The following is a 55,843-nucleotide window of genomic DNA, read 5'->3' on the forward strand; positions in this document are numbered from 1 at the left end:
GAACGTATTCACCGTGGCGTGCTGATCCACGATTACTAGCGATTCCAACTTCATGGGCTCGAGTTGCAGAGCCCAATCCGAACTGAGACGGCTTTTTGAGATTTGCGAAGGGTCGCCCCTTAGCATCCCATTGTCACCGCCATTGTAGCACGTGTGTAGCCCAGCCCGTAAGGGCCATGAGGACTTGACGTCATCCCCACCTTCCTCGCGGCTTATCACCGGCAGTCTCCTTAGAGTGCTCAACTAAATGGTAGCAACTAAGGACGGGGGTTGCGCTCGTTGCGGGACTTAACCCAACATCTCACGACACGAGCTGACGACAGCCATGCAGCACCTGTGTTCCAGGCTCCGAAGAGAAGGTCACATCTCTGCGACCGGTCCTGGACATGTCAAGGGCTGGTAAGGTTCTGCGCGTTGCGTCGAATTAAACCACATGCTCCACCGCTTGTGCGGGCCCCCGTCAATTCCTTTGAGTTTTAATCTTGCGACCGTACTCCCCAGGCGGAATGCTTAAAGCGTTAGCTGCGCCACTAGTGAGTAAACCCACTAACGGCTGGCATTCATCGTTTACGGCGTGGACTACCAGGGTATCTAATCCTGTTTGCTCCCCACGCTTTCGTGCCTCAGCGTCAGTATCGGGCCAGTGAGCCGCCTTCGCCACTGGTGTTCTTGCGAATATCTACGAATTTCACCTCTACACTCGCAGTTCCACTCACCTCTCCCGAACTCAAGATCTTCAGTATCAAAGGCAGTTCTGGAGTTGAGCTCCAGGATTTCACCCCTGACTTAAAGACCCGCCTACGCACCCTTTACGCCCAGTGATTCCGAGCAACGCTAGCCCCCTTCGTATTACCGCGGCTGCTGGCACGAAGTTAGCCGGGGCTTATTCTTGCGGTACCGTCATTATCTTCCCGCACAAAAGAGCTTTACAACCCTAGGGCCTTCATCACTCACGCGGCATGGCTGGATCAGGGTTGCCCCCATTGTCCAATATTCCCCACTGCTGCCTCCCGTAGGAGTTTGGGCCGTGTCTCAGTCCCAATGTGGCTGATCATCCTCTCAGACCAGCTACTGATCGTCGCCTTGGTAGGCCGTTACCCTACCAACTAGCTAATCAGACGCGGGCCGATCTTTCGGCGATAAATCTTTCCCCGTAAGGGCTTATCCGGTATTAGCACAAGTTTCCCTGTGTTGTTCCGAACCAAAAGGTACGTTCCCACGCGTTACTCACCCGTCTGCCGCTGACGTATTGCTACGCCCGCTCGACTTGCATGTGTTAAGCCTGCCGCCAGCGTTCGCTCTGAGCCAGGATCAAACTCTCAAGTTGGACTTGAACTTTGAACCGGCTGATCACAACGTTTGACGAGGTCCCACCATTTTTCATCGACCGAAATCGACGAGCTGCCTGCGATTCACATCGCTGGCAACGATGGTGTTTCCTTTAAAACGTGTACCGCCGAAGTCTTTCGTCCCCTCTCAGAACTCAAAAGCCGAAGCTCTTAAGTATTCCGAGAGGCGCAAGGACTCCGCCGTCCACGTTTCTCTTTCTTCATCTTCACTTGTCAAACAGCCCGGGACCGGAGAGGCCCCAACCTTCCTGAGAGGAAGGGTTCCGACACCCTTACCGACGATGGATGAACTCCAACCGACTGGAGTCGGCTGTTGTGTCACTCAACAAGGTGAGGAGCATCAGTGGCGCGTTCGCTCGCCTTGGTCAGTGACCCGGCGGCGCCGCGCTCAGTGGTTGGGGTTATAGGCCCCACCTTCCGGGCTGTCAACGCCAATCGTCAACAAATCGTCGCACAGTGGATTGTCGAAAAAATTACAACGATTCCAGTCGATTAGCGGAGGCTCTAGCGCGCCAACCGAAGCCGGGTGGCAAAAAATCTCAAAAAAAGTTTGCGCCCCTGGGGGCTCGGGAGGGGCTCCGGAAGCGGCTTCGGGCGCCCTCCCCGGACGGCCCCCAGCGCCCGTCCCTTCAGGAAACTTTTTCCCTATTAGGCGCCGTACTAGAGCCACAATCCCGCGGCGTTCTGATATGAGACTAGCTTGAATCGCGGGGATGCCAGTGGGGGCTGCCGGCGGTTTGCGTGGGGTCAGAGGAGGGCGATCATACGATGAAGCGGCCTTCTTCAGACATTCGAGAGACATCGAGAGATCTTTTTCCGCTTAGCTGTTCGTAATTTCGGCCGGCCCGTGTCATCAGGGCCTTCTGACCGCGGACGCCTGTGCGGCTTGCCGTTTCCTGCGATGCCCCTCCAAGAGGGCGGCCAGGAAAGGGCTCGAAACCAGGCTGGTATGGGCCTCTTGGGTCGTTGATTGGGGGACTTGGGTTGAACCACAGGACGTCACGCGGCGCTTACGGGCGTGAGACCGGGATCATCGATCTCGGCCACGAGCCGCCGCTTTCCGTCGATGGTTCCGAAGCTGCCGTCATCGATCGCCGTCGTGTTTCGGTACAATGGTTCAGCGGGACAATTCTGACCGGACTTTGCGGCGCAGCCCTGATCGGCGGCGCCGTTTTCGCTTCGCTCGACGGCGAGATGACCTTCGCCAAGGTGCCGGAGCGGGTCGAAGGCGCGCTGCGCGGTGCATTTGGCGCAGCTGATCGCGCCGCTACCCTGCACAAGAGCGACCGCCTGCCGCCGCCGAACGAATCCACGGCCTCGCGCAACATCGTGCGCGTCTCCACGGTGGCCCGCGTCGGCAATCGCGACGTGATGCGAGTGCGTCCCTTCGTCCGGATCGCCGGCAATCTGTCGATGACCACGAGCGACCTGTCGGCGAAAATTCCGCCGTTCAACGCCCAGCGCCTTCTCACCGACGTCGGCTCCGATCCGAAGACCGCCGCCGACGATCCCAATAACCCTGAAGCGGTCGAACCCGACGCCGAGGTCTCCTTCGTCACCAAGGACCTGTCGCCGGTGCTGCCGAAGGCCAAGATTTCCGCGGTGGTGGCGCTCGACGACATCCTGATGCGGGTCCGCGATGCCGCCAACTGGCGCGGCAATGGCGGGGTGCGCTACGCCTCGCTCGCCAATGCCACCGCCGACGTTTCCGGCGCGACCGACATGAAGATGGCCTACGCCACCGAAGTGTCGCCGTCCGATCCCTATGCCGGCTTCGAGACCCGCGTGGTGCCGGAAAACGTCACGCTGCTGCCGAAGACCAAGGAGCAGATCACCGGCGGCAATCCGAACGGCGAGCGCGTCCATCTGGTCAAGAAGGGCGACAGCGTCGGCTCCGTCCTGCGCGATCTCGGCGCGACCGCCGACGAGATCAAGGCGATCACCGCAACGCTCGGTCCCCGCGGCCGCGACGGCGGCCTGAAGGAAGGCGAGAAGCTCCGCATCCTGATGGCGCCGGCAAGCCCTGGCGCCCGCCTCCAGCCTTATCGCGTCGTGGTTGCAAACGACACGGTGGTCGAGGCGATCGCAGCTTTGTCCGACCTCGGCAAATACGTCGCGGTCGACGTCTCCAGCATGAACACTGTCGCCGACGCCACGGCCAACGCCAACAGCGACGACGATGACGATGACGACGGCACCGGCGTGCGGCTCTACCAGAGCATCTACGAGACCGCGATGCGCAACAAAGTGCCGATGCCGGTCATCGACGACATGATCAAGATCTACTCCTACGACGTCGATTTCCAGCGCAAGGTGCAGCCGGGCGATTCCTTCGACGTGTTCTATGCCGGCGAAGACGAGGGCGTGACGTCGAGCGAAAAGAACGACGTGCTGTTCGCTTCGCTCACGGTCGGCGGCGAGACCAAGAAATACTACCGCTACCAGAGCCCTGACGACGGCGTGGTCGATTACTACGACGAGAGCGGCAAGAGCGCGAAGAAGTTCCTGGTCAGGAAACCCGTCAACAACGCCATCATGCGCTCCGGCTTCGGCGGCCGCCGCCATCCGATCCTCGGCTACGTGAAGATGCACACCGGCGTCGACTGGGCCACCGCCTACGGCACGCCGATCTTCGCCTCCGGCAACGGCGTGATCGAGAAGGCCGGCCCCGAAGGCGGCTATGGCAAGTACATCCGCATCAAGCACAACAACGGCTACGAGACCGCCTACGGCCACATGTCGGCCTTCGCCAAGGGCATGGAGATCGGCAAGAAGGTGCGGCAGGGCCAGGTGATCGGCTTCGTCGGTTCGACCGGCGCGTCGACCGGACCGCACGTCCATTACGAAATCCTGGTCAACGGCCGCTTCGTCGATCCGCTGCGCGTGAAACTGCCGCGCGGCCGCTCGCTGGAAGGCCCGATGCTCGCCGGCTTCGAGAAGGAGCGCGACCGGCTCGACGGCATGATGAGCGGCCGGGGCGGCGCCATCGCCCGCATCTCGGATGCGACCGGCGGACCGTTGCAGGTCACCAACCGGTAAGCCGGCAACCGGCCGACATCGACCGGACATCTTCATCGACACGGCTGAATGGGACGCTTTCGGAGCGAGCCCGCTTTACGGCGTAACAACGTCAAGTTTCGTTTGCCAAAGCCGCATGAGGGGCGAATACTTTCCAAAAATGGGAGGTCACGCATGAAGAACAGGCTTGCCTGCGCAGCGGTCGTTGCTGCGATCGTCTGCGCCACGAGCGCATCGGCCCAGACAGTACCGGCGACTTGGGAGGTCAAGAAACTCGTCCCCGGTTCGGCGTTCCACGGCGTGCATGGGCTCGGGGTCGACAAGGTCGGCCATCTGTTTGCCGGCAGCGTCGCCGGCGCCATGCTCTACGAGGTGGACATCGCCGGCGGTACCGCCAAGGTTGCAATCCCTGCTCCGATCGGGATGGCCGACGACATCGCATTCGCGCCCGATGGCACCATGGCCTGGACCGGTTTCCTCACCGGCGACCTCTATTCGCGCAAGGGCGATGGCCCGATCAAGAAGCTCGCCTCCGGTCTTCCCGGCATCAATTCGCTCGCCTTCCGCAAGGACGGCAGGCTCTACGCCACGACCGTTTTCCTCGGCGACACGCTCTACGAGATCGACGTCGAGGGCGTCAAACCGCCGCGCCAGATCATGGAGAAGATGGGCGGCCTCAACGGCTTTGAGTTCGGCCCCGACGACAAGCTCTACGGTCCGCTGTGGTTCAAGGGACAGGTCGCCAAGGTCGACGTCGACAAGGCCGAGCTGACCGTGGTCGCCGACGGCTTCAAGGTCCCGGCCGCGGTGAATTTCGATTCCAAGGGCAATCTCTGGGTGGTCGACACCGCGCTCGGCCAGCTGGTGCGGGTCGATCCCAAGTCGGGCGCCAAGGCCATGGTCGCACAGCTGAAGCCGTCGCTGGACAACCTCGCGATCGACGACAAGGACCGCATCTACGTCTCCAACATGGCCGACAACGGCATTCAGGAGGTCGATCCCGCGACCGGCCAGGCCAAACAGATCATCATGGGCAAGCTGGCGCTGCCCGGCGGCATCGGCGTCACCACCGACAACGGCAAGGACACGCTCCACCTCGCCGACGTGTTCGCCTATCGCACCATCGACGGCGCGACCGGCGAGGTCACCGAGAAGGCACGCATGCACGCCGACGGCGTCACCCTCGAATATCCGATGAGCGCGACCGCGAAGGGCAGCGACGTGGTGCTGTCGAGTTGGTTCACCGGCACCGTGCAGGTGATCGACGCCAAGACCAGCGCGACGCGCGACATGCTGCATGGCTTCAAGGCGCCGCATGATGCCATCGTGCTCGAGGACGGCAGCATCCTGGTGGCCGAGCTCGGCACCAAGTCGCTGGTCCGCGTCAGCGGCGAACACGGCAAGGATCGCACCACGCTGATCGGCGGCCTCGAGGGACCGGTCGGGCTGGTCGGTGGATCGGCTGGCGAGGTCTATGTCACCGAAGCCTTCGCCGGGCTCGTGTCCCGGGTCGACAAGAACGGCGAAAAGACTGTGATCGCCAAGGATCTGAAAACACCCGAGGGCATCGCGCGGACGAGCGACGGCAAGCTGGTCGTGGCCGAGGTCGGCGCCCAGCGGCTGATCGAGATCGCGCCCGACGGCAAGCTGACCGAGATCGCGGCCAATCTCCCGATCGGCCTGCCAGGCGCGCCTGGCGGCCTGCCGACCAACATTCCGACAGGGGTGGCCATCGGCGGCTTCGGCGTCATCTACTTCACATCCGACATCGAGAACGCGATCTACAAGGTGGCGAAGAAGTAGCCTCCCGCCGAGGCGGCACCCGGTCGATGGAACCGGCACGCGGCTTCCCCGGTTAAATGGAGGGGAAGCCGACAGCAGGAGGATCACCCATGAGGCGCCTCTCCCGCGACGACATCGTCAAGACCGTGGATCGGGCCGACGACGTCACCATCGCCCGGATCATTGGAACCGGCGCGACCGTCGACGAACTGGCGGAAGCGCAGGCCTGGCTCGCCAATGACGAGCCGATGATCAACGATCTCCGGCCACTCGCCCACGGCCGCGTCCGCGAGCTCGTGGACATCCTCAGCGAAATCGACGAGGACATCGAGGAGGACGGCCCGGGACCTAGCCCTGCGCCAACGGAAAACTAGCTCGCGCGAATCCGCGCGAACAATTCCGACGGCATCATGCCGAACATGTCGCGGAAAGCCGTGCTGAAATGCGCGGAGCTGGAAAAGCCGGCGCCATGTGCCGCCTCGGTCAGCGATTGCCCCTGTGCGACCGCCCGCGCGGCCGCGCCGATCCGGCTCCAGATGCGGTAGCGGCGGAGCGGCACACCCGTGGCTTCCTTGAACAGATGCAAAAAGCGCGAGGACGAAAGCCCGGCCTGGCGGCCGAGTTCGGCAAGCGTGTGCGAACCGCCGGGCTCCTCGCGCATCCGCCTTATGGCATCAGCAATTCTTGCATCCGGCTGCGCGCTTGATCCGATTCCAAGCCTATCGCGGACTGCCTGCCGCGCTTCGTCAGATTCGAGGCGTCGCTCGGCGATGTCGCCAAACAGCGTGACAACCGCTCGCTCGTCGATCATGTCGAACGCGGCCCTCGATCCGACCTCCTTCATGCGCGAACGAAGCGCCTCGATATCGCGTCCGAAGGGATCGACATAGAGGAAGGCCATCCGTCCGGCATCCACGCGCAAATGGTGCAGGCTGTTGGGCATGATCAGCACGCTGCGCGTCTTGCGATAGGACGGTGAGCGTGCCCTCGGATGGTCGGCCACGCCAATCGCCCCGTCGAGCGCAACGGCCAGCACGCCGGTGGCATTGCGGTGGGGCGTCAACCCGAAGGCCGGACCGACATAGAGCACCCGCGCGCCCCAATCGAGCATCCGCGCCTGCATTGGCCCGACCCTGGGCGGCGTGCCGATAGCCAGTTCCTGAAAGCCCGGTGGCGAGGTCATGCCTTACCATAGCGCACCGGCACAACGCTGCCGATGACCCGGGAGATCATGTCGATGGGAAACGTTCTGGCGGATGACGCCCCACAAACCGCCGCGATCCGCGCCGCCGTCGCGCGCTATGCGGCCGCCTGGCAGGCCGGTGACCGCGCCGCGATCGCCGCCTGCTACCACGACCAATTCACGCTGCATTATGCCGGGCATAACCCGCTCGCCGGCACCCACCGCGGCAAGCCGGCCGCGCTTGCCGCTCTGGCCGAGGTCGCACGCCGCGCCAACCGGAAACTTCTTGGCATCGACGAATTGATGGCCGGGCCGCGGCGCGGCGCCATTCTCGCGCGGGAATCGTTCAGCCGGGACGGTCGCACGGCCGAACTGGAACGGCTGCTGGTCTATGCCGTGCGCGACGGCCTGTTGAGCGAATGCTGGGTCTGCGACCGCGATCAGGCGGCGGTGGACGCGTTCTTCGCGGATTGAAAAACGCCCTCCGCGATTCTGGCGCGGAGGGCGTGCATTTTTATCAGTTCAACTTCCGCTTCGACACCGGCGCCTCGAACTGGGCGATCTCCGCGGTTTGCGGTGCCTTGCCGTTGAAGGTCAGCACGTTGCCTTCGGACGAGATCGCGACGTTGTCGCCGTCCCTGACGTCGCCGGCCAGGATCATCTCGGCGAGCGGGTCCTGGAGGTAGCGCTGGATCACACGCTTCAGCGGCCGTGCGCCATAGGCGGGATCCCAGCCCTTGGCGGCGAGCCAGTCGCGGGCTGCAGCATCGAGCGTCAGCACGATCTTGCGATCGGTCAGGAGCTTCTGGAGCCGCGCGAACTGGATCTCGACGATCCGGCCCATCTCGCTCCTCTGCAGGCGATGGAACAGGATGATCTCGTCGACGCGGTTGAGGAATTCGGGGCGGAAATGTCCCCGCACCATTCCCATCACCTGCTCGCGGACGGCCGAGGTGTCTTCGCCCTCGGGTTGATTCACCAGGAACTCGGAACCGAGATTCGAGGTCATGATGATCAGCGTGTTGCGGAAATCGACGGTACGGCCCTGGCCATCGGTCAGGCGGCCGTCGTCGAGCACCTGCAACAGGACGTTGAAGACGTCAGGATGCGCCTTCTCGATCTCGTCGAACAGCACGACCTGGTAGGGCCGGCGCCGCACCGCTTCGGTGAGCGCGCCACCCTCGTCGTAGCCGACATAGCCCGGAGGCGCGCCGATCAGCCGCGAGACCGAATGCTTCTCCATGTACTCGGACATGTCGAGGCGGACCATCGCGGTCTCGTCGTTGAACAGGTACTCCGCCAAGGCTTTGGTCAGCTCGGTCTTGCCGACGCCGGTCGGCCCCAGGAACATGAACGAGCCGGTCGGCCGGTTCGGGTCCTGCAAGCCGGCGCGGGATCGGCGCACGGCGGTTGCGACCGCACGCACGGCCTCGGCCTGGCCGACGACGCGGGTGCCGAGCTGCTCCTCCATCTTCAGGAGCTTTTCCTTCTCGCCTTCCAGCATCTTGTCGACGGGCACGCCGGTCCAGCGCGAGACCACCTGCGCGATGTGATTGGCGGTGACCGCCTCCTCCATCATCTCGCCGGAATTCTCCTTGGCTTCGATGTCGGCAAGCCTCTTCTCGAGCTCCGGGATCCGGCCATAGGCCAGCTCGCCGGCCTTCTGGAATTCGCCGCGACGCTGGGCGTTGGCAAGCTCGACGCGCAAGCTGTCGAGCTCGGCCTTCAGCTTCTGGGCATCGGAGAGCTTGTTCTTCTCCGCGCTCCAGCGCGCCGTCAGCGCCGCAGACTTCTCCTCGAGCTCGGCAAGGTCCTTCTCCAGCGTCTGGAGCCGGGCCTTGGAGCCGACATCGCTTTCCTTCTTCAGCGCCTCCTGCTCGATCTTGAGCCGGATGATCTCGCGATCGAGCGAATCCAGCTCTTCCGGCTTGGAGTCGACCTGCATCTTCAGCCGTGCCGCGGCCTCGTCCATGAGGTCGATCGCCTTGTCCGGCAGGAAGCGGTCGGTGATGTAGCGGTTGGACAGCGTCGTGGCGGCCACGAGCGCGGAATCGGTGATCCGCACGCCATGGTGCTGCTCGTACTTGTCCTTCAGCCCGCGCAGGATCGAGATGGTGTCCTCGACCGAGGGCTCGCTGACGAAGATCGGCTGGAAGCGCCGCGCCAGCGCCGCATCCTTCTCGACGTGCTTCTGGTACTCGTCGAGCGTGGTCGCGCCGATGCAGTGCAGCTCGCCGCGCGCGAGCGCCGGCTTCAGCAGGTTCGATGCGTCCATCGCGCCGTCGCCCTTGCCGGCGCCGATCAGCGTGTGCATCTCGTCGATGAACAGGATGAAGGTGCCCTCGCTCCCGGTCACCTCCTGGAGCACGGCCTTCAGCCGCTCCTCGAACTCGCCACGGTATTTCGCGCCGGCAATCAGCGCACCGAGATCGAGCGAGAGCAGCTTCTTGTCCTTAAGGCTCTCCGGCACGTCGCCATTGACGATGCGCAGCGCAAGGCCTTCGGCGATGGCGGTCTTGCCGACGCCGGGCTCGCCGATCAGGACGGGGTTGTTCTTGGTCCGGCGCGAGAGCACTTGAATCGTGCGGCGGATCTCCTCGTCGCGGCCGATGACCGGGTCGAGCTTGCCGTCGCGCGCCGCCTGGGTCAGGTCGCGGGCATATTTCTTCAGCGCGTCATAGGCGTTCTCGGCGGTCGCCGAATCGGCCGTGCGGCCCTTGCGCAGCGCCTCGATGGCCGCGTTGAGGTTTTGCGGGGTGACACCGCCCTTGCTGAGGATCGCGCCGGCCTCGCTGGTCTTCTCCAGCGTGAGGCCGAGCAGCAGCCGCTCGACGGTGACAAAACTGTCGCCGGCCTTCTCGCCGGCCTTTTCAGCGGCATCGAAGGTGCGGGCCAGTTCGGGCGCCAGATAGATCTGCCCGCCGCCACCGGAGACCTTCGGCACCTTGTTCAGGGCGTCCTCGGTCGCCTTCAGAATTGCGCGGGAATTGCCGCCGGCACGGTCGATCAGACCGGCAGCGAGCCCCTCATTGTCGTCCAGGAGGACTTTCAGGACGTGCAGGGTCGAAAACTGCTGGTGCCCCTCGCGCATCGCAAGCGATTGCGCCGACTGGATGAAGCCCCTGGATCGTTCGGTATATTTCTCGATGTTCATCTTTTCTGTCCCTCGGCCTGCCCATGGAGCCCTCTAAGGCACTCCACACGGCATCTTCATTGGGTTTTCCATTACCGCATTGACGTTTCTCAACCGGTAACGGCCGTTTTTTACCGACGTTGCCGCCGGCCTGAGGCAAATGTGGGAAGCGGCTTGCGGGAGTGAAAGAGGCGAGTTCACAATTTCGTGCGCGGTTTGGCCGGCTTGGCGCCGGGAGGTCGAATCCCCTAAGTAGCGGCATGACAGCCAGCCAGACCGCCGAAATCACCGATCTCTATCGCTATCCAATCAAGGGCCTGACGCCGGAGCGCCTGCCCCGCGTCGCCTTGCGGCGAGGGGAAACCCTGCCCGCCGACCGTCGCTACGCCATCGAGAACGGCCCGAGCGGGTTCGATCCCGAGGCGCCGGCCTGGAAGCCGAAGATCCAGTTTCTGATGCTGGCGCGCAATGAGCGGCTGGCTTCCCTCGACAGCCGGTTCGAGGACGCGACCAACCGCCTGACCATCCGCAAGGACGGCCAAATCGTCGCCAGCGGCGATCTGGAGACCGCCGCCGGGCGCGCCGCCATCGAGCGCTACTTCAGCGAGAACTTTCAGCCCGAGCTGAAGGGCCCGCCCAAGGTTCTGTCAGGCCGCAACCACAGCTTTTCCGACGTCGCCCGCAAGGTCGTGTCCATCATCAATCTCGACAGCGTCCGCGCGATCGAGGCCATGCTCGATGGCACCGCCGTCCACCCCCTGCGCTTCCGCGCCAATCTCTACGTCAAGGGCTGGCCGGCCTGGTCCGAGCTCGACCTCGTCGGCCAGACGCTCGCGATCGGCCAGGCCCGGCTGCAGGTGGTCAAGCGCATCGTCCGTTGCCCGGCCACCAATGTCGATCCGGAGACCGCAAAGCGCGACCTCGAAATCCCGCCGACGCTCTCGCGCCATCTCGGCCACATGGATTGCGGCATCTATGCCGAGGTGATCGCCGGCGGCGAGATCGGCGTGGGGGATGCAGTCGCGGTGGAAGAGCCGAAGCTGGTGTGAGCTTCGTAGGGTGGGCAAAGCGAAGCGTGCCCACCAACTCCGTTAGCGTTGCGAGATGGTGGGCACGGCGCTGTCGCGCCTTTTGCCCACCCTACGCATCCGTCACCTTCAGTTCGGCATCACATACGCATAGATGCGGCCGCGCGAGACCGGGGCCTCGCGGACGCGGTTGCCGTTGTTGCCGGAGATCATGATCGGATTGCCCTGCGCGTCGACGCCGGTGATGATTCCGACGTGGCCGCCCCGGCCCCCGCGCGACATCACCGCGATGGCACCGACCTGCGGGCCGGAGACACGCGTGCCGTAACGCGCGAACGAATTCGTCATGTCCGAGCCGGTGCCATGGTGGCCGGTTTTCTCAAGCACCATGTTCATGAAGCGCGCGCACCACAGGCTGCCGCGCCCGGTCGGGTTGCCGCCGAGATAACGGCGCGCCTCGGACACGAGGCCCGATCCGCCGCCGAAACCGCTGCTCATACCCATGTTGCCGGCGTTGCCAATGTCGCCAGCGCTGCTCTTGTTGACAGCATGGCTCATGTTGGCAGCGCGGCTCACTTTGCCGGCGCGGCGCATGTTTCCGCCGATGCTCATGTCACCGCCGCCCGCGTAGCGCATGTCACCCATGCCGCCGCTGTTGGCGTTCGGATCGTAGCTGGCCTGGGTGTTCATGAATCCGCCGGCCTGCAGCTGCGCCGCGCTGCGCTCGAAGCGCGAGCTGCGGGCCTGGTGCCGATAGTGATGATGTCTGCTGGCGTGATGCACGTAAGCGTGCCGCTCTGCGCTATGACGATGAGGCCGCGCCGAGGCCGGAGAAACAAACGCGGCGACCGCCGCGAAGAAAAGCGCCAGCGCGACAACACAACGCGACAGGCGAGACGCAAACAACTCGAACATTAGTCATCCTTCGTTGACACCCCCACTCCCAGCCGGCCCGTGCGCGGCCGACATCCGCCGGGCCGTAAAGCTTCCGGATGTGGCGAGAACAAGACGCCGCGCGGCGACGGGAATTAACGCTTCGGGTAATTGTTGCGATGATTTTGTGTCGATGCAGGTCTGTTGCCGCCGCATTGCGGACAACAGCATTAACTGCAATTCTCGAAACAACGGCTTGAAGAGAGGGAAACGGTTAATGCCCCACGCCACGACCAGGGACGACGTCCGCATCTATTTCGAAGAGGCGGGCCAGGGATCGCCGATCATTTTTCTGCATGAGTTCGCGGCCGACTACACCAATTGGGAGCCGCAGATGCGCTACTTCTCGCGCGGCCACCGCTGCATCACCTATTCCGCGCGCGGCTACACGCCATCGGACGTGCCTGAGGGCGAGGTCTACACCTACACGCATTTCTACACCGACGCGCTCGCGGTGCTCGATCATCTCAGGATCGATCGCGCGCATCTCGTCGGGCTCTCGATGGGCGCCTATTCATCGCTTCAGGTCGGACTGAACGCGCCGCAGCGTGCACTGTCGATGACGCTCGCCGGCGTCGGCTCCGGCTCAGAGATCGATAATCTCGACGCCTGGCGCGAGCAATGCCGCGCCAACGCCGAGCAGTTCGAGACGCTCGGCTCCGCGGAAGTCGCGAAAGTCACGCGCGAGGCGCCGAGCCGGATTCCGTTCCTGGTCAAGGACCCGCGCGGCCACGCCGATTTCTACGCCGCGCTGGCGCGGCACGATGCCAAGGGATCGGCGCGCACGATGCGCGGCTTCCAGGGCGGCCGCCCCTCGATCTACACCATGACGGACATGATCAGGGGCGTCGCAACGCCGGCGCTGATCATCTGCGGCGACGAGGACGATCCCTGCGTCGGGCCGAGCCTGTTCTTGAAAAAGCATCTGCCGGCCGCGGGCCTTGCGATGTTTCCGAAGTCGGGGCACGTGCTCAACCTCGAGGAGCCCGCGCTGTTCAACGAGACCGTGGAGCGGTTCGTCACGCTGGTGGAAGCGGGAAGATGGCCGGCGCGCGATCCGAGGTCGGTGGCGGCGCATTAAGACGAAGGCGCCGCCAAGTACGCCGCCACGTAGCCGGATGGTTGTCGTTCCGGGGCGCTCGAAGAGCGAACCCGGAACCTCGAGATTCCGGGCTCGCGCTTCGCGCGCCCCGGAATGACGCCTACAGCGTCACTTCCCTCCGCCGCGCGTCAGCAGAAACACGCCCTGCTCGCCGAACATGTTCCACACCCACCAGGGCAGGTTCAGCGGCACTGGGCGGCCATAGAGATCGAGTGCCACCGAGCGTTCCATCTTGACGTTGATCTCGTCGCAAAGCTCGACGAAATCCTTGATGGTGCAGAAGTGGATGTTGGCGGTGTCGTACCAGGTCGCCGGCAGGTTCTCGGTGCGCGGCATGTGACCGCCGATCAGAAGCTGAAGCCGCATCTTCCAGAAGCCGAAGTTCGGGAACGACACGATGGCGCGGCGACCGATGCGCAGCAGATTCTCCAGCACCACACGCGGCTGCCGCGTCGCCTGGAGCGTCTGCGACAGGATCACGTAGTCGAAGGCATCATCGGGATAGTTCACGAGGTCGGTGTCGGCGTCGCCCTGCACCACTGCGAGGCCCTTGGCGACGCAGCGGTTGACGCCCTCGCGCGACAATTCGATGCCGCGGCCATCGATGCCGCGGGTCTCCAGAAGCTGGAGCAGATCGCCGTCGCCGCAGCCGACATCGAGCACCTTCGAGCCCGGCTTGACCATTTCGGCGACGAGCAGATGGTCGGCGCGAAAATGACCTGATCGTTCCGAGTCAAGGCCGCCCAGCGGCAGCACTTCCTGCGCTGACATCCTAACTACCCTTGTGAGCTATTCTTGCCGTTGAGTCCGCGCGCCTTGCCTGCCGATTCCAGGAAGGCGCGGGCGATGTCGAAGAATTCGGGCACGTCGAGCAGGAAGGCGTCATGGCCGCGATCGGTCTCGATCTCGGCAAACGACACCCGCGCGCTCGACGCATTCAGCGCATGCACCAGCGCGCGCGATTCCGAGGTCGGAAACAGCCAGTCGCTGGTGAAGGAGACCACGCAGAAGCGCGTCTTGATGCCGGTGAACGCCTTCGCCAGCACGCCGCCATGGTCGCCGGCGATGTCGAAATAGTCCATCGCGCGCGTCAGATAGAGATAGGAGTTGGCATCGAAGCGCTCGACAAAGGACGAGCCCTGGTAGCGCAGATAGGACTCGACCTGGAAGTCGGCGTCGAACGAGAAGGTCGGCAGTTCGCGATCCTGCATGCGCCGGCCGAACTTGCGATGCAGTGCGGCGTCGGAGAGATAGGTGATGTGCGCAGCCATCCGTGCAACCGCAAGGCCACGATGCGGATGGATGCCATGATCGGCATAGCCGCCATTGTGCCAGTCGGGATCGGCCATCACAGCCTGGCGGCCGAGCTCGTGGAAAGCGATGTTCTGCGCCGAGTGCCGCGTCGAGCAGGCAATCGCCAGCGCGGAATACACGCGCTTGGGGTAGGCCGCCGTCCATTGCAGCACTTGCATGCCGCCCATCGAGCCGCCGACCACCGCGAACAGCGTGTCGATGCCCAGCCGGTCGATCAGCATAGCCTGCGCGCGAACCATGTCGGGGATGGTGATGACCGGGAAATCCAGGCCCCACACCTTTCCGGTCGCGGGATTGATCGAGGCCGGCCCGGTCGAGCCCATGCAGCCACCGATGACATTGGCGCAGATGATGAAGTATTGGCTCGGATCGAGCGGACGGCCCGCACCGACCAATGTTTCCCACCAACCGGGCTTGCCGGTGACGGGGTGCACATTGGCGACATGCTGGTCGCCGGTCAGCGCATGGCAGATCAGGATCGCGTTGGAGCGGTCCGCGTTGAGCTCGCCATAGGTCTGGTAGGCGATCCGGAACGGCGAAAGATCGACCCCGCAGTCGAGCGACAACGGCTGATCGGCGCCGAAATGCGCGACGAGCGAACTCGGATGATCCACCTCATGCGACCGTTCATCGGCACTGATCGCGGGACTGGGAATCGACGTGACGCCAACCATCTCTGACCATCGACCTCGTTTGCGATCGGACTTCCGATCGCGACTGACATCAGGCCATAAAAAACCCGGCCTGAACGATAGGTTCGGCCGGGATCGAAAGCGTCCCCGGCCTGTTTAGCGAGTTTTTTAACGTGGCTGCAAGCCGGCCGGCTCAAATGACCACGGAACAGGCAAAACCTAGCGGCTTGGACGGTTTTCGTCAAGATACGGTCCGGATTGACCAAATTCGTCCCCGTCGCGTCAGCCGAAAAGGCCCAATTTCCCTTTGCATTTCTCTTTGCTTTCGCCGCTCCGACTGCCTAATCAAGACACCGACCGCAGCGGGTCCGACCTGATGGACCCGCATTGGAACGCCTCTCAACAGCACTTGCCAGATATGTCTCAACGTCCGCCCGCGCCACCATCGTTGCAGGAATTGCGCAAGGAGATCGACGCGATCGACGAGGGCATGCATCGCCTCCTGATGCAGCGCGGCGACATCATCGACCGCCTGATCCAGGTGAAGCAGACCCAGGAGGTCGGCTCGGCGTTCCGGCCGGCGCGCGAGGCCGACATGATGCGGCGGATCGTGGAGCGCCATCGCGGCATCCTGCCGCTCGACACGGTCGAGAGCATCTGGCGCGTCATCATCGCGACGTTCACGTACGTGCAGGCACCGTTCGCGGTGCATGCCGACATCTCGGTGAGCGAGCCCGCGATGCGCGATTCCGTGCGATTCCATTTCGGCTTCACCGTGCCTTACGTCGCGCATTTCAGCGCGCAGGCGGCGGTCGAGGCGGTGGCGAAATCCAAGGGCGATCTGGCGCTGGTCTCGGCGACGTCCAGCCGCACCCCGTGGTGGCTGGAGCTGGAAGCCGAAGGCGCACCGAAGATCATCGCGCGGCTGCCTTTCGTCGAACGCGCCGACCATCCGGCCGCGCTGCCCGTGTTCGCGATCTCGCGCGTCGCCGACAGCGCCCTGGTGACGGAGGTGGAGACCTTCAGCGTGCGCGTCTCCGGGTGGAATGCCGAGATCGCGCGGGCGCTGTCGCCGCTCGCCGACATCGTGGCGGTGCCCGATACCGCCTTCGACGGCGCGGCGCTGCTGGTCTCGGTCACGAGCGCGAGCAGCATCGACAAGATCAAGGCTGCCCTGATCGAGGCGGGGGCCTCGGTGCGCTCCACGGCCCTCGTCGGCAGCCACGCAACGCGCTATACGGTGCCCCCGACCGGGTCGAAATCGTAAGTCACGAGCCGCCTGCCATTCCGGAGTTGAAGATGTCCCGCCCCGTGCCGAACCCCGGCATTCTCGATATTGCGCCTTACACGCCCGGCAAGAGCCCGGTGCCGGAGCCGGGCCGCAAGGTGTTCAAGCTCTCGGCCAACGAGACGCCGTTCGGTCCCTCGCCCAAGGCGATCGCGGCCTTTAAGAACGTGGCGGATCATCTGGAAGACTATCCGGAAGGCACCTCGCGGGTGCTGCGCGAAGCCATCGGCCGCAGCTTCGGCCTCGACCCCAACCGCATCATCTGCGGCGCCGGCTCGGACGAGATCCTCAACCTGCTCGCCCACACCTATCTCGGCCAGGGCGACGAGGCGATCTCGACCACGCACGGCTTCCTGGTCTACCCGATCGCGACCATGGCGGTCGGCGCCAGGAACGTCATTGCACAGGAGAAGAACCTCACCTGCGACGTCGATGCCATCCTCAAGGCTGTGACGCCGAAGACGAAGCTGGTGTGGCTCGCCAATCCGAACAACCCGACCGGCACCTATATTCCGTTCGACGAGGTCAAGCGCCTGCGCGCCGGCCTGCCCTCGCACGTGCTGCTGGTGCTGGACGCCGCCTATTGCGACTACGTCTCGCGCAACGATTACGAGATGGGCATCGAGCTGGTCGCCACCACCGAGAATACCGTGGTGACGCACACCTTCTCCAAGATCCATGGCCTCGCCGGGCTGCGCATCGGCTGGATGTTCGGCCCCGAGCACATCATCGACGCGGTCAACCGCATCCGCGGTCCGTTCAACGTGTCGACGCCGGCGATGTATGCCGCAGTCGCCGCGATCGAGGACACCGCGCATCAGACGATGTCGAAGCAGTTCACCGAGACCTGGCGCAACTGGCTGACCGAGGAGATCGGTAAGCTCGGGCTGAAGGTGACGCCGAGCGTCGCCAATTTCGTGCTGATCCACTTTCCGACCGAGAAGGGCAGGACCTCGGACGAGGCCGATGCCTTCCTCACCAAGCGGGGCCTCGTGCTGCGGGCGCTGAAGAACTACGGCCTGCCGCATTCACTGCGCATGACCATCGGCACCGAGGAGGCCAACCGCCTCGTCGTCGACGGTTTGCGCGACTTCATGGCCGGCAAATGAGCGTACAGCCGCACTTCCAGCGCGTCGCCCTGATCGGCTTCGGCCTGATCGGCGGCTCGATCGCGCGCGCTGCGAAGCTCCAGGGCCTGGCCGGCGAGATCGTCACCACCGCCCGCTCGGAGAAGACGCGCGCCCGCGTGCTCGAGCTCGGCATCGTCGACCAGGTCGTGGCGACCAATGCGGAAGCCGTGAAGGATGCCGATCTCGTCATCCTCTGCATTCCCGTCGGCGCCTGCGGGCCTGTGGCGCAGGAGATCGCCGCGCAGCTGAAGCCCGGCGCGATCGTCTCCGACGTCGGCTCGGTGAAGGGCGCGATCGTCAGGGACATGGCGCCGCATCTGCCGAAGACCGTTCATTTCGTGCCGGCGCACCCCGTGGCGGGCACCGAGCATTCAGGGCCGGATTCCGGCTTTGCCGAGCTCTTCATCAACCGCTGGTGCATCCTGACGCCGCCGGAAGGCGTCGATGCGGCGGCCACCGATCGCCTGCGCGCGTTCTGGGCGGCGATGGGCGCCAAGGTCGAGATCATGACGCCGGATCATCATGATCTCGTGCTCGCGATCACCAGCCATCTGCCGCATCTGATCGCCTACACCATCGTCGGCACCGCCGACGAGCTGGCGCAGGTGACGGAGTCAGAGGTCATCAAGTTCTCCGCCGGCGGCTTCCGGGACTTCACCCGCATCGCGGCGTCCGATCCGACGATGTGGCGCGACGTCTTCCTCGCCAACAAGGAAGCCGTGCTGGAGATGCTCGGAACCTTCACCGAGGATCTGGCAAAACTCACCCGCGCGATCCGGCGCGGCGACGGCGAAGCGCTGTTCGACCACTTCACCCGCACCCGCGCCATCCGTCGCGGCATCGTCGAGATCGGCCAGGATTCGGCGGCGCCCGATTTCGGCCGGCCGCATGCGGCGCTGAAGAAGCCGTAGCTCCTGTCATTCCGGGGCGCCCGAAGGGCGAGCCCGGAATCCATTGGGCCACGGCGCACGCGGTGAAATGGATTCCGGGTTCGATGCTACGCATCGCCCCGGAATGACGAGAGAGGTTTTAATACAGCGGCGGGATCTGGCCGACCTTGACCGGGCCGAGCAGCACGGCGCCGTCCACGAACTTCAGCGGGAAGCTGCGGGCCTTCTTGCCTTCCAGCGTGCTCTCGGTGCCGATCGAATTGATGCCGGCGGCAACGCCGGCATTGGCGTTCTGCTTGATGACCTTGCCGAGGCCGGGAACGGCGCGATCGAGCGCGCCGAACAGATTGTTGAGATCCTGCGACTTCACGCCGGGCGCGACGCGGTCGAGGGTTGCCTGCGGCACGCCCTCTTCCAGCATCTTCTCGATGCCGAGCGCCGGGATCACCCGCTCGAGGCCCGTCACCGTCATCTGCAATTCGCCGTCGAGTCGGCCATTGGCCGAGAGTCCGAGCGTGCCGGCTGCGACCGCGATCATCTCGCCCTGCTGGATCCGCGACTGCACGATCTCGATATGACCGCCGGCGGCCTGGATCTCGCGGAAGCGCTGCGGCCAGGGTTTTGGCGTGAGGTCGGAGAGGCCGGTGACCTTGGCGCGCGTGTCCGCTTCGAACGGCTCGGCGAGCAAGGGATGCACGCCCTGGATGCTGCCCTGCGCGAAATGGAGCACGGTCTCGATCACGGGATGATCGGACGGCGATCCGTCCGCGAGGCGCCCGTGCAGCTCGACCTGCTTGGCGCGCGCGAGCGGCACCTGCACGCTGCCGTCGAGCCGGTTGATGACGGGATCGTCGAACACGATGGAGGCGCGGTCCGGCACCGCCGGCAGGCCGACCACGCTGCTGCGGCCCTTGCTCCAGTTCACCACGAAGGTGTTTTGCGTGACGCCGTCGGTGAGGGTCGCCGGCGCGGAGAATTCGGCGATGACGCGCTTTGGATCGTAGACCTGGGCGACGACCAGGATGTTGTCGAGCCTGGCCGTGAACGGCGTCTTGCTCGCGTTCTGCGAGACCAGGGCGACGCTGGCGCCGGAGCACTGGACCTCGAAGCGGAACGGGAAGCCCGCGATCGAGCGCTTGGTGCAATCATAGATGCGGCCGGACTTGGCCTCCTGCGCGCGCCAGGCGTCCGCGGCGATCTCGGCCTGCGAAGCGGCATAGAACCAGAAGCAGCTCCACGCGACGGCGAGGATCAGGAGGAGAACGGGTGCGATGAAAAGGCCCCAACGGGGGCGGCGGCCTGCGGCAACGGTCAGATTGGACATGCGGCGACCCTTTGACCCCAGATTTTGTCAAATGTAAGCGAGGTTGGCTTGCTCCGAAAGGCGGAGAATTCGCTTCGCTTGGGGACGCGGGTCTGGTAGCCGTGCCGGCCATGTCGGAAATCACCCTCCCCTCCGTCACGACAGCCAAGGGCGACCTCTGGGTGTTCGGCTATGGCTCGCTGATGTGGCGGCCGGGCTTCGAATTTATCGAACGTGTCCCGGCGCGGCTGGTCGGCGAGCATCGTGCGCTCTGCGTCTATTCCTTCGTGCATCGCGGCACGCCGGAGAAGCCGGGCCTGGTGCTCGGGCTCGATCGCGGCGGCGCTTGTCGCGGCATCGCCTTCCGTGTCGCCGAAGAGAACCGCGCCGACGTCGTCGCCTATTTGCGGGAACGCGAGCAGGTGACGTCGGTCTATCGCGAGGTGATGCGTTCGGTGTGGCTGGAGAACGATGCGCGGCTGCGCGTCTCCGCACTCGCTTATGTCGTCGACCGCGGCCATGTGCAATATGCCGGCCGGCTGTCGCTCGCCGACCAACATCGCCACGTGCTCCAGGGGCATGGCCAGTCCGGAGCCAATCGCGACTACGTGACCGCGACGGTGAAGGCGATCGAGGCCGAGGGCTTTCGCGACACGCAGCTGCATCAGCTCGCGACGATGCTGCATGGGGAGGCGCATTCCCTGCACGCGCCGGCTCCGAGCGAAGACCGCGAAAGTCGCTAGCTGCCGGTCGGCGCGTAGCTCGGGGCCGAACCGATCAACTGCTCCTGCTCCTTGCGGCCCGCTTCGACGAGGCGGCCGGTTGCCTCTTCGATCGCAGTTTGCACGCGGGAGAGATACTCGTCCTTCGGCAGGCCGGCCGGCAGCGGATCGAGAAACTCCACCACCAGCGTGCCGGGATAGCGCATGAAGGTGCGGCGCGGCCAGAACAGGCCGGAATTGAGCGCGATCGGCAGACACGGCACGCCGCAGGACGAATAGATCTGCGCAAAGCCCGTCTTGTAGTCGGGAGGCGCGCCCGGCGCGCGGCGCGTGCCCTCCGGAAAGATCACGAGCTGGCGGCCGCTGCGCACCGCCACGCGTGCCCGCCGCGTCATGTCCAGCAGCGCCTTCACGCCGGCCTTGCGGTCGATCGCGATCATCCCGGTCTTGACCAGGAACTGACCGAACACCGGAATCTGCATGAGCTGACGCTTGAGGATGAAGATCGGGCGGTGGAAGAACCCAGGCAACACGAAGGTTTCCCAGAACGACTGATGCTTTGCCACGATCACCAGCGGCCCCTGCGGAATCTTCTCCTGCCCGCGGAATTCCACCTTGATGTTGCAGATCACCCGCATCAGGACCAGCGTCGCCTTCGCCCACCATTCCGCGACCGTCAACATGGCACGCGGCGGCATCGCAAAGGTCGGCAGCGCCACGATCGCGAGACACACCAGCACGGCATAGAACAGCACGTTGAACAGGAGCGAGCGCAGGAAAATCAAGAACATCGACGATCCGATCAATTGCCGATCAATTGGCCTGTGCGGTGGCGGGCCGCTTCGGCTGCATCCCAGGAGGCTGCTCCGATACTTCGGGCGAAAGGTCAATCCCGAAATCCTCCAGCCGCACCCTGAGTTCGGCCGCGATGTACTTGACATATTCCGACAGCAGCAGCCGCAAGGTGGACGCCGAGGCCCACCACGGCTCCTCGCGCCATTTGTCGCCGACCACGGCGAACGGGATCAGAATCGTCTCCGGCATCGCGTGCGAGAATTCCACCAGCGCGCGCGGCATGTGATAGTTCGAGGTCACCACGATCAGCGATTTGAACCGGCGCGCCTGCGCCCAGCGGCGCGCCTCCGCCGCATTGCCGCGGGTCGAGAGCGCGGTGCGGTCGAGGTCGACGCAGCAGGTCATGAAGGACTGGTTCTCCGGCAGCGTGCGGGAGATGTCGCTTGCGGTCGAGGTCGGATGCACGCCGGAAATCAGGAGCCGCCTGCCGTAACCGGCAGCCAGCAGCTCCATCGCATCCGACACCCGCGAGGAGCCGCCGGTCAAGACCACGATGCCGTCCGCCTTGCGGTCCGGCACGATCTCGGCCCCGCGCAACTGCGACAGGAACGCGATGAAGCCCGCCGCCGCGCCGACGAAGGCGAACGCGATCGTCGACACCACGGCTGCGCGCAGCCAGCCGCGCGGCAATTTCGGCGATCGATCGTCGGTCGGCGAGGTCATGCGATGTCGGTAATCCCTTCCCCGGATGATTTTAAAACGTTTTGAGGCGAAGTGGAGTCCGGTTTATCGGGCTCCATCAACGTAGCGAAAACACTCGGGCCGCGAACTCGATCACCCTCTCCCCTTGTGGGAGAGGGTGGCTCGCCGCGGAGCGGCGAGACGGGTGAGGGGTTCTCTCCGCGAACTCGACGTTCGTGTGCGCGGAGAGAACCCCTCATCCGGCGCCGTAGCCGAAGGTTCGCTTCGGCGTCGTCTTTAAAAACGGCCGCCGGAGGCGGCCTATGCCACCTTCTCCCACAAGGGGAGAAGGAAGAAAGCAACTCAATCCACATCATTCAGCGTCGCGAACAGCGTCTGGCGCGAGGCGACGGCGGTGATGGCGCCGATCAGCACCGCCTGCACCGCGAGCACGACATAGCCGGAGGGCCGCAGCGAGAAGGTGCCGAGCAGGGCGGCGAACTGGTCGCCGACCGGCGTCCCTGAAAACCAGCCGGCGATCGACTCGGAGAAGCCGAACACCAGCATGGCGGCGCCGCCGCCAATCACGCCGCCCTCCAGGCCCAGCCTGAGGAAATGGCGCAGGAAGCGGTTGGCGATGTAGCGGTCGCCGGCGCCGACGAAATGCAGGACCTCGACGATCGGACGGTTCGCCGCCATGGCGCCACGGGTGGCGAACGACACCGAGATGATGGTCGCGATGATGACGAGCGCGAGGATGCCAAGACCGGCGATCACGGTGGCGTTGGTCATCGAGCGCATGCGCTCGATCCAGGCGCGGTGATCGTCGACGCTGGCGCTGGGCGCCACTTGCGTCACGCGGGCGCGCAAGGCGGTCAGATCGAGCGCCGTGCCGGGCTGCACGCGCGCGATGATCATCCGCGGCACCGGCAGATCGTCCATCGACAGTCCGGTGCCGAGCCAGGGCTCGAGCAGCTTGCCGCTCTCGTCCTTGGTGAACGGCTTGACCTCGACGATGCCGGCTTGGGCGCGCATCGCCTCGGTCACCGCGGCGGTGTCGCGCTCGAGGTCGCGCCCGGACTGCGGGCGAATCTGGATGGTGATTTCGCTTGCTACATCCGACTGCCATTCGGCGGCGGAGGCGCTGACCAGCAACACCGTGCCGGTGGTCATCGAGGCGAGGAAGGTCATGATGGCGACGACGGCGACCAGCGCGCGGCCGTGGATCGAGGCGCGCGGCACGATCGGCGACATGTTGCGCGCCTTGGCCGGAAGCTGCGGACGCTCCTGTCCGAGATCGACCAGTACGCCGCGCTCGTCGGGCCTACTCATAGACGTGCAGCCGTCCCTGATGCAGCACCAGCCGCCGCGCCTCGTACTGGTCCATCAGGCCGATATCGTGGGTCGCGATGATGACGGCGGTGCCGGATTTGTTGAGCTCGATGAAAAGGCGCAGCAGGCGGCGGCCGAGCGTCGGGTCGACGCTGCCGGTCGGCTCGTCCGCGAGCAGAAGTTGCGGCCGCGAGATCACCGCGCGCGCGATCGCCGCACGCTGCTTCTCGCCGCCGGACAGGATCGGCGGCAGCGCGTCCATGCGCTCGCCGAGTCCGACCCAGCGCAGGAGGTCGATGACCTCCTTGCGATAGCTCGACTCGCTGCGGCCCATGACGCGGAACGGCAGCGCGACGTTCTCGTAGGTCGTCATGTGATCGAGCAGGCGGAAGTCCTGGAGCACGATGCCGATGCGCTTGCGCAGGTCGGCGATCTCGTCCTTGCCGAGCTGCGAAATGTCGTGGCCGAACAGGTTGACGAGACCGCGCGTCGGCCGGTGCGACAGGAACAGCAGGCGCAAGAGCGAGGTCTTGCCGGCGCCGGACGGGCCGGTGAGGAACTGGAAGGAGTGCGCCGGGATCTGGAAATTGAGGTCGCGCAGGATCTCCGGCCCCAGACCGTAACGCAATCCGACATTTTCGAACCGAACCAAGCTCAGCTCCGTTCGAGAGGGGGCGATGGCCGCGACGCGATGCTCCGCCACACGCGATCAACGGTTTTTGCGACCGTTATGGTTTCCGGTTCGTTAACGGTCGCCCTGTAGCATCCAGGACGCCCGGGTCTCCGCGACCCTGGCATCGTCAAGACTCGTTCATGCATCAAGGCTCGTCCATGCATATCGTCTGCCCCCATTGTACGACATCCTACGCCATCAAGCTTGCGAGCCTTGGGGCGAACGGGCGGACAGTCCGCTGCTCCCGGTGCAAGCAGACCTGGGTCGCCTATGCCGAGGATGCCATCGAGGAGGCGTCCGTCCCGGCCATGGCTGCGGCCAGCCAGGCCGACGACCAATCCGACCTCGCCGAGCAGTGGAACTCCTACGCCAAGGACGACGGTGCCACCGACACGCCTGTCGTCGACAGCCCCTCCATCGCCAGCGACTGGCCGGAGGAGGACGCCAAGGAGACCGAGGACGAATGGTCGGCGGCGGCCCGGGACGCCGAGGATGAGGTCGCCGGCGCGCAGCACCAGTCCTGGTTCCGCGGCCTGTTCAGCCGGCGCGGGGCACGGGTGAGGCGTCAGGCCCCCACCGTGGCGCCGCGAAAGTCCCATTTCGGCCTGCCGACCGCCTGCGCCGCCATGGGCGCGCTGGTGCTGGCCCTGATCGTCTGGCGCGGCGACATGGTGCGGCTGCTGCCGCAGACCGCGGCCTTCTACAAGATGGTCGGCCTCGACGTTAACCTGCGCGGGCTGGCCTTCAAGGACGTCAAGCTCTCCAGCGAGACCGTTGACGGTAAACAGGTGTTGGTGATCGAGGGCGTCATCGTCGGCGAGGGCAAGAAGCCGCTCGACATCCCGCGGCTGCGCTTTGCGGTGCGCGACGCGCAGGGCGCGGAGATCTATGCCTGGAATGCGGTGCTGGAGCAGACCGTGCTGCGGCCCGGCGAGCGCGCCTTCTTCCGCTCGCGCCTGGCCTCTCCGCCGCCGGAGGGCCGCAATATCGACGTTCGCTTCTTCAACCGGCGCGACATTGCCGGCGGCAGCGTGTAATCAGGCTCGCAAGGTCCGCACGGGAGGTTGGTCCCAAGGTTGGTCCCATGCCAAAAATCTTGATCGCCGACGACGAGGATTCGATGCGCCAGCTGGTGGCGCGCGCCATCGCCATGGACGGGCACCAGACCGTGACCGCGCAGGACGGCGCCGAGGCGCTGGAGATCCTGACCCGCGAGGACGGCGCATTCGATTTGCTGCTCACCGACATCCAGATGCCGGTCATGGACGGCATCGCCCTGGCGCTCGCCGCCGCGCGCGATTTCCCCGACCTGACGATTTTGCTGATGACCGGATTTGCCGACCAGCGCGAGCGCGCCTCGAACCTCAACGCGCTGGTGCATGACGTCGTGACCAAACCGTTCTCGGTCGCCGACATCCGCACCGCAGTGGCGGACGCGCTGGCGGCGAAGAAGCGGTAGCGGCGGTCACTTCAGCGCTTGTAGCCCGCATGAGCGCAGCGACATGCGGGAAGAGTCGTCCTGTGACGCGCTCGTCACGTCACAAAGGCGGTGTCGTCCCGGCGAAGGCCGGGACCCATACCGCGTTATTTATTTGTAGGGATTGCTAGCCGTACCGGGCGACGAGTCTTCGCCAAACCACTCCCTGGGGTTATGGGTCCCGGCCTTCGCCGGGACGACGTTGGAGTGTCGTATCAAAAATCCTTCAGCAACCGCTCGATGTAATCGAGCTCGATCTGCGGACGCGAGGTATCGCCGAGGCGGCGGCGGAGTTCTTCGAGGATGCGGCGGACGCGCTGGGCGTCGATCTCGCCGGGGATCTTGACCGTGTAGTCGTCGCTGAACTCGCGGCCGTGAAGCGGGCGACCGAGCGGATCGGTCTGATTGCCGCCGCTCTGCTGGCGACCGGCCCGGTTGCCCGGACCATCGCCCTGCCCGTCACCGTCGCCCTGCTGCATCGCCTCGGCCATCTTCTGCGCACCCTTGCGCAGCGCTTCGAGAGCCTTGCCCTGCGAGTCCACGGCACCATCCGCATTGCCCTCGCCGAGCTTTGAGCCGGCATCGCCCATGGCACCGTCGGCGGTGTCCAGGCTGCCGTCATCATCGCCCTGGTCACCGTCCTGATCGCCATCCTGGCCGGGCTGGCCCTGATCGCCCTGCTGACCTTTCTGCCCCTGTTGCCCTTTCTGGCCCTTTTGTCCCTTCTGCGTGAGGCCGCGCTTGGCGAGCTCGTCCTGCAACTTCTTCAGCCGGTCGCGCAGCGCCTGCTGGTCCTGCTGGAGGTCCGACATCGACTGGTCGCCCTGCGGCTTGCCGCGCGAGCGGTCACGCCGGGAATCCTGGCCCTGCTTGTAGGTCTTGTCGCGCAATTGCTGCTGCTTGCGGATCATGTCGCTGAGCTCGTTGAGCGCCTGCTCCATGTCGCTGTCGCCGGATTGCCCGGGCTGCGCCATCTGGAGATTTTCCATGATCTGCGCCAGCTGCTCGAGCATGCGCTGCGCCGCCTCGCGATTGCCTTCGCGCGCCGCTTTCTCGATCTGCTTCAGGAGGTCGTCCAGATCCCGCTGCGTGATGACGGAGCGATCGCGATTGGAGGACTGGTTTCTTTCCGTCGCGCGCTTGTACTCCTCGAGCTTCTGAATGGCATCGGACTGGTTGCTCAGGCTGCGCCCGGACTCCTTCTGGCGGAGGTTATCGCCGGCATCCTGCATCGCCTTTTCCGCGCCATCGAGCAGCGCATCGGGATCCTGATCCTGCTGGGCAGCGACGGACGGCAGGCCCCCCAACAGGAAGGCGAGGCAGGCGATCGACATCGCCTTCAAGACTGGCACGCGCGCTAGCTTCCGCATTTCCGGTCCCGCGTAAACTGGTTGGCCCCGTCGTCCCCCGCCTTGGCCCGGTTGCTCGCCGACTTGCGATAGGCCTGAAGCTGCTGGCGCAATGCGTCCTGCTGCTGCGCCAGCTCCTCGAGCTGCTCGGGCGTCGCGTGCTGGGTCTTTTGTCGCAGCTCGACGGCCTTGTCGAGGATGAGCTGGACCTCCGCCGGGAACGGCTGCCGGGGACCCAGCGGATTTTGCTCGGCGCGCCGGGCGAGGTCGCGCACCTTGCCGGCCATGGCCTCGCGGAGCTTTTGCGTCAGCACCCGGATCTCGTCCTCGCTGGCACCGCGCTCCAGCGCCCGCTTGAGCGCGTCCTGCGCCGAGCGCAGCGCGGCGTTGACGCTGCCGGCGACACCGTCGTCCTCGATGGTGACCGCGAACGCCCACATGCTCGCCACCACGTCACGCATCGCGTCGTCGGTGCGGGCCGCCTCGAGCTGGAGCGCCAGGCTGCGCAGACCGAGATAGCAGCCGGCATCCGGGGTGAACAATTCGGGCGCGATCATCAACGCGTCGAGCGCGGCGTAGACGTCGGAATTCTTGTTGGCGTCGAGCGCGAGGATACGGCGCTGCTCGATCAGCGCGCGTGCGAGCGGGTTCGTGAACAGCCGCTCGGGCAGGCGCATGTTGAAGGGTTCGCTTCTGGCCTCGTTGCCGGCCTCGTCCTTGGCGGTGAGCCTCAGCGTGACGTCGGCGCCGGCATAGGGGTCCTCGCTGAGGTCCTTCACCGTCTGGCCGACGCCGTTGCGGGTGCGCGCATTCGGCAGCACCAGCGGGAATTGCGGCGGCTGGAACAGCGGCCGTGCGGCAGCCTTGGTATCGCCGTCCTTGCCGCCATCCTTGGCATCGGCGGGGCGCAGGCCAAATTGCGCTTCGGCGCCGGTGACGCCGTAATCGTCCTCGATCTTGTAGGAAAGCTGAAGCGCACCGCGCGCCTGGCGCTCCGGATCCTTGGCCAGCGCGATCGTCGGCGCGCGGTCTGGCGTCGCCGCAAACGCCCATTGCGGCTGGCCGGCGGGCGCGCGGACATGCGCGGTGCCGTCGCCGGTGATGGCGAAGTGCTTCTCGTTGGTGCCCTTGGGCGTGGCTTCGGTGGGGGCGACCTCCTTGAGGCCGCCGGAGACGACGACATCCAGGCTGCCGCCGGAGGAGCGCACGATCAGGGTCGAGCCGGCGGGAACGGCGAGCGGGCCGCCGGCGGGCAGCGCCGCGGCCTCCTTGTTGGCGGCCGACAGGATCACCGGCGGCTTGCCGGTGTAGAGCGGCGGCGTGACCCAGGCATCGACGCGAACATTGGTCGGCGCCAGCACGCCATTCCAGTCGAAGGCCGCGCCGAGCCGCATCGCGCGCTCGTTGCCGGCGGCGAAGAAGGTCGCAACCAGCATCACCATGACCAGCGCTCGCAGCGCCCAGGGATCGTGAAGCGCGAGCCGCGGGCGCGGCAGACCGGCACGGATGCGCTTGAGCGAGGCCAGCGTACGCTCACGCTGCGCCTGCCACAGCGCCTTCGCGACCGGGTCCTGCGAGGTCAGCGTGTCCGTGAGCGTGGTGGCCGGGCGATGACGGATGCCGGAGCCGCGGTCGAGCCGGCTCAACGCTTCCTCGCGGCTCGGCCAGCGGAAGCGAACCAGCGGGAACAGGGCGGCAATCGCGACGCCGGCGAAAACGGCAAGACCAATGGCACGGGCGAGGAACGGCAGCGCCAGCCAGAGACCGGCCCAGGACAGCGCCAGGAACAGGCCGACGACGGTCAGAAGCCGCGCCAGATTCGGCCAGGCACGCTCCCACGCGATGGCATATCTCGCCCGATCGAGGGCCTGCGCCAGCTTCAGCCGCGGCAGAGCGTCGCCATCGCGGATCGGGTCTGACGGGTCGGGGGTGACGCCGTTCAATCAGCTCTCCAAGTTGCCCGGGAGAGAAGAGCGTATCACAACGGCAGCACTGAGGCATCCGTTCCTGTACGGGAGACACCCCTTTTCCCGCATAACACGAGGACGTGACTGGCCCGCCGCAACCCCGTAATTTCCGCGCCGCCATCCAGGGACAAGCAAAGGGAAAACGAAGGAAACGCCATGGACAAGAAGATGCACGACAAGGGCCTGGAAGTCCGCAAAGCGGTGCTGGGAGAAGCCTATGTCAACAACGCCCTGAAGAACGTCGACGATTTCAACCGTCCGTTCCAGGAGATGCTCAACGAATATTGCTGGGGCACGGTGTGGGGCCGCGAGGAACTCCCGCGCAAGACCCGCAGCATGCTCAACATCGCGATGATCGCGATCCTCAACCGCCAGCACGAATTCCGCGCGCATCTGAAGGGCGCGCTCACCAACGGCGTCACCCGCGACGAGATCCGCGAAATCCTGATGCAGGTTGCGATCTATGGCGGCATGCCGGCCGCAGTCGACAGTTTCCGCATCGCGCGCGAGGTGTTCGCGGAGATCGACGGGAAGGCGTGAGGGGCGCAGGCTCTCTCCACTGTCGTCCCGGACAAGCGAAGCGGAGCGTAGCGCCGATCCGGGACCCATAACCACAGGCGGATGTGGTTAGCGGGACTCGGAGTGACCGCTTTCGTGCTGCGACTCCTCCCTGGGGTTATGGGTCCCGGATCGGCGCGCGCTTGAGGCGCGCTTGTCCGGGACGACACCGGGGATAGAGCGCGGATTTTCACGACAACAACGAATAATCAAAACAAGGAAACACCATGGACATCGGATTCATCGGCCTCGGAAACATGGGTTTCCCGATGGCGCGGCGGCTGGTCGAGGCGGGCCACAAGCTCGTCGTGTTCGACACGCGCAAGGAGGTCGTCGACAAGCTCATCGCGCGCGGCGCGACGCCAGCGACATCACCGAAGGACGTGGCCGATCAGGTCGAGACCGTGATGGCGAGCCTGCCCTCGCTGCAAGCTTCGCTCGAAGTTGCAACGGGGACGAACGGCGTGATCGAGGGCAAGCGCGTCAAGCGCTTCATCGATCTGTCCACCGTCGGCTCGACGATGGCTTCGAAGATTCACGCCCTGCTCGCCAAGCGCGACATCGTGCAGATCGACTGCCCCGTCTCCGGCGGGGTCGGCGGCGCCGAGAAGGGCACGCTGGCAGTGATGGTGTCGGGGCCGAAGGCGGAGTTCGAGCTGCTGAAGCCCGCGCTCGATGTGATCGGAAAGGTGTTCTTCATCGGCGAGAAGCCGGGGTCTGCCCAGACCATGAAGCTCGCCAACAATTTCCTCTCGGCCACCGCGATCGTGGCGACGTCGGAAGCGGTCGTCATGGGTGTGAAGGCCGGGCTCGATCCCGCCGTGATGATCGACGTCATCAATGCCGGCTCGGGCATGAACACCGCGAGCCGCGACAAGTTTCCGCGCGCGGTGCTGCCGCGCACGTTCGATTTCGGCTTCGCCACGGGGCTGATGGTGAAGGACGTCCGCCTCGCGCTGGAGGAAATGAAGCAGCTCGGCCTGTCGATGGAGGTTGCTGATGCCGTCGGGCGCCTGTGGGAGACCGTGATCAGCGCGGAAGGCGCCGAGTCCGATTTCACCGCGGCGATCAAGCCGATCGAGAAGAAGGCGGGGGTTGTGGTTGGTGGGAAGACCGGCGGATTGGCGGGGAAGTAACGCGCCAATCTCTTCGTCGTCCCGGCGAAGGCCGGGACCCATAACCACAGGCGGATGTGATTACGGGGACCCGGAGTTACCCGCTTCGCGCCACAACCCCTCCCTGGGGTTATGGGTCCCGGCCTTCGCCGGGACGACACCGTGATTGTTGAACCGGCGTGGGCTCACAGCCACGGCGCCGGCGTGTCCATCGCGATCAGCTGCTCGACCTCGATGCGCGGGCGCACCACGGCGTACTGGTCGCCCTTCACCAGCACCTCGGGCACCAGCGGCCGCGTGTTGTAGGTGCCGGCCTGCACGGCGCCATAGGCCCCGGCGGTCATGATGGCGAGGAGATCGCCCGCCTTCGGCGTCGGCAGCGTGCGGTCGAGCGCGAGATAGTCGCCGGTCTCGCAGACCGGGCCGACGACGTCGGCCACCATCGTCGCCGCATCCCTGGCCGGCTGCGTCACCGGCAGGATGTCGTGATGGGCCTCATACAGCGTCGGGCGGATCAGGTCATTCATCGCGGCGTCGATGATGACGAAGTTCTTGCCGTCGCCGTGCTTCACATAGATCACCTTGGCGACCAGGATGCCGGCATTGCCGACGATCATGCGGCCGGGCTCGAACATCAGCGTGCAGCCGAGATTGTGGCTGACGCGCTTGACCATCGCGGCATAGGCATCGGGCGCCGGGGGCGCCTCGCGGTCCATGTAATAGGGAATGCCGAGGCCACCGCCGAAATCGACATGCGAGATGTCGTGGCCGTCGGAACGCAGCGTCTGCACGAATTCGGAGAGGATGCGGAACGCCGTCTCCATCTTGGACAGGTCGGTGATCTGGCTGCCGATATGCACGTCGGTGCCGGTCACCTGGATCCCGGGCAGCTTCGCTGCGCGCGCATAGACCTCGCGGGCATGCGCGATCGGGATGCCGAACTTGTTCTCGGACTTGCCGGTGGAGATCTTGGCATGCGTGCCGGCGTCGACATCGGGATTGACGCGCACGGAAATCCGCGCGGTCTTGCCCATCTCGGTCGCAAGGCGCGACAACAGCTCGAGCTCCGGCTCGGATTCGACGTTGAGACAGAGGATGTCGGCGGCGAGCGCAGCGCGCAGCTCTTCTTCCGTCTTGCCGACGCCGGAGAACAGGATCTTGCGGGCGGGAATGCCCGCGGCCAGCGCGCGCTTCAATTCACCGCCGGAGACCACGTCGGCGCCGGCGCCAAGCTTGGCGAGCGTACGCAGCACCGACTGGTTGGAGTTCGCCTTCATGGCGTAGCAGACCAGCACCTTCTCGCCGGCGAAAGCATCGGCGAAGACGCGGTAATGCCGCTCCAGCGTTGCGGTCGAATAGCAATAGAACGGCGTGCCGACGGTTGCAGCCAGCTCGGACAGGTTCACCGCCTCGGCGTGCAGCACACCGTTGCGGTAGTCAAAATGGTTCATGGCTTTGGCTCAGTTGCCCCAGCCTATCTGCTGGGTTTGTCGTCCAGGAGCGGGTCGAGAATAAACGGTTTCTTTCTGCCCCGGGACGCCGCAGGGGCGGCGTCGGCCCCGTAGGTGGGATTGAACACGCTCGGCGTCTTCTGGGCTTCGGTCTCGGTGTCGGTCGGCGCAGCACCGTTGGGCGCGGGCACATTGGAGGCGGTCGGCGGCAAATCCAGCGGGCCCTTGCGGCCACAGCCAGCAAGCGCGAGCGCCGTCAGGCTCAAGACAATGATGGCCCACCCCGAGCCGGCCGGGCGAAACTTTGACGTCACGACGAAATCCCCACTACGCGGGCCGCACCATACAGAGATTGGCGCACTCTGGCGAGAGCCGGATGACCATGAAACATAAGCGAAATTTTGCCCTCAGCCCAATTTTCGCTCTTTTTCCAGCCGCTTCAGCCAGGCCTTGGCCTGGGAGGCCACGTTCTTCGGCGCGGTGCCGCCAAAGCTGGTCCGGCTCTTCACCGACGATTCGACCGAGAGCACGCCGAGCACGTCCTTGGTGATCCTGGACTCGATCGCCTGCATCTCCTTCAGCGGCAGCTCGTGCAGCGCCACGCCGCCCTCGGCGGCCTTGGCCACGATGCGGCCGGTGACATGGTGGGCCTCGCGGAACGGCATCTTCAGCGTCCGCACCAGCCAGTCGGCGAGATCGGTCGCGGTGGCATAGCCCTCGCCGGCAGCAAGCCTCATCTTCGCTTCATCGGGCACGAGGTCGCGGACCATGCCGGTCATGGCGCGGATCGCGAGCGACAGCGCGGCAAAGCCCTCCATCGCACCCTGCTTGTCCTCCTGCATGTCCTTTTGATAGGCGAGCGGCAGGCCCTTCATCACGATCAGGAGACCGTTGAGCGCGCCGATGACGCGGCCGGTCTTGGCGCGAACGAGCTCGGCGGCATCCGGGTTGCGCTTCTGCGGCATGATCGAGGAGCCGGTGGTGAACTTGTCGCTGAGCCGGATGAGGCCCACCAGCGGCGAGGTCCAGATCACGATCTCCTCGGCAAAGCGCGACATGTGCACGGCGCAGATCGAGGCCGCCGACAGCGTCTCCAGCACGAAGTCGCGGTCGGAGACCGCGTCGAGCGAGTTCGCCATCGGCCGGTCGAAGGCAAGCGCCTTTGCGGTCGCGTGGCGATCGATCGGGAACGAGGTGCCCGCGAGCGCGGCGGCGCCGAGCGGCGATTCGTTGAGCCGCTTGCGCGCGTCCTGGAAACGGCCGCGGTCGCGCGCGGCCATCTCGACATAGGCGAGCAGGTGATGGCCGAAGGTCACGGGCTGCGCGGTCTGGAGATGCGTGAAGCCGGGCATCACGGTGCCGGCATGCTCCAATGCGCGCTCGACCAGCGCCTGCTGAAACGCGGCGAGCGCCGCATCGGTCTCGTCGATGACGTCGCGGACGAACAGACGGAAGTCGGTGGCGACCTGGTCGTTGCGCGAGCGCGCGGTGTGCAGCCGGCCGGCGGCGGGGCCGATCAGCTCGGACAGGCGGCTCTCGACATTCATGTGAATGTCCTCGAGCGCGCGCTTGAACGTGAAGCCGCCCTTGCCGATCTCTGACAAAATCGTGTCTAGACCCTTGCCGATATTTTTCGCATCAGAGGCCGTGATGATGCCCTGCGTGGCCAGCATCGCGGCGTGGGCCTTGGACGCGGCAATGTCCTGGGCAAAGAGGTGACGATCGACGTCGATGGAGACGTTGATCTCTTCCATGATCTCATCGGGACGTTCCGAGAACCGGCCGCCCCACATCTTGTTGCTCATGATCCCCTGCTCACGCCTTGCTTGTCGCTGGCCACGTTTGCTGGCCGCCGCCAGCCGTATTAAGAGGCCCCTGATAGCCATATCTGCGACCGGATGACAAACGATATGCTCGACACGAAGCCCTCCGCCACGCGCCGGATCCCCCTCGTCATCGCCACCGTGGCGGTCGGCGGGCTGGCCGGCTTCGCTGCGCTGTACGGGCTGGGCCTGAGCCGGGCGCCTACAGGCGATCCGGCCTGCCGGGCGGCAGTGGCTACGGCGCAGAAAATCGCCCCGCTCGCCCATGGCGAGGTGGCGGCGCTGACCATGGCGAGCGCGCCCTTGAAGCTGCCCGACCTCGCTTTCGAGGACGCCGACGGCAAGCCGAAAAAGCTGTCCGATTTCCGCGGCAAGACCCTGCTGGTGAACCTCTGGGCCACCTGGTGCGTGCCGTGTCGGAAGGAAATGCCGGCACTGGACGAGCTCCAGGGCAAGCTTTCGGGCCCGAATTTCGAGGTGGTGGCGATCAATATCGATACCCGCGACCCCGAGAAGCCCAAAACCTTCCTGAAAGAGGCCAATTTGACCCGGCTCGGCTATTTCAACGATCAGAAAGCCAAGGTTTTCCAGGATCTTAAGGCCATAGGCCGGGCCCTGGGTATGCCGACCTCGGTGCTGGTCGACCCGCAGGGTTGCGAGATCGCGACGATCGCGGGGCCGGCGGAATGGGCGAGCGAGGACGCGCTCAAGCTGATCCGGGCTGCGACGGGCAAGGCCGCCGCGTCGCTTTAGGCGGTGACGTTCAGATTATTGCCGACACCCGCGCCGACATTGGCGAGCGAGGGCTGGCCGGCGCCCATCAGCGTCAGGACGGTGGATTTCTCCATATCCATGTTCTGCTTGGTCAGCGTCGCCGCGATATTCGACTGCAACGCGCCTTGCTGAGCGGCCAGCATGGTGCTGACCATCGCCATCATGTCCATTACGCGAACCCTCGTACCGGGCGCAGCCTAGGCGCGAGCGGTTAACGCGACATGAATTGTCACAGCGCAGGAGGGCGGGCAAAGCCACCGGGTCGCGCAAATGCGCGCCCGATGACAGGCTCCGCGTGCCCACCAATCAGGAACCTGGTTGCGGAGAGATGGTGGGCACGGCGCGTCGCGCCTTTGCCCACCCTACGGCGTCGCGGCCTTATCGCGTCGGAACCGGCTTGGCGCCGCGGTAGTCGTAGAACCCGCGCTGGGTCTTGCGGCCGAGCCAGCCGGCCTCGACGTATTTCACCAAGAGCGGGCACGGGCGATATTTGGAATCGGCGAGGCCCTCGTGCAGCACCTGCATGATCGACAGGCAGGTATCGAGGCCGATGAAATCGGCAAGCTCGAGCGGGCCCATCGGATGGTGCGCGCCGAGCTTCATCGCCGCGTCGATCGCCTCGACGTTGCCGACGCCTTCGTACAGCGTGTAGATCGCCTCGTTGATCATCGGCAGCAGGATGCGGTTGACGATGAAGGCCGGGAAATCCTCGGAGACTGCGACCTGCTTGCCGAGCTTGGCGACGAATTCCTTGGACGCCTCGAAGGTCGCATCGTCGGTGGCGATGCCGCGGATCAGCTCCACCAGCTCCATCAGCGGCACCGGATTCATGAAGTGAATGCCGATGAAGCGCTCGGGCCGGTCGGTGGCGGCGGCAAGGCGCGTGATCGAGATCGAGGACGTATCCGAGGCGACGATCGCCTCGGGCTTCAACACGGCGCAGAGCTCGTGGAAGATCTTGCGCTTGACCTCCTCCTTCTCGACCGCGGTCTCGATCACGAGATCGCAGTCGGCGAGGTCGTCGAGCTTCTCGGCGGCCACGATGCGCGACAGCGCCTTGGTCTTGGCCTCCTCGGTGACGGCCTTCTTGGAGACCTGGCGGGCCAGATTGCCGTTGATGGTGGCCATGCCCGACTTGAGGCGATCGGCCGAAACGTCGTTGAGCACCACGTCGAAGCCAGCCAGCGCCGCAACATGCGCGATGCCATTGCCCATCTGACCCGCGCCGATCACGCCGACCTTCTTGATCACTGCCGCCATAATGTCATCCACCGGAACGGCGCGCATATCGCGCCTGTCTATCCCCCAAGCCGGGAGGTCTGATTTGATCAGAACCGTGATTTAATCAGAACCTGGGCTCGAAACCTAGATTGGATCGCTCCCCCGGCGTGCCCCACGCCAAAGAAAACGCCTCAAAAATGAAACACCGGCCGGAGTTTATACCTCCGGCCGGTGTTTTGAACGTCTTTTACTTGCCGAGTTTGCCGAGTTCGGCCGTCAGCTCCGGAACCGCCTGGTAGAGGTCGGCGACCAGGCCGTAATCGGCGACCTGGAAGATCGGCGCGTCCTCGTCCTTGTTGATCGCGACGATCACCTTGGAGTCCTTCATGCCGGCCAGATGCTGGATCGCGCCGGAAATGCCCACCGCGACATAGAGCTCGGGGGCGACGACCTTACCGGTCTGGCCGACCTGCCAGTCGTTCGGCGCATAGCCGGCGTCCACCGCCGCGCGCGAGGCACCGACGCCGGCGCCGAGCTTGTCGGCGAGGGGCTCGATGTATTTGGCGAAATTCTCGCGGCTCTGCATGGCGCGGCCACCGGAGACGATGATCTTCGCCGAGGTCAGCTCGGGACGGTCGCTCTTGGCGACCTCCTCGCCGACGAAGGACGACAGGCCCGGATCGGCCGCCGCCTGAACGCTCTCGACCGGCGCGCTGCCGCCTTCGCCCGCCGCGGCGAAGGTGGAGGTCCGGACCGTGATGACCTTCTTGGCGTCCTTCGACTTCACCGTCTGGATGGCGTTGCCGGCATAGATCGGACGCTCATAGGTGTCGGGGGCGACAACCTTGATGATCTCGGAGACCTGCATGACGTCGAGCAGGGCTGCGACGCGCGGCATCACGTTCTTGAAGCGCGAGGTCGCGGGCGCGACGATCGCATCATAGGACGGGGCCAGCGAGACGATCAGCGCGGCCAGCGGCTCGGCAAGATCGTGCGCGTAAAGCGCGCCATCGGCGAGCAGCACCTTCTTCACGCCTGCGAGCTTGGCGGCGGCGTCCGCCGCGGCCTTGGCACCCTCGCCGGCCACCAGCACCTCGACGTCCGCACCGAGCGCGGCGGCCGCGGTCAGGGCCTTGTTGGTCGCATCCTTCAACGACGCGTTGTCGTGTTCGGCAATCAGAAGCGTCGTCATCAGAGCACCCCGGCTTCGTTCTTGAGTTTCGACACCAGCTCGGCGACGTCCTTGACCTTGACGCCCGCCTTGCGGCCCGCCGGCTCGGTCGTCTTGAGAACCTCGAGGCGCGCGGTGACGTCGACGCCGTAATCGGCGACGGTCTTCTCCGCGATCGGCTTCTTCTTGGCCTTCATGATGTTGGGCAGCGAGGCGTAGCGCGGCTCGTTGAGGCGCAGGTCGGTGGTGACGATCGCCGGTCCCTTGAGCTTCACGGTCTGGAGACCGCCGTCGACTTCGCGGGTGACCTTGAAGTCGCTTCCTTCGACCTCGAGCTTCGAGGCGAAGGTCGCCTGCGACCAGCCGAGCAGCGCGGCCAGCATCTGGCCGGTCTGATTGCTGTCGTCGTCGATCGCCTGCTTGCCGAGGATGATCAGGCCCGGCTGCTCTTCCTCAGCGATCTTCTTCAGGATCTTGGCGACGGCGAGCGGCTCGACGGCGCCCTCGGCCTTCACCAGGATGCCGCGATCGGCGCCCATGGCAAGACCGGTGCGGATCGTCTCCGACGCCTGCGCGGGTCCAATGGAAACCACCACGACCTCGGTGGCCTTACCACCTTCCTTCAGGCGCAGCGCTTCCTCGACCGCGATTTCATCGAACGGGTTCATCGACATCTTGACGTTGGCGAGTTCAACGCCCGATCCATCGCCCTTGACGCGGACCTTGACGTTGTAATCGACCACCCGCTTTACCGGCACTAAGACCTTCATCGATCCTCTTTCACTCAATTTGGGAAGGGGGTTATCAACTGGCGCGGAACCTAAAGGCCTGACCCGGCCCGGTCAACGCGCGAAGAGGCCAAATTTTAGACCTTGGAAATGGGCCGTTCTAATGGGTCAGCGATTCTGGCCCGGAACCCAGAGCACGTCGCCGGCGCCGTTATGGTTGGCTGCGCGGCTGGCCACGAACAGGAAGTCCGACAGGCGATTCATATATTGGATGCCAGCGGCGCCGACCGGCTCGCCCGGCTGGGCCGCCAGTTCCACCATCACGCGTTCCGCCCTGCGGCATATCGTGCGTGCGACATGGAGGTAGGCGGCGGCGGGCGTGCCGCCGGGCAGCACGAAGGAGGTGAGCGGCGCGAGCTTGTCGTTGAGCGCGTCGATGTCGTGCTCGAGCCGCTCGACCTGGCTTGCCACCACCCGCAGCCGTTCCGCCTTTTTAGTTTCCTTGCCTTCCCGCTGCGGCACCGCGAGGTCGGCGCCGAGATCGAACAGATCGTTCTGGATGCGGCCGAGCATGGCATCGAGCTCGGGCGTATCATGGGTGTGGAGACGCACGACGCCGATCGCGGCATTGGTCTCGTCCACGGTGCCATAGGCTTCGATGCGCAGATCGTATTTCGGACGGCGTTCGCCCGAGCCGAGCGCTGTCGTGCCGTCGTCACCGGTCTTCGTATAGATGCGATTCAGCACAACCATGTTCAGCGCCCCATCGCCCAGACCGCGATCATCGCAATGACGATCGCCACGAACTGAAGCAGCACGCGCCAGCGCATCAGCTTCTGCGAGGTGTTGGGCGAGCCGCCCCGCATCATGTTCACGAGACCGAGCAGCAGCACCAACGCCACGGCGCCGGCTGCCGCCGGCAGGATGAAAGTACTCAGGATAGATGCCATCGGGGGTAGATAACACCGTGCGCGCCGGTCCGCCATGGCGCCGCTGCAGCCACCGGCGTCATTCCGGGGCGATGCGGCGGGACCGAGCGAAGCGAGGCCCGGCGTATCGAGCCCGGAATCCATCGTGCCACTTGCGCTGCGGCTGGATGGATTCCGGGCTCGCGCGACGCGCGCCCCGGAATGACGGTGGGGCGCTTCGCGATCTGGCTTTTAGGCCAATAATATCAGAAGCTGGCTGGATGATTTCCGATTTGCGTCCATCGCAAGCCTTCTCCGTCTCTCCCCGCAAGGGGGGAAAGGGAGCAGTACAGGGCCAGCCGTGAAAGCCATCCGCTACATCTACGTCGTCGTGATGGATGCGTTCTACACGTTCCTGGCCGACGACGGCTGGGCGATCGCGAGCCACATTGCGCTGTCGACATTGATGGCGCTGTTCCCGTTCCTGATCGTGCTGACCTCGCTCGCCGGCTTCTTCGGTTCCAAGGAGCTCGCCGACCAGGCCGCCAGCCTGATGCTCGAGGTCTGGCCCAAGCAGGTCGCCGACAGCCTTTCCGGCGAGATCCACGACGTGCTGACCACGACCCGCACCGGCGTGCTGACCATCGGCGCGGCGCTGTCGGTCTATTTCGCCTCGAACGGCGTCGAGGCGCTCCGCGTCGCGCTCAACCGCGCCTATGCGGTGGTGGAGATGCGGCGCTGGTACTGGCTGCGGCTGGAATCGATCGGCTATACGCTGGTTGCGGCCATCACCGCGCTTGCGATGGCGTTCCTGATCGTGCTCGGCCCGCTCATCATCGAGGCGACGCGGCGCCACATCCCGCTGTTCGTCGAGTCCAACGAGAGCATCCTCACCTGGCTGCGCTACGGCATCACCATCGGCGCGCTGGTGGTGGCGCTGATCATCCTGCATGCGTGGGTGCCGGCGGGGCGGCGCAGCTTCCTGCAGATCCTGCCCGGCATCGTCTTCACCGTGGTGGCGTCGCTGATCTCGGGCATCGTGTTCGGGCAATATCTGGCGCGCTTCGCCAACAATTACGTGACGATGTATGCGGGGCTGGCCTCGGTGATCATCGCGCTGGTGTTTCTGTATTTCATCGCCGCGATCTTCGTCTACGGCGGCGAGCTCAACGCCGCGATCATCAAGTCGCGACTTCCTCACGGCGTGTCGCTACAAGCAGCGCAGTCGCTAAAGCACGCGGAGACACGGGCTTGACCAGGAAGGCGTCGGCGCCCGCCTCGCGCGAGGCCGCCTCGTCCTCGCCGCGCCCGGACACGCCGATGATGGGGATTCGAGCGAGCGGCGCCGGCATGGTGCGGATCCGCCGGATGGCCTCGACGCCGTCGATGCCCGGCAGCACCATGTCCATCAGCACCGCGTCGAAGGCCCCCTGCGCGAGCCGGTTCACCGCATCCTCGCCGCGTCCGATGAACTCGGCATGATGGCCGAGCTCAGTCAAAATGGTGTTGAGCACGACGCGGCCGAACGGATTGTCCTCGACGCTGAGCACGCGCAGCGCGGCCGCCGCATCGGCCTCGGCCTCGCCCTTCGCCTTGCGGGACCTGGCCGGTCCCGCAGCGTCCAGCGACACCGTCAACGTGAAGGTGGCGCCGCCGCCGCGGCGCGGTGCGACCGAGATGTCGCCGCCCATCGCGCGCGCCAGCTGCTTCACCGAGGATAGTCCCAAACCCGCGCCGCCGAAGCGCGAGGCGATGGTGACATTGGCCTGGGTGAAGGGACGGAACAGCCGCTTGATCTCGGCCATGGTCAGGCCGATGCCGCTGTCGGACACCGCGAAGGCGACGCCAACCCTGCCCTTCGTCTTGTCTTTTTTCTTGCCCTTGGCCGGACGCCAGGGCGCGACCACGAGCGCCACGCCGCCCTGGTCGGTGAACTTCACGGCATTGTCGATGAGGTTCTCGAGCGCGGCGCGCAGGCGGACGGGATCGCCGACCACCAGCCCCGGCAGCTTTTCGGAGAGCTCGACCTGGGCCTGGAGGCCCTTGGCCGCGGCGCGCCCAGCCAGCGAATCGCCGGAGCTGCGGGCCAGCGCCCGCAGGTCGAACAAGTCCTGCCGCAGCGCGCTGCCGCCCTTTCCAGACCCCTTGCCAGTCCGGGCAGCGTCCACGAACAGGGTGGCGAGGCTCGCCAGATGCTCGGCGCCGGCCTTGATGGTGTCAGCCCAGCGCCGTTCCCGCTCCCCGAGATCCGAGGTCGCGAGCAGGTCGCTGATCGCGAGGATGCCGGTCAGGGGGGTGCGGACTTCATGGGCAAAGGCGGCAAGCGCCGCCTGGACCACGTCCGGCGTGACCGCCTTGGTGCTGCGCTTGCGCACCTTCCCGGCCGCCCCGGACCGCTTCCGAGGCAGTCGCCTGGACGTCCGCGTGGTGCGTGCTGCCCGCGTTTTCGCCGCCATAATTCCCCTTCGAAGTATCCCCTTCGAACCCCGGGCTGTCCGATAAGCATGGCACGGCGGAACACCCGGAGTCACGGCGGTGTTTGGCTAAACCCCAGAGAAACTTAACCTAATCCCACCAGGCGGCGGATGCTGGCGGGCGATGCACTGGCGTCGCGCAACTCCCGCAGGCCGGTCGAGCTGCTCGATTTCGACAGCTTCCGCCCGGCTTCGTCCCGAATCAGCGCGTGGTGGCGGTAGGCGGGTTCCGGCAGGCCCAGCAGGGTTTGCAGCAGGCGGTGGACGGAGGTGGCGTGAAACAGGTCCTGGCCGCGCACCACCTCGCTGATCCCCTGGAGGGCGTCGTCGACGACCACGGACAAATGGTAGCTGGTCGGCGTCTCCTTGCGGGCCAGGATCACGTCTCCCCAGGCCTCGGGCCGTGCGGGAACCACGCCGCGCTCGCCGTCGGGCCCCTCGCCGAGCTCGTGCCAGCCCAGGCTGGCAACGCGCCGGCAGGCAGCCGCCATGTCGAGCCGGAGCGCATAGGGCGCGCCGGATGTGATCAACCGCGCCCGCTCGCCGGCGGACAGTGACTTGGCGTCTCCGGGGTAAAGCGGCGCGCCATCGGGATCGCGCGGCCACGGCCCATGGGCCTCGCGCGCGGCGACCAGCTTTGCGATCTCGGCGCGGCTTTCGAAGGCGGGATAGACGAAGCCGAGCGCAGAGAGCTTGTCCAGCGCGGCGCGGTAATCGGAAAGATGCTCCGACTGCCGCCGCACCGGTGTTTCCCAGGCAATGCCGAGCCAGGCGAGATCCTCGTAGATCGCAGCCTCATACTCAGGCCGGCAGCGCGTCGCGTCGATGTCCTCGATCCGCAGCAACAGGCGCCCGCCGGCCTCGCGCGCACGGTCGAAGTTGAGCAGCGCAGAATAGGCGTGGCCGAGATGCAGGAAGCCGTTCGGGCTCGGAGCAAATCGGAAAACGGGTGGCGACATATGGCAGGATCTCGTCATGGCCGGGCTTGACCCGGCCATCCATCTTCCATGACTCTGTTACGATCGAAAATTGATGCGCCGGTCCCGCCTGCGCCGATGGTTCGGCGGGCTTCTCGGTATTGGGCCGGCGTAGCTCTAGCAGAGACGGCAAGCCCGCGCATGACGAGTTAGGCCACAATGACCATCCACCTCGAAACCCAGTCCGATCTCGAAGAGGCCGTCCAGGCGCTGGTGAAGCGCGATCCGCGGCTCAAGCCCGTGCTTGCGACTGCGGGCATGCCGGCCTTGCGGCGACGCGAGCCGGGTTTTACAGGGCTCGCGCACATCGTCTGCGGGCAGCAGCTCTCGACCGCGAGCGCCGCGGCGATCTGGGGACGGCTGTCGGACGCCTTCGATCCGTTCGATCATGAGGCGGTGGGCCGCGCGCGCACCGACCGGCTGGGACGGCTTGGCCTGTCCGCCGCCAAGATCAAGACGCTGAAACATCTTGCGCGCGAGATCACGGCGGAGCGGCTGAACCTCGACGTGCTCGCAGAGGAAGATGCCGACGCCGCGCATCACACGCTGATCTCGCTGCCCGGCATCGGACCGTGGACGGCGGACGTCTATCTCCTGTTTTGCCTCGGCCATGGCGATGCCTGGCCGGCCGGCGACCTCGCGGTGCAGGAGGGCATCAAGATCGGCCTCGGCCTTCCGGCACGGCCGACGGAGAAGCAGATGGCGCCGCTCGCCGAACCCTGGCGTCCGCTGCGCGGCGCGGCGGCGCATCTGTGGTGGAGCTATTACCGCGCGGTGAAGAAGCGTGAGGGCGTCATCGCCGGCGAGGCGAACGCCGTTTTAAACAATGTTGCTGTTGCAAAGCGCCTAGGCGTGAAAGAGAAGATGCCGGCACGGAAAAAGCCGGGACCTTCACCATGACATCGACCGACTTCGTCGTTGCGCGCAACGATCTCGAGCAGTGCAAGCTGATCGAGAGCGCCATTCCGGATGCAGCCGCGCTGCCGGCGGATGCGCTGCTGCTGAAGGTCGAGCGCTTCGCGTTCACCGCCAACAACATCACCTATGCCGTGATGGGCGACGAGCTGAAATACTGGCAGATCTTTCCTGCACCGCAGGGCTTCGGCAACATCCCGGTGTGGGGTTTTGGCGAGGTGATCGCCTCGAAACATCCGAACATCCCGGCAGGCGAGCGCCTGTTCGGCTACTTCCCGATGGCGACGCATCTGGTCATCGAGGCCACCGACGTCAGCAAACGCGGCTTGCGCGACGGTGCTTCGCATCGGCAGGGCGTGGCGCCGGTCTACAATGCCTATGCGCGCGTCACCGGCGATCCCGCCTACGCCGACCGGCAGGGCGATTACCAGGCGCTGTTGCGGCCGCTGTTCATGCTGTCGTTCCTGGTCGACGATTTCCTGGCCGAGAACGATGATTTTGGCGCGCGGACCGTGCTGCTGTCGAGCGCCTCGAGCAAGACCGCGTTCGGCCTTGCGCATCTGTTGCACACGCGCGGCCGCAAGGTGATCGGCCTGACCTCAGGCGGGAATACCGGCTTCGTGACGTCGCTCGGATGTTACGACGAGGTCGTCACCTACGACCGCGTGACGTCCTTGCCATCGAATGCGCCGGTCGCCTTCGTCGACATGGCCGGCAACAGCGCCCTGCGCGCCGGACTGCACCGGCATTTTGGCGACCAGATGAAATGCTCGGTGCGCGTCGGATTGACGCATCGCGCCACCGACGCCGACGAAGGAGCCCTGCCCGGCGCAAAACCGCGCTGGTTCTTCGCGCCGGACCATATTCGCAAGCGGGCGAAGGATTGGGGTCCAGGCGGCATCGAGCAGCGCTTTGGCGCGGCGTGGTCGGGCTTTGCGCCGCTGCTTGAGCGGAGCCTCACCGTCGTCGAGAGCCGCGGGCCGGAGGCCGTGCGGCGAGTTTATCTCGACACGCTGACGGGGCGCATTCCGCCTGAGCAGGGCCACATGCTCTCGCTGCTCGGGTAAAGCGCTTTTGACATGGGCTGATCCAGTATAGCGTTCGACTTCTACTATTGGAGCATGATCTCTTCGGAAAACCGCTACACGCTTTGCGCTACGCGGCCCTCCGGGTCCGGATCATGCTCCAGAGGAAACGCCGCGAAGACGGCCACGAGGTCGCGAATGCTGGACAGGACGAAGGATATTTCCGTCGCCGCGCAGGCCTGGCTCGATGAATTCGCGGGCGCACTCGGCAAACCAGAACCCGCCGCCGTGCTGGACCGCCTCTTCATCGCCGACAGCTTTTGGCGCGATGTGCTGGCACTGAGCTGGAACTTGCAAACGCTGGCCGGCCGCAGCGCAATCGCGCAGGCGTTGGCCGCGCTCGCGTCCAGGGCTGCGCCGATCCATTTCGAGATCGCACCGAACCGTGCGCCACCGCGCTGGGTGACGCGCGCCGGCACCAGCAACATCGAAGCCATCTTCAATTTCGAAACCGCGCTCGGCCGCGGCAGCGGCATCCTGCGGCTCGTGCCTGATAATACCGACGGCGACCGGTTGAAGGCGTGGACGCTGCTGACCGCGCTCGACGAGCTCAAAGGTTTCGAGGAACAGCTCGGCACGTCACGGCCACGCGGCCAGGCCTATTCGCGCGATTTCCGCGGGCCGAACTGGCTCGACCAGCGCAACGCCGCGCGCGACTATGCCGATCGCGACCCGGCCGTGCTGGTGGTCGGCGGCGGCCAGGCCGGGCTCGCCATCGCGGCACGGCTGAAGCAGTTGAAGGTCGATACCTTGATCGTCGATCGCGAGGCGCGGATCGGCGACAATTGGCGCAAGCGCTATCACGCGCTCACCCTGCACAACCAGGTGCAGGTCAATCACCTGCCCTACATGCCGTTCCCGCCGAACTGGCCGGTCTATATCCCCAAGGACAAGCTCGCCAACTGGTTCGAGGCTTACGTCGATGCCATGGAGCTGAACTTCTGGACCGGCACCGAATTCGGAGGTGGCTCTTACGACGAGGCGAACGGCCGCTGGACCGTCACGCTGCGCCGCGCCGACGGCAGCAAGCGCACCATGCATCCGCGCCATGTGGTGATGGCGACCGGCGTCAGCGGCATCGCCAATGTTCCTGACATTCCGACCCTCGCCAATTTCAAGGGCACGCTGGTGCATTCCAGCCGCTACGAGGACGGCGAGAACTGGACAAGCAGGCGCGCCGTCGTCATCGGCACCGGCAACAGCGGCCACGACATCGCGCAGGACCTCCACTCCAGCGGCGCCGAGGTGACGCTGGTGCAGCGTTCGCCGACGCTGGTCACCAATATCGAGCCGTCGGCGCAGCTCGCTTACGCGACCTACAATGAGGGCACGCTCGAGGACAACGATCTGATCGCGACCTCGATGCCGACGCCGCTCGCGAAGAAGACCCATGTGATGCTGACGGAGCAGTCGAAGGAGCTCGACAAGGAGCTGCTCGACGGCCTCTCCCGCGTCGGCTTCAAGCTCGACTTCGGCGAGGCCGGCACCGGCTGGCAGTTCAAATACCTCACCCGCGGCGGCGGTTATTACTTCAACGTCGGCTGCGCCAACCTCGTCGTCGAGGGCGCGATCAAGCTGAAGCAGTTTTCCGACATCGAGGGTTTTACCGCCGAGGGCGCGCGGATGAAGGACGGCACGACCATTCCGGCCGACCTGATCGTGCTCTCGACCGGCTACAAGCCGCAGGAATATCTGGTGCGAAAGCTGTTCGGCGATGGCGTCGCCGACCGCGTCGGGCCGGTCTGGGGATTTGGTGAAGGCTTCGAGCTGCGCAACATGTATGCGCGCACGAAGCAGCCCGGCCTGTGGTTCATCGCCGGCAGCCTCGCGCAGTGCCGCATCAACTCGAAATATCTCGCGCTCCAGATCAAGGCCCTCGAGGAAGGGATCTTGGGGCGTGAGGTGGATACAAGGTAACACACACGTCATTCCGGGGCGCGCGTAGCGCGAGCCCGGAATCCATCTACCCCAGGGATACGCGGCCCGATGGATTCCGGGTTCACGCTACGCGTGCCCCGGAATGACAAGAGGAGAGACCCAATGCCAGCCATTCTCGGCACCGGCGAGCACCGCTACCGCGTCGTCGAAAATTTCGCCAAGCTACCGGACGGCTGGCAGCTCACCGACGTCGCCTCCGTTGCGGTTGACAGCCGTGACCGCGTCTACATCTTCAACCGCGGCGCCCATCCGATGGTGGTGCTGGATCGCGAGGGTAATTTCCTGCGCAGTTTTGGCGAGGGCCTGTTCTCGCGCGCGCATGGCCTGCACATCGATGCCGATGACAATCTCTACTGCACCGACGACGGCGACCACACCGTGCGCAAATGCACCACCGAGGGCAAGGTGCTGCTGACGATCGGCATCCCGCAAAAGCCGGCGCCGTTCATGAGCGGCGAGCCGTTCCACCGCTGCACCCATACGGCGCTGTCGCCGAAGGGCGAGATCTACGTCTCCGACGGCTATGGCAATGCGCGCGTGCACAAGTTCACGCCGGACGGCAAGCTGATCAAGAGCTGGGGCGAGCCCGGCACCGATCCCGGCCAGTTCAACATCGTGCACAATATCGCGGCCGACGCCGATGGCTGGGTCTACGTCGCCGACCGCGAGAATCATCGCGTGCAGGTGTTCAACGGCGAGGGCAAATACGAGACGCAGTGGAACAACCTGCACCGGCCCTGCGCGCTGTGCTGCTGCGGCGGCGGCAAGAACCCGACCTTCGTGATCGGCGAGCTGGGCCCCGGCCTCGACATCAACCGCAATGTGCCCAATCTCGGCCCGCGGCTGTCGATCGTGGACGCCAAGGGAAATCGCATCGCGCGGCTCGGCGGCGAAGCAGGTCCGGGCGTGGCCAGCGGCAAATTCCTGGCCCCCCACGGCATCGCGCTGGACTCGAAGGGCGACATCTATGTCGGCGAGGTCGGCGTCACCAACTGGGCGACGAGCTTCCCGGACGAGGAGATGCCGGCCGTCGTGCGCGCGACGCGGTGCTTGCAGAAGCTGGAACGGGTGCGGGAGTGATCCAACGGCGCCGCCGCGAAGAGATGACGCGCTTTTGAAGTGCCGCTCCCTCCCCAGCGTCGTCCTGGCGAAAGCCAGGACGACGGCGGAGAACGAGGCCGCGTCGTACGATATGTGTCGGCCTATGGAGACGCCCTCGCGCCACCCGGTCCGGCGTTGACCGTGAAGGCGGTTCCGCGGTTGCCCGGCATGGACCCCTCCCCGAATCGCGGCGTTTTTGCGCGTTTTGCCACCCCGCCGCCGCATTGCCTGCGCCTGAATAAGTCGCTCAACGGGCTTCACAATCCCGTCACGCTGCATGTAGTATGTCAATACATGCTGCTTCGCAGCGTACATGGAGGCCGGGAGCGTTACTTGAACGCACATGTCTCGCAAGGCAGTTGGCCGGTGTTGGTGCTGAATGCGGACTTCCGGCCGCTGAGTTACTACCCACTGTCTCTGTGGTCGTGGCAGGACGCGATCAAGGCGGTGTTCCTCGACCGCGTCAACATCGTCGCGCATTACGACCAGGCGGTTCGAAGTCCCACGCTGGAGATGCAGCTGCCGAGCGTGGTCTCGCTCAAATCCTTCGTCAAGCCGACCACCCACCCCGCCTTCACCCGTTTCAACGTCTTCCTCCGCGACCGCTTCAATTGCCAATATTGCGGCTCGCCCGAAGACCTCACATTCGATCACATCATCCCGCGCAGCAAGGGCGGCCAGACCACCTGGGAGAACGTGGTCGCGGCGTGCTCGCCCTGCAATCTGCGCAAGGGCAACCTTACGCCGGCGCAAGCCAGGATGTTTCCGCGCCAGAGCGCCTTCGCGCCGACCGTGCACCAGCTCCACCGCAACGGCCGCCTGTTCCCGCCGAACTATCTGCACGACAGCTGGCTGGACTATCTCTACTGGGATACCGAGCTGGATCCGTAGGACCGGCGCATCCACTCACACCCCGATCGCATTCCTTGCCACCACGTCGCGATAGAATGCGGCACTCAGCTTCGGCACCCTCGCCTGCGTCTCGAAGTCGACCCGATACAGGCCGAAGCGTTTCCCGTAGCCGAAGATCCATTCAAAGTTGTCCATCAGGCTCCACAGGAAGTAGCCGCGGATCGGCACCCCTTCCGTGACGGCGCGCTGCATCTGGGTCAGATAGTTGCGCAGGAACATGATGCGGTCGAGGTCGTAGACCTGGCCGTCGGCGGAGATCTTGTCTTCCGACGAGGTGCCGTTCTCGCTGATGTAGATGGTCTCGATGTTCCAGATCTTCGCGGCGAGGCGCGGCGCCCAGTAGATCACTTCGGGGCCGATCCGCAGCCATTCCGAATTCATGTGCGGAAACGAGGTGGGGAACGGCAGCACGTGGAAGCCGGGCGCGCGGTCGGAGGCGGTGACATAGAACTGCGGTGCGTAGATGTTGAGGCCGACGAAGTCGTTCGGCGTGCCGATGATCTTCAACTCCTCAGGCGTGAATTTCGGCGCGTCCGCGCCGGCATAGGCGAGGAAGCCGTCGGTGTACTTGCCCTCCAGCACCACGCCGAGGAAGCCGGCGTTGAGCTCGCGCGTCGCAATCTCGGCGGCACGGATGTTTTCGGGCGTCGCGATCGCCGGCACGCAGGCCGCGATATTCTCGGCCGCGCCGACGCGGGTGCCGGCACGGCCCGACGCGCGGATCGCCTGCACGGCAAGGCCATGCGCCAGCGCGACGTGATGGCGGACCTGGTTCAGCTGCGCCGCCGGCAGCTTGAGGCCGGGCGCGTCGATGCCCCAGCCGTAGCCGAAATTCACGAAGCGCCCGACCTCGTTCACGGTGAAGATGTTTTTCACACGATCGGTCAGGCGTGCGGCGACGTACGCGGCGTAGTCGGCAAAGGCCTTCGAGGTGTCGCTCGACTGCCAGCCGCCGACGCGGTCCTGGAGCGCCTGCGGCAGGTCCCAATGATAGAGCGTCGCATAGGGCTCGATGCCGTTCGCGAGCAGCTCGTCGACCAGGCGACTGTAGAAATCGAGCCCCTTGAGATGGGGCTGACCCGCCCCATCGGGAAACACCCGCGGCCACGCGATCGAGAAGCGGTAGGCCTTGACGCCGAGCGCCTTGATCAGCGCTACGTCCTCCTTGTAGCGGTGATAATGCTCGTTGGCGCGGTCGCCCGTGGACCCGTCCTCGATCTTGCCGGGCGTGTGGCTGAAAATGTCCCAGATCGATTTGCCGCGTCCGTCCTCGTTGACGGCGCCTTCGATCTGGTAGGACGAGGTCGCGGTGCCCCACAAGAAATCCTTCGGGAACGGCGCGCCGCGCCCCGCCGATGCCGGCGTTTCGCTCTCCGCAGCGCTGACGCCCGTCGCCGCTCCCAGCGCGGCAAGGCCGGCGAGCTTGGCAAGATGACGCCGCGAGAAATCCGCCGACATATCTATCTCCGCGCCTGCTCCATCTCGATCTGATAGGCGGAAACCCGGTCGATCTCGAATGCGACGGCCGGCGGTGATTCCGCATCGACGGGACCGACGCCGAGAAAGAACTTCGATCCGATCGCGAGATTGACGATCATGTACATGGGATCGTCGAAGCCGATCGGCACCTTGATGTCGGACACCGGCTTGCGGTCGATGAAATAGACCAGGCGATCCTCCTCCCACAGCACACCGTAATTGTGGAATGTGCTCGAAGCGTCGCCGACCGCGAAGTCGAAGCCGCAGGACTGGATCTTCTGGGTCGACGGAATCCGCCAATGCGTCGTCATCACGAGATCGCCCGGCCGCTCACCCCGGCCTTCCAGCACGTCGACCTCCGGCGGCCAGCCGCCGTCGTCCGCCAGCATCCAGAACGCCGGCCACACCGCATGGCCGACCGGGAGCTTGGCGCGGATTTCGAAATAGCCATGCTTCTGCGCGAACGTGCCCTGCGTCGTCAGGATCCCGGAGATGTACTCGTTGTTGAACAGAACGGACTTCAATTCCGGCGGTGTACGGCTCGCGACGATCGAGAGCACGCCGTCCTTCACCTTGAACGGATCGAGCCCGAGCGGCGCCACGGTGCGCCCCGAGTAGCGCGGATCGACATAGATCTGCTGCTCGCCATTGGCGCTGGTCTTGCGCTTGAAGTCGGAGCCGTCGCCGCCCCAGTAGCGCGCCTCCGGCCACGCCGCGCCGCCGGCATAGTGCGGCACCCAGCGCCCGCCCGACAGCGGATGCTCATCGAAATCCTCATTGAACGTCCGCCGCAGCGGCAGGAAGATCAGCGAGGCAGGATTGACCGTTTCGAGCTTGCGGCATTCGATCGTGGACGGATCGGTCGTCACCTGCAGCGACATGGTGCCGGGCGCGTCGTCGAGATCGTCCGGCACCGCGCCCAGCGCTGGCACGGCGGACAGACTGATTGCGACCAGAGCGCTCCTCGTCCAACGGCCGATCATCGCTGCACATCGAAGGTATAAGGAAACGGACCGAGGCTAACGCGCCCGCATTGGAGCGAGCAAGAGCGGCCGGGCGGCCGCGGACGAATTTGGGGGCACCGCCCGCACGCGCGACCCATATTTTCGTGCACTTGCACAAACTGGACACCGCCATGGACCGCGGTCGGCTTGTGGCGCGGCCGATCGCCGGGGACGGAACCCGAGGCGCCCGGATCCGTTCAAGGTGGAGGCCGGCCGGATGTATCGCGACAGACGTATCCGGGCCCGTCACAGCACAAGGGGAGACGCGCCATGCCCACAGCCGAGAAGGATCACGTCTACAAGATCCTGGATCTGGTCGGATCATCCGAAACTTCGATCGAGGATGCGATCAAGAACGCGATCAGCCGCGCCGCCAAGACCATCCGCGAGATGAAATGGTTCGAGGTGGTGCAGACGCGCGGCCACATCGAGAGCAACGCCGTGCGCCACTATCAGGTGACGCTGCGGGTCGGGTTTACACTGGAAGAGTGAGGCAGGGACGCCAGGCGAATCCGGCGTGAGGTCAGCGTGGTTAACAACCTCCGACGATAACCCGTCGAAACATCGAGGACTGGTTCCGGCCGAATACGGGATTCACACAATCAGCGCGGATGACGCAACAGCCCGTTAAGACCAAAGTGAGAGGTTTGCTCCGAAATGGAGCAAGCCTGATGAGTACGGGCCGCGACCTCGGAAAGACGCGTCTTCCGCTCTGGGCGGCGGGTTTCGTCATGCTGACCTGCTTCGCCATCCTGGGCTTGAGCGGCTGGCGCGAATGGGAAACGCGCAATACCGAGCTCAGGAACGCCGAAATCGACGTGGCCAATCTCGCGCATTCGCTGGTCCAGCATGCGGACGACACCTTCGAGCTCGTCGACACCATCCTTGTCGGGCTGGTCCATCGGCTCGAGCTCGATGGAACGGGTCCGGACACGATCGCAAAGCTCCAGGCCTATCTGCCGACCCGCAAATCATCGGACCGCATCCGCGGCATCTTCGTCTATGACGAGACCGGCCGCTGGCTTGCCACGACCGAGCAGGTCGACTTCTCCAAATTCAACAACAGCGACCGCGAATATTTCCAGCATCATCGGGACTCGCCGGATCCGGGCACGCTGATCGGACGACCCGTCAAGAGCCGCGCCGGGGGCCAATGGATCATCACCGCGTCTCGCCGGATCAACCACCCCGACGGCAGCTTCGCCGGCGTTGCCCTGCTCACGATCGACGTCAGCTATTTCGTCAAGTTCTACGAGCGCTTCGACCTCGGTCCGCACAGCTCGGCGTCGCTGCTGAACAACGACGGCATCATGCTGGCGCGCAGCCGCGACGAGAGCGGCGCCTTCGTCGGACGCGACCTGTCCAACGCGCCGTTGTTCAAGCAATGGAAAACCCGTCCGGCTGCGGCAGTCTACTATTTCAAGTCGCCGCTGGATAACGTGCAGCGGCTCAGCTACTACCAGCGCAGCAGCCGCTATCCCCTGATGGTGCTGGCGAGCAAGGCGCAGGACGACGTGCTGGCCCCGTGGCGCCGCGCGGCGGTCGCACGCATGACCGTTGTCGTCGGCCTCGTCCTGCTGATCGCGGCGATCGGCGTTTACCTGGTCCGCCAGCTCTTGCAGCGGCAGCGCATGGCACAGGCTCTGATCGCCAAAGAAGCCCATTTCCGCCTGCTGGCCGAGCAATCCAGCGACATGGTGACCCGGATCGGACTGGACAACCGGCTGATCTACGTTTCTCCGTCATGCGCGCGCATCGTCGGCTGGTCTTCCAACGAACTGCTGGGGACGTCGGCCGTGGCCGGGGTTCACGCGGAGGACATGGAACGGGTCGAGCAGGCGATTGCCGCGCTGAAGAACGGCGAGGCGGAGGAGGCAAGGTTCGTCTACCGTCAGCGCCATCGCGACAAGGGCGAGATCTGGGCCGAGTCGGCCCTGCACGTGACCCGGGCGTCCGACAGCGGCGAGATCGACGGCGTCGTCGCGGTGGTGCGCGACATGACCGAGCAGAAGGACTTGCAGGACAAGCTCGCCTCGCTCGCGGCGACCGACGGCCTCACCGGGCTCGCCAACCGGCGCGCATTCGATGAGCGCCTCGCGGACGAATGGGCCCGCGCCCGCCGCGACGGCACTCCACTCTCGCTCTTGCTGATCGACGTCGATCATTTCAAGGCGTTCAACGACCATTACGGGCATTTGGCCGGCGACGGCTGCCTGCGCGCGCTGGGGCGGATCCTGTCCGCTCATCCCCGGCGGCCGGCCGACCTCGCGGCGCGCTACGGCGGCGAGGAGTTCGCCGTGCTGCTGCCGAACACCGATGCAGACGGCTGCGCCAGGGTCGGCGAGGAGATTCGCGGCGCGTTGCGCGACCTCGCCATGCTGCACGCGCAGAATCCGCCCTCGCGGCTCGTCACGGTGAGCGTGGGCGCCGCGACGGGGTTTCCATCCGAGACCACGACCGACTCCAGCGCGCTGGTGGCGGCCGCCGACCGCGCGCTCTACGCCGCCAAGGACAGCGGCCGCGACCGGCTGATCGTATCGGGACAGGTCGTGCCCTGGCCCGCGAAGAGCGCGTGACGCAATCGCCGATCTGCGAGGCGTAGCAAACGCTTGCCCTTGCCGGCGTAGCTGCGGATAACGTTCGAGAACTCGCCTTCGAAACGCACCGCCGCGGACCAGGCAGCATCGCGGCGATCGGCCCTTTCCCGGATTTGTCGCCCGCGTTCGGGCGGGATATGACTGCGATCACGGCCGGAGGTTCGGCCGATCCGAGAGTGCTGCTGTGCCTGATGGGATCAAGCTCGTCCTCTTCGACATGGACAATGTCCTCTGCAGCTACGACAGGGGACAGCGTGTCGCATGTCTGGCAGAGCTCGCGGGATCGACCAGCGAGTTCGTCCACAACGCGATCTGGGACAGCGGTTTCGAATCGCTCGGCGATTCCGGCGCTCTCGATGCCGCGGATTATCTGCGAGGCTTCGGCGAGCGCATGGGCTATCCGCTGTCGCTCGACGAGTGGGTGGAGGCGCGGCGCCGTTCAATGCAGGCCGATCGTGCGGTGCTGGCGATTGCCCGACGTCTGCGCGAAACCGTCGATATTGCCGTCCTGACCAACAACACCACGCTGGTCGCCGACCACATCGACACGCTGCTGCCGGACTTGCGGCCGCTGTTCGGCTCCCGGATCTACACCTCGGCCCAGTTCAAGACGGCAAAGCCGGACCCGCGCTGCTATCGCCTCTGCCTGACCGAGCTCAACGTGATGCCGGAGACCGTGCTGTTCGTCGACGATCTCCCGGCCAATGTTGCCGGCGCGCGCGAGGCGGGCCTGTTCGCGCATCACCACACGTCGGTGCAGGCTTTCAGGCAGGCCCTTTCGGCGTACGACCTGCTTCAGGGCGAATGAATACGCGTCCTGCTTTGCCCGGCATCAGGCCAGATGGCACGCCACGAAATGGCCGCCCGCCCCCTCCTTCAGCTCCGGCGCGCTTTCCGCGCAGCGCGGCTGGGCGATCGGACAACGGGTGTGGAAGTGGCAGCCTGACGGCGGCTTCATCGGGCTCGGCACGTCGCCCTTGAGGCGGATGCGCTCACGCTTGAGCTTGGGATCGGGCACCGGCACCGCTGATAACAGCGCCCTGGTGTAGGGATGCTGCGGGTTGCGGTAGAGGTCGCTGGCCTTCGCCAGCTCGACGATGCGGCCGAGATACATCACCGCGACGCGGTCGGAGATGTGCTCGACCACCGAGAGGTCATGCGCGACGAAGAGATAAGTGAGGTTCAGCTCGGCCTGGAGATCTTCCAGCAGATTGATGACCTGGGCCTGGATCGACACGTCGAGCGCAGAGACCGGCTCGTCGCAGACGATCAGCTTCGGCTCGACCGCGAGCGCGCGCGCGATCACGATGCGCTGGCGCTGGCCGCCGGAGAATTCGTGCGGGTAGCGGCGCATGTGCTCGGCCTTGAGCCCGACCTTGACCAGCAGGCTCGCGACGCGCTCCTCCCGCTCCTTGGCCGATGAGCCGAGCTTATGGATGATGAGCGCCTCGCCGAGAATTGCACCCACCGTCATGCGCGGATTGAGCGAGGCAAACGGATCCTGGAACACGAGCTGCATGTTCCGCCGCATCGCGCGCAGATCGTTGCCACCGAGCTGGCGCACGTCCTGACCGTCAAACACGACCTCGCCGTCGGTCGGCTCGATCAGGCGCAGCACGCAGCGCCCCGTCGTCGACTTGCCGCAGCCGGATTCGCCGACGAGACCGAGCGTCTCGCCGCGATTGACCGAGAACGACACGCCGTCGACCGCATAGACGCTGGCGACCTGGCGCGACAGCAGGCCGCCAAAAACGGGGAAATGTTTCTTCAGACCGCTGACGCGGAGCAAGGGTTCGCTCATGGCGCGGCTCCCAACTGCGTATCCCCCAAGTGACAGGCCATGCGGTGGCCGGGCGAGACCTCGCGGAGCAGCGGCTCCTTCTCGGTGCAGACATTCATGGCAAACTTGCAGCGCGGCGCGAAGCGGCAGCCGACCGGCGGATTGATCAGGATCGGCACGGAACCGCCGATCGCCTCCAGCCGCGTCTTGTGCTCGCTGTCGAGGTCGATGCGCGGGATCGAGCGGATCAGCCCTTGAGTATAGGGATGGCGGGGATCGGCGAAGAGATCGTCGACGCTCGCCTCCTCCACGACCTTGCCGGCATACATCACGACGACGCGTTGCGCGGTCTCGGCGACGACGCCCATGGCATGGGTGATCAGCATCACCGCCATGCCGAAGCGCTCCTTCATGTCCTGGAGCAGGTCGAGGATCTGCGCCTGGATGGTGACGTCGAGCGCGGTGGTGGGCTCGTCGGCGATGATCAGCTTCGGCTTGCAGGCGAGCGCCATCGCGATCATCACGCGCTGGCGCATGCCGCCGGAGAACTGGTGCGGATAGTTGTGCACGCGGCCCTCGGCGTTGGGGATCTGCACCAGCTTCAGCATCTCGATGGTGCGCTCGAGCGCCTGCTTCTTGGTCACGGCTTCATGACGGCGCAGGCTTTCGGCGATCTGCTCGCCGACGGTGAGCACCGGGTTGAGCGATGTCATCGGCTCCTGGAAGATGAAGCCGATCTCCTTGGCGCGGA

51 protein-coding genes, 1 rRNA gene and 1 riboswitch (2 of these 53 running past the window's edge) are annotated in these 55,843 nt (G+C 65.3%); of the genes, 24 read left to right on the forward strand and 28 right to left on the reverse strand.

Annotated features, from left to right (window positions below):
• Positions 1-1,327, reverse strand: a 16S ribosomal RNA gene (locus A3M7_RS0112670) (it extends 162 nt beyond the left edge of the window).
• A 1,006-nt stretch (positions 1,328-2,333) separates the two neighbouring features.
• Between A3M7_RS0112670 and A3M7_RS0112675 the strand changes: the two genes are divergently transcribed.
• The 3 genes from A3M7_RS0112675 (at position 2,334) to A3M7_RS0112685 (ending at position 6,523) form a co-directional block, all read left to right on the forward strand.
• A complete protein-coding gene (locus A3M7_RS0112675) occupies positions 2,334-4,388 on the forward strand; it encodes a M23 family metallopeptidase (protein WP_025575852.1) in 2,055 nt (684 codons plus the stop codon).
• Positions 4,389-4,541: 153 nt separating this feature from the next.
• Positions 4,542-6,170 carry a hypothetical protein gene (locus A3M7_RS0112680; protein WP_027544290.1) on the forward strand — a complete coding sequence of 543 codons (1,629 nt, stop codon included), beginning with the start codon at positions 4,542-4,544 and terminating at the stop codon, positions 6,168-6,170.
• Positions 6,171-6,259: 89 nt separating this feature from the next.
• Positions 6,260-6,523 (forward strand): hypothetical protein, encoded by a 264-nt coding sequence (locus tag A3M7_RS0112685; RefSeq protein WP_027544291.1) that lies wholly within the window; start codon positions 6,260-6,262, stop codon positions 6,521-6,523.
• On the opposite strand, the gene A3M7_RS43975 is transcribed toward A3M7_RS0112685, so the two are convergent.
• Positions 6,520-7,332, reverse strand: coding sequence for an AraC family transcriptional regulator (locus A3M7_RS43975; protein ID WP_084302086.1), 813 nt, complete (start codon positions 7,330-7,332; stop codon positions 6,520-6,522). The genes A3M7_RS0112685 and A3M7_RS43975 overlap by 4 nt on opposite strands.
• A gap of 33 nt (positions 7,333-7,365) precedes the next feature.
• Here A3M7_RS43975 and A3M7_RS0112695 point away from each other — a divergent pair, with 33 nt between their 5' ends.
• The gene (locus A3M7_RS0112695) at positions 7,366-7,806 is read left to right on the forward strand and encodes a nuclear transport factor 2 family protein (protein ID WP_245284225.1); all 441 of its coding nucleotides are present in this window, start codon (positions 7,366-7,368) and stop codon (positions 7,804-7,806) included.
• A 43-nt stretch (positions 7,807-7,849) separates the two neighbouring features.
• On the opposite strand, the gene clpB is transcribed toward A3M7_RS0112695, so the two are convergent.
• Positions 7,850-10,486 (reverse strand): ATP-dependent chaperone ClpB, encoded by a 2,637-nt coding sequence (gene clpB, locus A3M7_RS0112700; RefSeq protein WP_027544293.1) that lies wholly within the window; start codon positions 10,484-10,486, stop codon positions 7,850-7,852.
• Positions 10,487-10,725: 239 nt separating this feature from the next.
• Here clpB and A3M7_RS0112705 point away from each other — a divergent pair, with 239 nt between their 5' ends.
• On the forward strand, positions 10,726-11,514 hold the full coding sequence (locus tag A3M7_RS0112705; protein ID WP_027544294.1) for an MOSC domain-containing protein: 789 nt from the start codon (positions 10,726-10,728) through the stop codon (positions 11,512-11,514).
• Between the two features lie 108 nt (positions 11,515-11,622).
• Here A3M7_RS0112705 and A3M7_RS0112710 read toward each other — a convergent pair whose 3' ends face one another.
• Positions 11,623-12,408: a TIGR02594 family protein gene (locus A3M7_RS0112710; protein WP_027544295.1), complete on the reverse strand. Its 786-nt coding sequence runs from the start codon at positions 12,406-12,408 to the stop codon at positions 11,623-11,625.
• 235 nt (positions 12,409-12,643) lie between these two features.
• Between A3M7_RS0112710 and A3M7_RS0112715 the strand changes: the two genes are divergently transcribed.
• Positions 12,644-13,507, forward strand: a complete 864-nt coding sequence (locus A3M7_RS0112715) for an alpha/beta fold hydrolase (protein ID WP_027544296.1) — start codon at positions 12,644-12,646, stop codon at positions 13,505-13,507.
• A gap of 129 nt (positions 13,508-13,636) precedes the next feature.
• On the opposite strand, the gene metW is transcribed toward A3M7_RS0112715, so the two are convergent.
• Complete coding sequence (gene metW, locus A3M7_RS0112720) at positions 13,637-14,299, reverse strand: methionine biosynthesis protein MetW (RefSeq protein ID WP_025575849.1); 663 nt, start codon at positions 14,297-14,299, stop codon at positions 13,637-13,639.
• Between the two features lie 5 nt (positions 14,300-14,304).
• Positions 14,305-15,516, reverse strand: a complete 1,212-nt coding sequence (locus tag A3M7_RS0112725) for a homoserine O-acetyltransferase (protein WP_027544297.1) — start codon at positions 15,514-15,516, stop codon at positions 14,305-14,307.
• Positions 15,517-15,609: 93 nt separating this feature from the next.
• A riboswitch (SAM riboswitch) is annotated at positions 15,610-15,689 on the reverse strand.
• Between the two features lie 203 nt (positions 15,690-15,892).
• Between A3M7_RS0112725 and A3M7_RS0112730 the strand changes: the two genes are divergently transcribed.
• From A3M7_RS0112730 to A3M7_RS0112740, 3 genes are read left to right on the forward strand one after another with little or no spacing between them, the layout of a single operon-like run.
• Complete coding sequence (locus tag A3M7_RS0112730) at positions 15,893-16,741, forward strand: chorismate mutase (RefSeq protein ID WP_011084215.1); 849 nt, start codon at positions 15,893-15,895, stop codon at positions 16,739-16,741.
• Between the two features lie 32 nt (positions 16,742-16,773).
• Positions 16,774-17,871, forward strand: coding sequence for a histidinol-phosphate transaminase (gene hisC, locus A3M7_RS0112735; protein WP_027544298.1), 1,098 nt, complete (start codon positions 16,774-16,776; stop codon positions 17,869-17,871).
• A complete protein-coding gene (locus tag A3M7_RS0112740; RefSeq protein WP_027544299.1) occupies positions 17,868-18,803 on the forward strand; it encodes a prephenate/arogenate dehydrogenase family protein in 936 nt (311 codons plus the stop codon). Before hisC ends, A3M7_RS0112740 begins: the two co-directional genes overlap by 4 nt.
• 118 nt (positions 18,804-18,921) lie before the next feature.
• On the opposite strand, the gene A3M7_RS0112745 is transcribed toward A3M7_RS0112740, so the two are convergent.
• Positions 18,922-20,106, reverse strand: a complete 1,185-nt coding sequence (locus A3M7_RS0112745) for a DUF2125 domain-containing protein (protein WP_027544300.1) — start codon at positions 20,104-20,106, stop codon at positions 18,922-18,924.
• Positions 20,107-20,216: 110 nt separating this feature from the next.
• Here A3M7_RS0112745 and A3M7_RS0112750 point away from each other — a divergent pair, with 110 nt between their 5' ends.
• Positions 20,217-20,828: a gamma-glutamylcyclotransferase gene (locus A3M7_RS0112750; protein WP_027544301.1), complete on the forward strand. Its 612-nt coding sequence runs from the start codon at positions 20,217-20,219 to the stop codon at positions 20,826-20,828.
• Here A3M7_RS0112750 and A3M7_RS0112755 read toward each other — a convergent pair.
• From A3M7_RS0112755 to ftsE, 4 genes are all read right to left on the reverse strand, one after another.
• A complete protein-coding gene (locus A3M7_RS0112755) occupies positions 20,825-21,598 on the reverse strand; it encodes a 1-acyl-sn-glycerol-3-phosphate acyltransferase (protein WP_027544302.1) in 774 nt (257 codons plus the stop codon). The two genes, A3M7_RS0112750 and A3M7_RS0112755, sit on opposite strands and share 4 nt — an antisense overlap.
• Positions 21,599-21,620: 22 nt before the next feature.
• Positions 21,621-22,325: a YdcF family protein gene (locus A3M7_RS0112760; protein WP_027544303.1), complete on the reverse strand. Its 705-nt coding sequence runs from the start codon at positions 22,323-22,325 to the stop codon at positions 21,621-21,623.
• 321 nt (positions 22,326-22,646) lie between these two features.
• Complete coding sequence (locus tag A3M7_RS0112765; RefSeq protein ID WP_027544304.1) at positions 22,647-23,615, reverse strand: ABC transporter permease; 969 nt, start codon at positions 23,613-23,615, stop codon at positions 22,647-22,649.
• A complete protein-coding gene (ftsE, locus tag A3M7_RS0112770; RefSeq protein WP_027544305.1) occupies positions 23,608-24,267 on the reverse strand; it encodes a cell division ATP-binding protein FtsE in 660 nt (219 codons plus the stop codon). The genes A3M7_RS0112765 and ftsE overlap by 8 nt, the downstream gene beginning before the upstream one ends.
• A 179-nt stretch (positions 24,268-24,446) precedes the next feature.
• Here ftsE and A3M7_RS0112775 point away from each other — a divergent pair, with 179 nt between their 5' ends.
• Both A3M7_RS0112775 and A3M7_RS0112780 read left to right on the forward strand, forming a co-directional pair.
• Positions 24,447-25,325, forward strand: a complete 879-nt coding sequence (locus tag A3M7_RS0112775; RefSeq protein ID WP_027544306.1) for an MJ0042-type zinc finger domain-containing protein — start codon at positions 24,447-24,449, stop codon at positions 25,323-25,325.
• Between the two features lie 47 nt (positions 25,326-25,372).
• Complete coding sequence (locus A3M7_RS0112780) at positions 25,373-25,747, forward strand: response regulator (RefSeq protein ID WP_027544307.1); 375 nt, start codon at positions 25,373-25,375, stop codon at positions 25,745-25,747.
• Positions 25,748-25,980: 233 nt separating this feature from the next.
• Here the strand turns inward: A3M7_RS0112780 and A3M7_RS0112785 are convergent, their stop codons facing one another.
• Both A3M7_RS0112785 and A3M7_RS0112790 read right to left on the reverse strand, forming a co-directional pair.
• Positions 25,981-27,135 (reverse strand): DUF4175 family protein, encoded by a 1,155-nt coding sequence (locus A3M7_RS0112785; protein ID WP_027544308.1) that lies wholly within the window; start codon positions 27,133-27,135, stop codon positions 25,981-25,983.
• Positions 27,123-29,057, reverse strand: coding sequence for a TIGR02302 family protein (locus A3M7_RS0112790; protein WP_027544309.1), 1,935 nt, complete (start codon positions 29,055-29,057; stop codon positions 27,123-27,125). Before A3M7_RS0112790 ends, A3M7_RS0112785 begins: the two co-directional genes overlap by 13 nt.
• 180 nt (positions 29,058-29,237) lie before the next feature.
• Here A3M7_RS0112790 and A3M7_RS0112795 point away from each other — a divergent pair, with 180 nt between their 5' ends.
• A complete protein-coding gene (locus A3M7_RS0112795; protein ID WP_008567285.1) occupies positions 29,238-29,621 on the forward strand; it encodes a carboxymuconolactone decarboxylase family protein in 384 nt (127 codons plus the stop codon).
• Between the two features lie 245 nt (positions 29,622-29,866).
• Positions 29,867-30,775, forward strand: a complete 909-nt coding sequence (locus A3M7_RS0112800) for an NAD(P)-dependent oxidoreductase (RefSeq protein WP_027544310.1) — start codon at positions 29,867-29,869, stop codon at positions 30,773-30,775.
• 164 nt (positions 30,776-30,939) lie between these two features.
• Here A3M7_RS0112800 and lysA read toward each other — a convergent pair whose 3' ends face one another.
• The 3 genes from lysA to argH all read right to left on the reverse strand — a co-directional run bounded on the left by lysA (position 30,940) and on the right by argH (position 34,010).
• Positions 30,940-32,205 carry a diaminopimelate decarboxylase gene (gene lysA / locus A3M7_RS0112805; protein ID WP_027544311.1) on the reverse strand — a complete coding sequence of 422 codons (1,266 nt, stop codon included), beginning with the start codon at positions 32,203-32,205 and terminating at the stop codon, positions 30,940-30,942.
• Between the two features lie 23 nt (positions 32,206-32,228).
• The gene (locus A3M7_RS0112810) at positions 32,229-32,519 is read right to left on the reverse strand and encodes a lipoprotein (RefSeq protein WP_027544312.1); all 291 of its coding nucleotides are present in this window, start codon (positions 32,517-32,519) and stop codon (positions 32,229-32,231) included.
• Positions 32,520-32,612: 93 nt separating this feature from the next.
• Entirely contained in the window at positions 32,613-34,010 is a 1,398-nt protein-coding gene (gene argH, locus A3M7_RS0112815) for an argininosuccinate lyase (RefSeq protein WP_027544313.1), read from the reverse strand.
• Positions 34,011-34,115: 105 nt separating this feature from the next.
• Here argH and A3M7_RS0112820 point away from each other — a divergent pair, with 105 nt between their 5' ends.
• Positions 34,116-34,781: a TlpA disulfide reductase family protein gene (locus A3M7_RS0112820; protein ID WP_027544314.1), complete on the forward strand. Its 666-nt coding sequence runs from the start codon at positions 34,116-34,118 to the stop codon at positions 34,779-34,781.
• Here A3M7_RS0112820 and A3M7_RS0112825 read toward each other — a convergent pair.
• From A3M7_RS0112825 to A3M7_RS0112850, 6 genes are all read right to left on the reverse strand, one after another.
• Positions 34,778-34,972: a hypothetical protein gene (locus A3M7_RS0112825; RefSeq protein ID WP_027544315.1), complete on the reverse strand. Its 195-nt coding sequence runs from the start codon at positions 34,970-34,972 to the stop codon at positions 34,778-34,780. The two genes, A3M7_RS0112820 and A3M7_RS0112825, sit on opposite strands and share 4 nt — an antisense overlap.
• A 208-nt stretch (positions 34,973-35,180) precedes the next feature.
• Positions 35,181-36,062, reverse strand: a complete 882-nt coding sequence (locus tag A3M7_RS0112830; RefSeq protein ID WP_027544316.1) for a 3-hydroxybutyryl-CoA dehydrogenase — start codon at positions 36,060-36,062, stop codon at positions 35,181-35,183.
• A gap of 208 nt (positions 36,063-36,270) precedes the next feature.
• A complete protein-coding gene (locus A3M7_RS0112835; RefSeq protein WP_011084196.1) occupies positions 36,271-37,215 on the reverse strand; it encodes an electron transfer flavoprotein subunit alpha/FixB family protein in 945 nt (314 codons plus the stop codon).
• Positions 37,215-37,964 (reverse strand): electron transfer flavoprotein subunit beta/FixA family protein, encoded by a 750-nt coding sequence (locus A3M7_RS0112840; RefSeq protein WP_027544317.1) that lies wholly within the window; start codon positions 37,962-37,964, stop codon positions 37,215-37,217. The genes A3M7_RS0112835 and A3M7_RS0112840 overlap by 1 nt, the downstream gene beginning before the upstream one ends.
• 126 nt (positions 37,965-38,090) lie before the next feature.
• Positions 38,091-38,675 carry a cob(I)yrinic acid a,c-diamide adenosyltransferase gene (locus tag A3M7_RS0112845; RefSeq protein WP_027544318.1) on the reverse strand — a complete coding sequence of 195 codons (585 nt, stop codon included), beginning with the start codon at positions 38,673-38,675 and terminating at the stop codon, positions 38,091-38,093.
• Positions 38,676-38,677: 2 nt separating this feature from the next.
• Positions 38,678-38,872, reverse strand: coding sequence for a twin transmembrane helix small protein (locus tag A3M7_RS0112850; protein WP_027544319.1), 195 nt, complete (start codon positions 38,870-38,872; stop codon positions 38,678-38,680).
• Between the two features lie 319 nt (positions 38,873-39,191).
• Here A3M7_RS0112850 and A3M7_RS0112855 point away from each other — a divergent pair, with 319 nt between their 5' ends.
• Positions 39,192-40,085: a YihY/virulence factor BrkB family protein gene (locus A3M7_RS0112855; protein ID WP_027544320.1), complete on the forward strand. Its 894-nt coding sequence runs from the start codon at positions 39,192-39,194 to the stop codon at positions 40,083-40,085.
• Here A3M7_RS0112855 and A3M7_RS0112860 read toward each other — a convergent pair.
• Both A3M7_RS0112860 and gluQRS read right to left on the reverse strand, forming a co-directional pair.
• Positions 40,012-41,286, reverse strand: a complete 1,275-nt coding sequence (locus A3M7_RS0112860; protein ID WP_027544321.1) for an ATP-binding protein — start codon at positions 41,284-41,286, stop codon at positions 40,012-40,014. The genes A3M7_RS0112855 and A3M7_RS0112860 overlap by 74 nt on opposite strands.
• Before the next feature lie 104 nt (positions 41,287-41,390).
• On the reverse strand, positions 41,391-42,263 hold the full coding sequence (gene gluQRS / locus A3M7_RS0112865) for a tRNA glutamyl-Q(34) synthetase GluQRS (RefSeq protein ID WP_027544322.1): 873 nt from the start codon (positions 42,261-42,263) through the stop codon (positions 41,391-41,393).
• Between the two features lie 177 nt (positions 42,264-42,440).
• On the opposite strand from gluQRS, the gene A3M7_RS0112870 reads away from it, so the two are divergent.
• From A3M7_RS0112870 to A3M7_RS0112890, 5 genes are all read left to right on the forward strand, one after another.
• Positions 42,441-43,181 carry a DNA-3-methyladenine glycosylase gene (locus A3M7_RS0112870; protein WP_027544323.1) on the forward strand — a complete coding sequence of 247 codons (741 nt, stop codon included), beginning with the start codon at positions 42,441-42,443 and terminating at the stop codon, positions 43,179-43,181.
• Positions 43,178-44,263, forward strand: coding sequence for a DUF2855 family protein (locus A3M7_RS0112875; RefSeq protein WP_027544324.1), 1,086 nt, complete (start codon positions 43,178-43,180; stop codon positions 44,261-44,263). The genes A3M7_RS0112870 and A3M7_RS0112875 overlap by 4 nt, the downstream gene beginning before the upstream one ends.
• 156 nt (positions 44,264-44,419) lie before the next feature.
• A complete protein-coding gene (locus A3M7_RS0112880; protein WP_027544325.1) occupies positions 44,420-46,198 on the forward strand; it encodes an NAD(P)/FAD-dependent oxidoreductase in 1,779 nt (592 codons plus the stop codon).
• A 123-nt stretch (positions 46,199-46,321) separates the two neighbouring features.
• Positions 46,322-47,299: a peptidyl-alpha-hydroxyglycine alpha-amidating lyase family protein gene (locus tag A3M7_RS0112885; protein ID WP_027544326.1), complete on the forward strand. Its 978-nt coding sequence runs from the start codon at positions 46,322-46,324 to the stop codon at positions 47,297-47,299.
• Between the two features lie 354 nt (positions 47,300-47,653).
• A complete protein-coding gene (locus A3M7_RS0112890; RefSeq protein ID WP_027544327.1) occupies positions 47,654-48,211 on the forward strand; it encodes an HNH endonuclease in 558 nt (185 codons plus the stop codon).
• A 15-nt stretch (positions 48,212-48,226) separates the two neighbouring features.
• Here A3M7_RS0112890 and A3M7_RS0112895 read toward each other — a convergent pair whose 3' ends face one another.
• Both A3M7_RS0112895 and A3M7_RS0112900 read right to left on the reverse strand, forming a co-directional pair.
• The gene (locus A3M7_RS0112895; protein WP_027544328.1) at positions 48,227-49,690 is read right to left on the reverse strand and encodes a GH1 family beta-glucosidase; all 1,464 of its coding nucleotides are present in this window, start codon (positions 49,688-49,690) and stop codon (positions 48,227-48,229) included.
• Between the two features lie 2 nt (positions 49,691-49,692).
• Complete coding sequence (locus tag A3M7_RS0112900) at positions 49,693-50,694, reverse strand: family 16 glycosylhydrolase (protein ID WP_027544329.1); 1,002 nt, start codon at positions 50,692-50,694, stop codon at positions 49,693-49,695.
• Between the two features lie 291 nt (positions 50,695-50,985).
• On the opposite strand from A3M7_RS0112900, the gene A3M7_RS0112905 reads away from it, so the two are divergent.
• The 3 genes from A3M7_RS0112905 (at position 50,986) to A3M7_RS0112915 (ending at position 54,120) form a co-directional block, all read left to right on the forward strand.
• Positions 50,986-51,207: a dodecin gene (locus A3M7_RS0112905; RefSeq protein WP_027544330.1), complete on the forward strand. Its 222-nt coding sequence runs from the start codon at positions 50,986-50,988 to the stop codon at positions 51,205-51,207.
• Between the two features lie 179 nt (positions 51,208-51,386).
• Positions 51,387-53,291, forward strand: coding sequence for a sensor domain-containing diguanylate cyclase (locus tag A3M7_RS0112910; protein ID WP_027544331.1), 1,905 nt, complete (start codon positions 51,387-51,389; stop codon positions 53,289-53,291).
• Positions 53,292-53,496: 205 nt separating this feature from the next.
• Positions 53,497-54,120 (forward strand): HAD-IA family hydrolase, encoded by a 624-nt coding sequence (locus A3M7_RS0112915; RefSeq protein ID WP_027544332.1) that lies wholly within the window; start codon positions 53,497-53,499, stop codon positions 54,118-54,120.
• A gap of 24 nt (positions 54,121-54,144) precedes the next feature.
• On the opposite strand, the gene A3M7_RS0112920 is transcribed toward A3M7_RS0112915, so the two are convergent.
• Positions 54,145-55,113, reverse strand: a complete 969-nt coding sequence (locus tag A3M7_RS0112920; RefSeq protein WP_027544333.1) for an ABC transporter ATP-binding protein — start codon at positions 55,111-55,113, stop codon at positions 54,145-54,147.
• A protein-coding gene (locus tag A3M7_RS0112925) for an ABC transporter ATP-binding protein (protein WP_011084174.1) crosses the window boundary here: on the reverse strand, positions 55,110-55,843 show its 3' portion. Its footprint extends 262 nt past the window's final position; the window shows 734 of its 996 coding nt (coding positions 263-996); the start codon falls outside the window, past its right edge; the stop codon is at positions 55,110-55,112. The genes A3M7_RS0112920 and A3M7_RS0112925 overlap by 4 nt, the downstream gene beginning before the upstream one ends.

It is taken from the genome of Bradyrhizobium sp. WSM2254 (assembly GCF_000472645.1).
GTDB lineage: Bacteria > Pseudomonadota > Alphaproteobacteria > Rhizobiales > Xanthobacteraceae > Bradyrhizobium > Bradyrhizobium niftali.

Coding starts and splice junctions, on each gene's coding strand:
- A3M7_RS0112845 (WP_027544318.1), bottom strand. CDS start 38,675: ATGGTTGTGCTGAATCGCATCTATACGAAGACCGGTGACGACGGCACG.
- hisC (WP_027544298.1), top strand. CDS start 16,774: ATGTCCCGCCCCGTGCCGAACCCCGGCATTCTCGATATTGCGCCTTAC.
- A3M7_RS0112850 (WP_027544319.1), bottom strand. CDS start 38,872: ATGGCATCTATCCTGAGTACTTTCATCCTGCCGGCGGCAGCCGGCGCC.
- A3M7_RS0112730 (WP_011084215.1), top strand. CDS start 15,893: ATGTCTCAACGTCCGCCCGCGCCACCATCGTTGCAGGAATTGCGCAAG.
- A3M7_RS0112705 (WP_027544294.1), top strand. CDS start 10,726: ATGACAGCCAGCCAGACCGCCGAAATCACCGATCTCTATCGCTATCCA.
- A3M7_RS0112895 (WP_027544328.1), bottom strand. CDS start 49,690: ATGTCGGCGGATTTCTCGCGGCGTCATCTTGCCAAGCTCGCCGGCCTT.
- A3M7_RS0112710 (WP_027544295.1), bottom strand. CDS start 12,408: ATGTTCGAGTTGTTTGCGTCTCGCCTGTCGCGTTGTGTTGTCGCGCTG.
- A3M7_RS0112920 (WP_027544333.1), bottom strand. CDS start 55,113: ATGAGCGAACCCTTGCTCCGCGTCAGCGGTCTGAAGAAACATTTCCCC.
- A3M7_RS0112860 (WP_027544321.1), bottom strand. CDS start 41,286: ATGGCGGCGAAAACGCGGGCAGCACGCACCACGCGGACGTCCAGGCGA.
- A3M7_RS0112775 (WP_027544306.1), top strand. CDS start 24,447: ATGCATATCGTCTGCCCCCATTGTACGACATCCTACGCCATCAAGCTT.
- A3M7_RS0112905 (WP_027544330.1), top strand. CDS start 50,986: ATGCCCACAGCCGAGAAGGATCACGTCTACAAGATCCTGGATCTGGTC.
- A3M7_RS0112740 (WP_027544299.1), top strand. CDS start 17,868: ATGAGCGTACAGCCGCACTTCCAGCGCGTCGCCCTGATCGGCTTCGGC.
- gluQRS (WP_027544322.1), bottom strand. CDS start 42,263: ATGTCGCCACCCGTTTTCCGATTTGCTCCGAGCCCGAACGGCTTCCTG.
- A3M7_RS0112765 (WP_027544304.1), bottom strand. CDS start 23,615: ATGAGTAGGCCCGACGAGCGCGGCGTACTGGTCGATCTCGGACAGGAG.
- A3M7_RS0112830 (WP_027544316.1), bottom strand. CDS start 36,062: ATGGCGGCAGTGATCAAGAAGGTCGGCGTGATCGGCGCGGGTCAGATG.
- A3M7_RS0112695 (WP_245284225.1), top strand. CDS start 7,366: ATGACCCGGGAGATCATGTCGATGGGAAACGTTCTGGCGGATGACGCC.
- A3M7_RS0112820 (WP_027544314.1), top strand. CDS start 34,116: ATGCTCGACACGAAGCCCTCCGCCACGCGCCGGATCCCCCTCGTCATC.
- A3M7_RS0112780 (WP_027544307.1), top strand. CDS start 25,373: ATGCCAAAAATCTTGATCGCCGACGACGAGGATTCGATGCGCCAGCTG.
- lysA (WP_027544311.1), bottom strand. CDS start 32,205: ATGAACCATTTTGACTACCGCAACGGTGTGCTGCACGCCGAGGCGGTG.
- A3M7_RS43975 (WP_084302086.1), bottom strand. CDS start 7,332: ATGACCTCGCCACCGGGCTTTCAGGAACTGGCTATCGGCACGCCGCCC.
- argH (WP_027544313.1), bottom strand. CDS start 34,010: ATGAGCAACAAGATGTGGGGCGGCCGGTTCTCGGAACGTCCCGATGAG.
- metW (WP_025575849.1), bottom strand. CDS start 14,299: ATGTCAGCGCAGGAAGTGCTGCCGCTGGGCGGCCTTGACTCGGAACGA.
- A3M7_RS0112800 (WP_027544310.1), top strand. CDS start 29,867: ATGGACATCGGATTCATCGGCCTCGGAAACATGGGTTTCCCGATGGCG.
- A3M7_RS0112795 (WP_008567285.1), top strand. CDS start 29,238: ATGGACAAGAAGATGCACGACAAGGGCCTGGAAGTCCGCAAAGCGGTG.
- A3M7_RS0112870 (WP_027544323.1), top strand. CDS start 42,441: ATGACCATCCACCTCGAAACCCAGTCCGATCTCGAAGAGGCCGTCCAG.
- A3M7_RS0112900 (WP_027544329.1), bottom strand. CDS start 50,694: ATGATCGGCCGTTGGACGAGGAGCGCTCTGGTCGCAATCAGTCTGTCC.
- A3M7_RS0112910 (WP_027544331.1), top strand. CDS start 51,387: ATGAGTACGGGCCGCGACCTCGGAAAGACGCGTCTTCCGCTCTGGGCG.
- A3M7_RS0112750 (WP_027544301.1), top strand. CDS start 20,217: ATGTCGGAAATCACCCTCCCCTCCGTCACGACAGCCAAGGGCGACCTC.
- A3M7_RS0112835 (WP_011084196.1), bottom strand. CDS start 37,215: ATGACGACGCTTCTGATTGCCGAACACGACAACGCGTCGTTGAAGGAT.
- A3M7_RS0112760 (WP_027544303.1), bottom strand. CDS start 22,325: ATGACCTCGCCGACCGACGATCGATCGCCGAAATTGCCGCGCGGCTGG.
- A3M7_RS0112685 (WP_027544291.1), top strand. CDS start 6,260: ATGAGGCGCCTCTCCCGCGACGACATCGTCAAGACCGTGGATCGGGCC.
- A3M7_RS0112755 (WP_027544302.1), bottom strand. CDS start 21,598: ATGTTCTTGATTTTCCTGCGCTCGCTCCTGTTCAACGTGCTGTTCTAT.
- A3M7_RS0112715 (WP_027544296.1), top strand. CDS start 12,644: ATGCCCCACGCCACGACCAGGGACGACGTCCGCATCTATTTCGAAGAG.
- A3M7_RS0112880 (WP_027544325.1), top strand. CDS start 44,420: ATGCTGGACAGGACGAAGGATATTTCCGTCGCCGCGCAGGCCTGGCTC.
- A3M7_RS0112745 (WP_027544300.1), bottom strand. CDS start 20,106: ATGTCCAATCTGACCGTTGCCGCAGGCCGCCGCCCCCGTTGGGGCCTT.
- A3M7_RS0112885 (WP_027544326.1), top strand. CDS start 46,322: ATGCCAGCCATTCTCGGCACCGGCGAGCACCGCTACCGCGTCGTCGAA.
- A3M7_RS0112680 (WP_027544290.1), top strand. CDS start 4,542: ATGAAGAACAGGCTTGCCTGCGCAGCGGTCGTTGCTGCGATCGTCTGC.
- clpB (WP_027544293.1), bottom strand. CDS start 10,486: ATGAACATCGAGAAATATACCGAACGATCCAGGGGCTTCATCCAGTCG.
- A3M7_RS0112840 (WP_027544317.1), bottom strand. CDS start 37,964: ATGAAGGTCTTAGTGCCGGTAAAGCGGGTGGTCGATTACAACGTCAAG.
- A3M7_RS0112825 (WP_027544315.1), bottom strand. CDS start 34,972: ATGGACATGATGGCGATGGTCAGCACCATGCTGGCCGCTCAGCAAGGC.
- A3M7_RS0112875 (WP_027544324.1), top strand. CDS start 43,178: ATGACATCGACCGACTTCGTCGTTGCGCGCAACGATCTCGAGCAGTGC.
- A3M7_RS0112785 (WP_027544308.1), bottom strand. CDS start 27,135: ATGCGGAAGCTAGCGCGCGTGCCAGTCTTGAAGGCGATGTCGATCGCC.
- A3M7_RS0112725 (WP_027544297.1), bottom strand. CDS start 15,516: ATGGTTGGCGTCACGTCGATTCCCAGTCCCGCGATCAGTGCCGATGAA.